Annotated in this window: 35 protein-coding genes and 1 pseudogene; 17 read left to right on the forward strand and 19 right to left on the reverse strand. The window is 56.3% G+C overall.

Annotated features, from left to right (window positions below; all coding sequences use genetic code 11):
* Positions 1–512 precede the first annotated feature (512 nt).
* From K9U38_RS20895 to K9U38_RS20915, 5 genes are read right to left on the reverse strand one after another with little or no spacing between them, the layout of a single operon-like run.
* A complete protein-coding gene (locus tag K9U38_RS20895; RefSeq protein WP_224496292.1) occupies positions 513–2,474 on the reverse strand; it encodes a DUF3604 domain-containing protein in 1,962 nt (653 codons plus the stop codon).
* A gap of 18 nt (positions 2,475–2,492) precedes the next feature.
* Positions 2,493–3,473, reverse strand: a complete 981-nt coding sequence (locus K9U38_RS20900; RefSeq protein WP_224496293.1) for a HupE/UreJ family protein — start codon at positions 3,471–3,473, stop codon at positions 2,493–2,495.
* 41 nt (positions 3,474–3,514) lie between these two features.
* The gene (locus tag K9U38_RS20905; protein ID WP_224496294.1) at positions 3,515–4,411 is read right to left on the reverse strand and encodes a peptidylprolyl isomerase; all 897 of its coding nucleotides are present in this window, start codon (positions 4,409–4,411) and stop codon (positions 3,515–3,517) included.
* The gene (locus tag K9U38_RS20910) at positions 4,412–5,698 is read right to left on the reverse strand and encodes an alpha/beta hydrolase (RefSeq protein WP_224496320.1); all 1,287 of its coding nucleotides are present in this window, start codon (positions 5,696–5,698) and stop codon (positions 4,412–4,414) included.
* Entirely contained in the window at positions 5,695–5,931 is a 237-nt protein-coding gene (locus tag K9U38_RS20915; protein WP_224496295.1) for a hypothetical protein, read from the reverse strand. Before K9U38_RS20915 ends, K9U38_RS20910 begins: the two co-directional genes overlap by 4 nt.
* A 335-nt stretch (positions 5,932–6,266) precedes the next feature.
* On the opposite strand from K9U38_RS20915, the gene K9U38_RS22055 reads away from it, so the two are divergent.
* On the forward strand, positions 6,267–6,389 hold the full coding sequence (locus K9U38_RS22055) for a hypothetical protein (protein ID WP_255607491.1): 123 nt from the start codon (positions 6,267–6,269) through the stop codon (positions 6,387–6,389).
* Between the two features lie 716 nt (positions 6,390–7,105).
* Here K9U38_RS22055 and K9U38_RS20920 read toward each other — a convergent pair.
* From K9U38_RS20920 to K9U38_RS22170, 4 genes are all read right to left on the reverse strand, one after another.
* A complete protein-coding gene (locus tag K9U38_RS20920) occupies positions 7,106–7,894 on the reverse strand; it encodes a DUF481 domain-containing protein (RefSeq protein ID WP_224496296.1) in 789 nt (262 codons plus the stop codon).
* 174 nt (positions 7,895–8,068) lie between these two features.
* The gene (locus K9U38_RS20925; RefSeq protein ID WP_224496297.1) at positions 8,069–9,781 is read right to left on the reverse strand and encodes a cation:proton antiporter domain-containing protein; all 1,713 of its coding nucleotides are present in this window, start codon (positions 9,779–9,781) and stop codon (positions 8,069–8,071) included.
* Between the two features lie 504 nt (positions 9,782–10,285).
* Positions 10,286–10,618, reverse strand: coding sequence for a hypothetical protein (locus K9U38_RS20930; RefSeq protein ID WP_224496298.1), 333 nt, complete (start codon positions 10,616–10,618; stop codon positions 10,286–10,288).
* 87 nt (positions 10,619–10,705) lie between these two features.
* Entirely contained in the window at positions 10,706–11,038 is a 333-nt protein-coding gene (locus tag K9U38_RS22170) for a hypothetical protein (protein ID WP_370632026.1), read from the reverse strand.
* Between the two features lie 368 nt (positions 11,039–11,406).
* Here K9U38_RS22170 and K9U38_RS20940 point away from each other — a divergent pair, with 368 nt between their 5' ends.
* Entirely contained in the window at positions 11,407–11,769 is a 363-nt protein-coding gene (locus K9U38_RS20940) for a DUF6481 family protein (protein WP_224496299.1), read from the forward strand.
* Positions 11,770–13,212: 1,443 nt separating this feature from the next.
* On the opposite strand, the gene K9U38_RS20945 is transcribed toward K9U38_RS20940, so the two are convergent.
* Complete coding sequence (locus K9U38_RS20945) at positions 13,213–13,857, reverse strand: TetR/AcrR family transcriptional regulator (RefSeq protein WP_224496300.1); 645 nt, start codon at positions 13,855–13,857, stop codon at positions 13,213–13,215.
* Positions 13,858–13,879: 22 nt separating this feature from the next.
* Positions 13,880–14,551 (reverse strand): GntR family transcriptional regulator, encoded by a 672-nt coding sequence (locus K9U38_RS20950; protein ID WP_224496301.1) that lies wholly within the window; start codon positions 14,549–14,551, stop codon positions 13,880–13,882.
* 224 nt (positions 14,552–14,775) lie between these two features.
* Between K9U38_RS20950 and dctP the strand changes: the two genes are divergently transcribed.
* The 10 genes from dctP (at position 14,776) to K9U38_RS21000 (ending at position 26,449) form a co-directional block, all read left to right on the forward strand.
* Positions 14,776–15,762 (forward strand): TRAP transporter substrate-binding protein DctP, encoded by a 987-nt coding sequence (gene dctP / locus K9U38_RS20955; RefSeq protein ID WP_224496302.1) that lies wholly within the window; start codon positions 14,776–14,778, stop codon positions 15,760–15,762.
* A gap of 69 nt (positions 15,763–15,831) precedes the next feature.
* Positions 15,832–16,350 (forward strand): TRAP transporter small permease, encoded by a 519-nt coding sequence (locus K9U38_RS20960; RefSeq protein WP_224496303.1) that lies wholly within the window; start codon positions 15,832–15,834, stop codon positions 16,348–16,350.
* Positions 16,347–17,648, forward strand: a complete 1,302-nt coding sequence (locus K9U38_RS20965; protein ID WP_224496304.1) for a TRAP transporter large permease — start codon at positions 16,347–16,349, stop codon at positions 17,646–17,648. The genes K9U38_RS20960 and K9U38_RS20965 overlap by 4 nt, the downstream gene beginning before the upstream one ends.
* Positions 17,649–17,662: 14 nt before the next feature.
* Positions 17,663–18,115 carry a type II 3-dehydroquinate dehydratase gene (locus tag K9U38_RS20970; protein ID WP_224496305.1) on the forward strand — a complete coding sequence of 151 codons (453 nt, stop codon included), beginning with the start codon at positions 17,663–17,665 and terminating at the stop codon, positions 18,113–18,115.
* Between the two features lie 726 nt (positions 18,116–18,841).
* On the forward strand, positions 18,842–19,453 hold the full coding sequence (locus K9U38_RS20975) for a beta-keto acid cleavage family enzyme (RefSeq protein WP_224496306.1): 612 nt from the start codon (positions 18,842–18,844) through the stop codon (positions 19,451–19,453).
* Positions 19,454–19,566: 113 nt separating this feature from the next.
* Positions 19,567–19,818, forward strand: a complete 252-nt coding sequence (locus tag K9U38_RS20980) for a hypothetical protein (RefSeq protein ID WP_224496307.1) — start codon at positions 19,567–19,569, stop codon at positions 19,816–19,818.
* 429 nt (positions 19,819–20,247) lie between these two features.
* The gene (locus K9U38_RS20985) at positions 20,248–22,317 is read left to right on the forward strand and encodes a hypothetical protein (RefSeq protein ID WP_224496308.1); all 2,070 of its coding nucleotides are present in this window, start codon (positions 20,248–20,250) and stop codon (positions 22,315–22,317) included.
* 90 nt (positions 22,318–22,407) lie between these two features.
* Positions 22,408–24,513 carry a hypothetical protein gene (locus tag K9U38_RS20990; protein ID WP_224496309.1) on the forward strand — a complete coding sequence of 702 codons (2,106 nt, stop codon included), beginning with the start codon at positions 22,408–22,410 and terminating at the stop codon, positions 24,511–24,513.
* Complete coding sequence (locus K9U38_RS20995) at positions 24,506–24,958, forward strand: hypothetical protein (RefSeq protein WP_224496310.1); 453 nt, start codon at positions 24,506–24,508, stop codon at positions 24,956–24,958. The genes K9U38_RS20990 and K9U38_RS20995 overlap by 8 nt, the downstream gene beginning before the upstream one ends.
* Positions 24,959–24,961: 3 nt before the next feature.
* Positions 24,962–26,449, forward strand: coding sequence for a site-specific integrase (locus K9U38_RS21000; protein WP_224496311.1), 1,488 nt, complete (start codon positions 24,962–24,964; stop codon positions 26,447–26,449).
* A 108-nt stretch (positions 26,450–26,557) separates the two neighbouring features.
* Here K9U38_RS21000 and K9U38_RS21005 read toward each other — a convergent pair.
* From K9U38_RS21005 to K9U38_RS21025, 5 genes and pseudogenes are all read right to left on the reverse strand, one after another.
* A pseudogene (locus K9U38_RS21005) lies at positions 26,558–26,788 on the reverse strand (magnesium chelatase domain-containing protein); the annotation flags it as partial.
* Positions 26,789–26,900: 112 nt separating this feature from the next.
* A complete protein-coding gene (gene gshB, locus K9U38_RS21010) occupies positions 26,901–27,842 on the reverse strand; it encodes a glutathione synthase (RefSeq protein ID WP_224496312.1) in 942 nt (313 codons plus the stop codon).
* Positions 27,843–27,964: 122 nt separating this feature from the next.
* Positions 27,965–28,270, reverse strand: coding sequence for a septal ring lytic transglycosylase RlpA family protein (locus K9U38_RS21015; protein WP_224496321.1), 306 nt, complete (start codon positions 28,268–28,270; stop codon positions 27,965–27,967).
* Between the two features lie 485 nt (positions 28,271–28,755).
* Positions 28,756–29,946 carry a mannonate dehydratase gene (uxuA, locus tag K9U38_RS21020; protein ID WP_224496313.1) on the reverse strand — a complete coding sequence of 397 codons (1,191 nt, stop codon included), beginning with the start codon at positions 29,944–29,946 and terminating at the stop codon, positions 28,756–28,758.
* A gap of 28 nt (positions 29,947–29,974) precedes the next feature.
* Positions 29,975–30,655, reverse strand: a complete 681-nt coding sequence (locus tag K9U38_RS21025) for a GntR family transcriptional regulator (RefSeq protein WP_224496322.1) — start codon at positions 30,653–30,655, stop codon at positions 29,975–29,977.
* A gap of 340 nt (positions 30,656–30,995) precedes the next feature.
* On the opposite strand from K9U38_RS21025, the gene uxaC reads away from it, so the two are divergent.
* On the forward strand, positions 30,996–32,393 hold the full coding sequence (gene uxaC, locus K9U38_RS21030; RefSeq protein WP_224496314.1) for a glucuronate isomerase: 1,398 nt from the start codon (positions 30,996–30,998) through the stop codon (positions 32,391–32,393).
* Between the two features lie 26 nt (positions 32,394–32,419).
* On the forward strand, positions 32,420–33,907 hold the full coding sequence (locus K9U38_RS21035; protein ID WP_224496315.1) for a mannitol dehydrogenase family protein: 1,488 nt from the start codon (positions 32,420–32,422) through the stop codon (positions 33,905–33,907).
* Between the two features lie 91 nt (positions 33,908–33,998).
* On the opposite strand, the gene K9U38_RS21040 is transcribed toward K9U38_RS21035, so the two are convergent.
* Positions 33,999–35,525, reverse strand: coding sequence for a UxaA family hydrolase (locus tag K9U38_RS21040; protein ID WP_224496316.1), 1,527 nt, complete (start codon positions 35,523–35,525; stop codon positions 33,999–34,001).
* Between the two features lie 597 nt (positions 35,526–36,122).
* Between K9U38_RS21040 and K9U38_RS22090 the strand changes: the two genes are divergently transcribed.
* Positions 36,123–37,988, forward strand: a complete 1,866-nt coding sequence (locus K9U38_RS22090) for a calcium-binding protein (RefSeq protein WP_304622567.1) — start codon at positions 36,123–36,125, stop codon at positions 37,986–37,988.
* Positions 37,989–38,083: 95 nt separating this feature from the next.
* Here the strand turns inward: K9U38_RS22090 and K9U38_RS21065 are convergent, their stop codons facing one another.
* Positions 38,084–38,416 (reverse strand): sunset domain-containing protein, encoded by a 333-nt coding sequence (locus K9U38_RS21065; protein WP_224496317.1) that lies wholly within the window; start codon positions 38,414–38,416, stop codon positions 38,084–38,086.
* Positions 38,417–38,892: 476 nt separating this feature from the next.
* Between K9U38_RS21065 and K9U38_RS21070 the strand changes: the two genes are divergently transcribed.
* A complete protein-coding gene (locus K9U38_RS21070; RefSeq protein ID WP_224496318.1) occupies positions 38,893–39,840 on the forward strand; it encodes a hypothetical protein in 948 nt (315 codons plus the stop codon).
* Positions 39,841–39,844: 4 nt separating this feature from the next.
* Positions 39,845–40,210: a hypothetical protein gene (locus K9U38_RS21075; protein ID WP_224496319.1), complete on the forward strand. Its 366-nt coding sequence runs from the start codon at positions 39,845–39,847 to the stop codon at positions 40,208–40,210.
* A 32-nt stretch (positions 40,211–40,242) separates the two neighbouring features.
* Here K9U38_RS21075 and K9U38_RS21080 read toward each other — a convergent pair whose 3' ends face one another.
* Positions 40,243–41,175, reverse strand: coding sequence for an adenylate/guanylate cyclase domain-containing protein (locus K9U38_RS21080; protein WP_224496324.1), 933 nt, complete (start codon positions 41,173–41,175; stop codon positions 40,243–40,245).
* Between the last annotated feature and the right edge of the window lie 187 nt (positions 41,176–41,362).

The raw sequence follows: 41,362 nt of genomic DNA on the forward strand, positions 1-41,362 counted from the left end.
TGATGATGAGTATGAAATTGCAGAACGGAACTTGATCAACGAACCACTTCAGCTTCGCAACAGCTATGGGAGGGCGATGGCTCTCATGAGGATGATGTTCAATGCACCATCCGATCCGCAAAAGTGGCGCGAGGACATCCGACCAGTGTGTTTGCCCAGGTTCGGGAACACGCAACGACAGCTCAGAGGTTGTCGGTTGCCTTAGCTGAACATCTAGCAATCTGGACGTCCGCTCTCAATGATTTCCCGTTAAAAGCGGGCGGTCAGTAGACGGCCCCGAAGTTGCCGCTTGGCGATCGTGGCGCGACTGACCGCTTCGCGCCCCCGATATCGGACATACACGCAAAATTTTGCTGTGCCCGGAAGCAGACATCACCACTTACATGACAGATCGTCATCGCCCCCAAACCGGACATTCGAATGCAATCGAACGTTGCCGCAGCCAACGCTCAAAACCGAACGAGCCGCTTAGGTATCGCCCGAATTTTGAGATTGCCGTGCAGCATTCGAATTTACCTCAACGGGCTGTACCAGATCGGCGAGGTATACGCGCGTTCTTGCATTTTCATTGGTGCTTCCGCTGGCATAGCGTTACCGAAATATTTCGCATCGTATGCAGTCCAGCGGGGCGTCGGGATTTCAATGACCCGGCCGTAATAAAAGGCCCACTGCGCGGCATCGAACTCGGGATCCTTCCACACCGCAATCAGTTCGGTCGCGCCAATGGTGTTGCTCCACGTTGCGGTGGTAATGTCCACCGTGTCACCGACAGGCGGCAGTTTGCCATCAGCGCCCGGCTCGCGATCTCCCGACCATGTTACGTCATACACCTTCTCATGGACCTCGCCGGCAGCGTCCAGCCAGCCCTTGACGACCTGATAACGGTCGAGATTGGCCCCGATTGGATCCTTCAGGGCCGCGACCAGGAAGGTCGGGGCCTTTCCGGCTGGAGCTGGTCCAATGTCGCCGCCCATGGGCACCCCCTTTGTATAGCCCGCGATTGCAGGACTGCGTGTATTTGCATCACTTGCTTCAAAGTCGAAGCCGCCAAAAAACCGGACCAGCATGCGGGGACCAGTCGTGGCGTAAGTCTCGCGGCGCTGCATCGCATCGAAAAGCGACGCGCGCGTGTTTTCGGTCGCCCACACGCCAGCGTAGCCGGAGGCCGTCTGCTCCCACCCCATGATGATGCGATCGCCTTGCTTCATGAAGGGGTGCGAAGCACGCTCCGCGCTCGGCTCGCTGCTCGATGTCTTGCCGAAGAAGTTGTCCTCCTCGACCGCCGACAACCCGGTGTGCGAGTCAGTGGATCCCACCAGTCCAAACTTGTAGGGATTGATGCCCAGCTTTTGCTCAAGCTTGAGGCCGTTCTTGAAGGCCGAGCGGGCATATTCGTATTCGAACATATCGGGTGTCTTCGCGACAGTCAGGTCGAGATTACCCTTGTCCCAGCGCTCGAAATTGGCGAACTCGTCATTCGGCGACAGGAAGGGATGGGTCTCGCCATCGCCCTTCATTTGCGTCACTTCATAGAGCCGCTCCCACTTGTTACGGATTTCCGCGTACTCGCGGTCGATCGGGGAGTTCGTCCCCGGCTCGATTATCGGGAACATCCGCCCGTTCGACAGATTGCCATTATGGGCGATCGCGAGCACGCTGCCTCCAGTCTTGTCCTCATAGCTGGCCATCCACTTCCACAGATCGCGGGGATTGTCGCTTCCAGGCGGCAGAGTGGTGTACGGAACGACCTGACTTGCCCTGTCGCCATTGTCACGGAAGATGATATTGCGATGCAGATTGTTGCCTCCTGTATTCGAAGTCCACTCGTAGCCAATGAAGGAAGTAAAGCGGCCGGGTTCATTGGCCTCCTCTGCAGCCTCGATGGTTTTCTGCCAGGCCCCGCGATAGGCTGCTGAATCAGGCGAATAAAGGATTGGGCCTTTGAATTTGCCAGCACCGAAGGAAGTAATGATATCGACGGCAGCTCCAGCGCCCTGACCAGACTGCATCATGTCGTACCATTTGCGGCCCAGGGGATCAGCCAGAAGCTCAGGCTTTCCCGCCAGGAGATCAGGAAAGAAACCCATATTGTCGGAATGATCGGCGACGACGAGGAAGTCGAGTGGCCGCGAGAGTTTCGCAAGTTGGCCCGATGAAGCCAGGATCTCCTCGCCCTTGGCGAAGCGATAGGCGTCGGCTGGCCCAAGCCGTGCGCCGAACGCTCCCGCGTCCATCGAAAACGATGTATGCAGATGGGTGTCGCCGAAAAAGGGACGCGAGGGAAAGTTGCGGCCTGCCCAAGGGGAGTATGGACGCTTGACAGGATATAGCTTCGCCGCGGTGTCGGCGTCGAACGTTCCGACGTCTGTCGTGACGCTCTCCTGGGCCAAAACCGGATGAGCGAAACCGATCACCACTAGTCCCGCCAAAGCGGCCCGACAAAGAAGACTTGTTCTGGTTCCGACCGTTTCCATCGACTTTCTCCTCCGAGTTCAAAATTGTAGGAACATTGCGTCCAGCCGCTGGAAGCTCCAGAATGCCGCAACCGTCCCGATCGCGTATGCTGAGCCGATGACGGCCCGTCGCGGGATCACGACGACACGCCTTACTGCATGGACCGCAGCCAGAATCACCGCGATGAAGACGAGCTGGCCGAGCTCCACGCCGATGTTGAAGGCAAGCAGCGCCAAGGGAATATCGTTTTGCGGCAGGCCAAGCTCAACCAACGCGCCCGCAAAGCCAAATCCATGCAGGAGCCCAAACGCGAAGGCCACGATCCACGGGCTGGTTAATGCCAAGCTGGGCTGGCCGCGCTCCATACGCAGCACCTCTGCGGCGACCAGAACAATGCTGATCGCAATCATGGTCTCGACCGGGGCAGACGGCAGAGTTACCCATCCGAGTGTCGCGCAGGTCAGCGTGATCGAATGTGCCGCTGTAAAGGCGGTGACGGCTTTCACCAGTTTGCGCCAGTCACGCACGATCAGCATCAGCGCCGCAACGAAGAGCAAATGATCGAAGCCAAATGCGATGTGCTCAACACCGTGTCGCGCATAGACAGCGAAAACCTTCCAACTGCTTTGCGCGGTCGGGATAACCGTGGAGGGATCGCTCGGCGTCAGCCGCGCGGTCCAAGTATTGCCGCTGGCAAGGACGACATGCACGAGGGCGTCGGTCATGCTGTTTTGCAACCCGTCGATGACGACGTTCTGGCCGGAAAGTGGCTCGGCGGTACGCATGCGCCAAGTCTGGACCATCGCGTCGCCGGTCTGGCGGGAAACGACAGGTGTCAGCTGCTCGACCTTGCCCGAAAATAGGGCAGACAAGGCGAGCCGCGCATCACCTTGCATCGGTATCTTGAATAGCACGCTGAATTCACCCGGAGACTTTTCCTCAACGCTCAGGTAGGCGGGCCGCACTTCGTGGGCGAGAGTCTGGACAGTGGTCAAAAGGATGACAATTAAAACGGGCAAACATCGCCAAATCCTGGTTGGTAGACTCTTGAAGGACCGCTTCATTTAGCGGCCACGCTGGGCACGCTTTGCGGTTCCAGCAAAGCTTTCGTACTGTCGTCGTACAGCACTCCATATTTCTTACGCAGATTGATAAGATAGGCGCTGCTCAGGTCCTCCTGCCTGCTATTCCGCCACTGCGTGAGGACGGCTTCCCTGACAGTGTCAAAGGATCTCAGCTCAGTCGGTGTTCGTACGGTGACCATGACCAGGTGCAGGCCGTATCCTGACTTGATCGGCCCTTTCCAGCTTCCCGGCTCCAGTGCGAAGACTTCATTGGCAAATTCCGCGCCAAACATTTCGGAAAGGGCGGAATTCTCCACCCGCTGAAAGTCGTCTCCGAGCAACAGCCTATCCCCCGCAACAGTGTCGCCGTTTCCCTTGGATCGCATCTCGGCGAGCAGAGCAGTGGCATCCGCCATCGGCTCCTTCCGCTGTTCGGGATTGAGATAGATTTGTTTGAATGAGACGGTGCCCGGCGTGGCGAAGCTCGCCATATGGCTGGCGTAAAACTGCCGCAGCTCATCCTCCGTGGGGTCAGCCAGCTGGACGGTATCCTCGATCACGAATTTGAGCTTCTGCGCCAGGCGACGGCGGATGATCGTGTCGTTCTCACCGAGACCCATCGCCTCGGCCTCGCGCGCCAGCAGTTGTTCGCCGACAAGATCGTTCACCAGACCGCTCAATTCCTCGGCAGTCGGATCGCGCAGCCATTGGCTCGCCCACGTCTGTTTCAACCATTGAATATCGCCTTCGCGGATGTGTATGGGTTCCGCCTCGTCGGCCACTGGCAATCGGCCGTTCAGCCAGTAGTAGCCGCCAAACACCACTGCGCCGATAAGCGCGAAATGCAACAGGGGCTCCTTGGAAAGTACGCGATAGATGTTGGAACTATTCACCTAGTTGCACCTCTCCGCTGGACTAGGTCCGGTACTGCAGCCCGCTGGGACCGCTATCTTTGCTCCATTTTTCGGCCCGGTAACTGCACCGACCTGGTTCGCATAATTGTCCCTTGTATCTTGATCGACGACGGCTATGGGAGCAGCCAATATCATTCCTGCTGCATTACCTGCTGCGGCGGCCGTTCCGGACGCAGCCACCAGTATTTGGTCGCCGAGACCGATCCTGTTGTCCGTCAGGGTCTGGCCTTCCGAAATGCGGGCACCGATGAGTTGGACTACCTCGGGTGATTCCGCGAACTTGGCGTGGTTGAGGCTGTCGCCGGCTTTGACCTTGGTGAGGTCGATCACGGCGATCTTGTTGTCTTTAAATTCCTTCTTGTATGGAGCCTGCTCCGGGTCGATGGACCCAAGTCTGGGTATATCTCCCCAAACCCGCCGAGAAAACGCCAGCGCGCGGTCATCGCGGGAAACGAATAGGGTGAACTGCGGACGCTGTTTTCCCATGTCCGCAATTTGCGAGCGGAACACGTCGACATCGACATCGGGAGCCGCCAGCATGACATTCTTGAATTTGCCCGGCAGCTTGCCATTGCGGATTGCCATCTGACGCAGCGACTCCAGGGCGAGCCAGTTCCCCATCGAATGCGCAAGTACCGAGACTTCCTTCACGTCAGGATCACGCGCTAGATACTGGAACAGAGTTTCCAACGCGTTGCGTGTGTAATTGGTGCTTTCGCGGTCATACCCATAGGCGAGCAGGCTGCCTCGCGACGGCCAGGTCACCAACACGGGCGCACTGTGCACACGTGAATCCTGCACGATCTGCGCGAAACGATAGACTGAATCCTCAAACCTGTTGTTGAATCCATGAATGAAGACCAGCACGCTGCGATCAGGGCTTTTCTTGACAGAGGCGCTGAGCCATTTCTTGGCCGCGTCCGATGTCAACTCAACGGCTTTCAACGTTGCGAAATCGGTCGCCGGATTGGAAGGCAGGCTCTTGGGCCAAGCGACTTCTCCTTCCTTGCGGGCACCCGTGGGCGGGATCGATACGGTGATTTCGGCAAACTCTGGTGTCCGCCCGCGCTCGCCAGTGAACATCTCTCCGGGAATCAACGAGCGGCTGCGTGTGGTCGCAACCAGCATATCCACCCTGCTTGATCTAGGAGCTGTGTCGGCGACAGGTAAAAGCACATTTTTCGGATGACCGGCGCAACCTGGACCGAAGATGATCGACAATCCGATCAACACCAATTGCAAGTATCCGAAACGGCTGTTGCTCATGGGCATTGGCTGTCTCCGTCGGTAGAAACCGTGCGCCAGGCAACACCAGCGACGTCGACGGGCGTTAGCGGACGTCCGACCCTGGCCTCGGCGCACCGACAAAGCAGGTCCTTGGCCTTCGCCTCGCCAGCAAACGCCACTGAAGATGCGCTGGACACGATGAACAGGGACCGCGCAGCCGATGTAACGGCTGTCACAGTAAACTTCTTCGCATTTCGGGCTGTGTTCCTCATCGAACTATGCCTTTCATTGGTTTCGCGTCGCATTCGCCGACATCGGTCCGGATTGGGAACGCACAAAATGCATTCACGCTTGATGCATTCGGAAATTCCGAGCTGCCAATTATTCGCTCCAGTTGGGCTCGGATGTCCTCGCCAGCAGGCGACGGTCGCGAGGCACTGGTGAACTGATCGACCCGAGCATCGAATGGGCACTGCATCCCTCGTTCCCCATGGACAGAAGCGTCCGCATTTTTAGGGTATGCTACTGTAACCTACGCCCCAAACGCGGATCCGTCCATGATAGTCGGTTGGCAACTCCGCCTGCTCAAGGCGAGGAGGACTGTGAGATGGACAAGGCAGTGATGGCCGCCATACGGCGTTTTCCCTTCCAGGGTATGCGATCGAGGAACGCGCTGCCCGTGACGAAGAGTTCCGTGATCTACACACCGACTTCGCCGACGCAGAGATAGATTTGCTCCGGTGGAATAATCGACGGAAATGAAGCGCGCGACGAGCGTTGTGCTGAATACCAGGAATTGGTGACAGATCCAGCCCGAGAGATTGCGGCGGCGCTCGATGCCGCCGCCATCATCCCCTTTCACAAGCGATGGCCCAAAATCGGCCCATAGCCTTGGAAGCTTAAGAAACAGCAATTCCGGCGCGGATACTCGCGTTCCTGTTGGACAAGCAATCAAAATAAGAATGCTAATTCTCACGGACTAAAGCGCCGCTACTACAGCAAGCGCTTCGCCCTCACGTGGAGAGGATAACTTGGCGCAGCTCCCTAAGATCAAGGCTGCATCATCAAAGACATCCGAGCAGCGTAACATAGCCGAGAGCCCAAGTAGCCGGATCATCACCATCGAGGCACGCAATGGAGTGGATGGAGGGGCGCTGCACGAGTTTTCTGGCGGATGCAGGTTGCAAGGCAGCATGTATGACCGTCGTGCACTAGGTTGAAATGTCAACACCAGCAAAGGCATTGCGCGGACTCAAACTATCTTCACCGTAATTTGCAGGGCTATGCGCTACGGAGGAACTAAGTGTCGCACGACCATGCCACGATAGGCGAGTCGAGCCGCCGTTGAAGAGACTCAGCCTGCTTGGGGAATGCCCCCACGAAGTATTTGGTACGTGTCGATGACCTGCCAATAGACGAAGAGGCTCTCCTAACCCGCGGCATAACTCAGAAATGCATGACGACACCGAAGATTGGCCCCTGCTCAACAATGTCCATGACAAAGCCGTCGCTGCTGTAATCGACGCCAAGCGCCCGGTAACCTGCGACCGCGGACACCCTCTCATTGAAACTGTAGCCAATAGCACCGGCGACATCCCAGTCGACATCGGCACCGCCGCCTCCGACCAGACCCCAGCCCGTGAAGTATACCTTGTCGGTGATTGAATATCTGGCGCGTATACCGCCGAGACCGTCTACCCACGTGGCACTATCGGTTCGCTCGACTCCATCGAGAATGCCTCCGCTGAACGAGATCTCAGTGCTGGCGTGCCATACCCTCAGGCCTCCCACGATATCGAGATTGCCGCGGTCATTCTGCAACACTGAGTAGCCAGCGCCGAGGAGCCCGGCGAAGGTTTGGGAGGTTACGTCGACATTCCTGGCAACTATGCCTCGCGGAGTGCCTGATCCGTTCGAGATCTTCGTATACATGATATCGGAAAAGATGCTGTAGCGTTCATAGCGCGCCTCGCCGATAGCCATTGCCGCGAAATCGAGATTATTGAGAATATCCCCGAAATCCATATCGAGTGCCACTGTGGGCAGGCCGAACACACCACTATCGCCGGACATTCCCGCCGCCCAGAAGTAGGGCGCGATCGCAAAGGTCCAGCCGTCCTGTTCGGTCTGCTTGAGCTCGGGTGCCATCGGCGACGTGATGTCGGCTGCGCACACGGGACTTGCTGCCAGAAACCCAGCCGCAATCATCGATACAAATGCAAGTGAGTATTTCATGGCTGTCCCCTTTTTTAATCACAAAGACTCTGTGCCATGAAGATACCAATGTCAAAAGGCAGCGGTTACACCTAATGAGGTCGTCGCTGCGAACCACCATAGGGCGGCCGCTTTTGGCCAGCAGCACTAGTTGAAAGATGTCCGCCTTACCTCCGTCTTCCTGCGGTGCAGCTTTCACGGCTTTGTACGGCTCTTGCGAATGTGTTCGATAATACCGCGCGCTATTTCCCTCTCTCCCATAATGATGAGGTCCGCTCCGAACTTGGCGAGATGTTCAACCTCAGCGTCAGAGTGAGCACGGGCAATGATCTCCAGATTCGGATTTGCTGCCCGAGCCTGCTGGATGAGATTGCCACCTTCGAAAGGATTGGGGATAGCACTAATAAACCAGCGTGCCTGCGAGAGTTTCGCGGCTCGTAGGATGTCGGGTTTTAGGGCATTTGCGTAAAACGCCTCTATGCCGCGGGCACGCAGCTGTTCAACAACGTCCTGTCGCTCTTCAATAATGAGTAAGGGCAGACTGTCCGCAAGGATTGCTTCGGCAACACGGCTTCCAACGCGGCCATAACCAACCAAGACAGCATGACCGGTGAGCTCGGTAATATTCGCTTCATCTGCGTTTGAAGTCGCGGCAGGCTGATCAGGCGTATTCTGTTGCTCATGCTCGGTGAGCCACGGAATGACGCGGATCAGAGCAGCAAAGAGCAACGGATTGACAAGAATCGACAGAATCGCACCAGCCAGAATGAGATCACGGCCCTCGTCTGGCAGCAGCTTAAGAGCGACTCCCAGCCCGGAGAGGATGAAAGAAAATTCGCCAATCTGTGACATGCTCGCACCCATCGTCAGCGCGGTGCGAAGCGGATAGCGCAGAGCAAGCGTTATGGCGAACGCAACGATGGCGTTGCCTAAGACGATAACCAGGAAGGTGCCAATGATCGGGACCGTTTCACGCACGAGGATCGTCGGATCGAACAACATACCGACAGAAACGAAAAACAGGACGGCAAACGCGTCACGGAACGGCAGGGTTTCCTGCGCCGCCCGCTGACTTAGCCGCGACTCAGCGAGAATCACACCCGCAAAGAACGCTCCGAGTGCGAGGGAAATGCCGAATAATTCTGCAGCGCCATAGGCGACCCCAAGGGCGACGGCCAACACTGCCAGCCGAAAGAGTTCTCGCGAACCGGTGTGGGCTGTGTAATGGAGAACCCATGGGATTACCCGCTTTCCAACGACCACCATAAGCAGCACAAAGGCGGCGATCTTGATGGCAGTGAGGCCGAGCGCGCTCCAAACGGTTTGTGTCTCAAACCAACCGAGTAGGCCAGCGGTCTGCGTCGTAGCTTGACTCAGTCCTCCAAGAGGGGCGGCAAAAAGGGGCAACAACACAAGTGCAAGGATGACGCTGATGTCCTCGACGATCAACCAGCCTATCGCGATGCGCCCCCGCTCAGTTTCGAGCAATCTGCGCTCATCCAACGTCCTCAAGACAACGACAGTACTGGCAACTGACAGCGATAGACCAAACACTATGGCCGCTCCGATGTTCCAGCCCATCAAATGCGCCAATCCGCCTCCGAGTAGGGAGACGATCGCAATTTGGCCGAGAGCGCCAGGTACCGCAATGGCCCGCACCGAGAGCAGTTCGTCGATTGAAAGATGAAGCCCGACCCCGAACATCAGGAGCAGAACACCGACCTCGGCGAGTTGTTGCGCAAGCATCTGGTCTGCAACGAAGCCGGGCGTGAAGGGTCCTATCACTACGCCCGCGATGAGGTAGCCAATAATGGTAGGCAGCCGAAGCCTGTTCGCTAGTGTTCCAAAAGCGAATGCAAGACCTAAGGCTGCGACCAAGGTGGTGATGAGCGGTGTTTGGTGAATCATACTAACCTGCGCGCCTTTGACGATCGAAGCGTCGGCTAATGCGACGAAGAAAAAGCGCACCGCCACAAGCCACCAGGCCGATCAAATGCATGATAACGGTGCGACCCAGGATTGAAAGCGGCTAAGCATCGAAAAGAGGGCAGAAAAAATGCCGGCTGCTTGCTTGCACCAAGAATATATTCGAACACATGACGCCAGAGGCAGCTGCTTTAAACGCGCTGTCATTTTGAACCGACGAACTGAAATTGTGTATGCAATCTACAGTATCGTACTTTCTCTCGAATGTCTCAGATGGACAATCATTTCGCCCATCGCTCCGTCGAGCTCATTTAAGTTTGTGTGCCGAAAGTTGGTCATAGGCCCCCGTTTTGCAAAATCCACCTTGGCTCAATCGGCCTTTTCGTCGCAGGACTTTCTCGTACTGCAAGCTGATCGCGGTCTAGGCGGATTGCTTGCGCCTATGCTCATGCGATGCCACTGCCATATTGCAGGTTCCAGTTTTTATCAGTGGTAGCCGTCAAGGCTTTGTCCGCAACCTGAGACTCGGTATATCCGTGCGTTCCCAAGCGGTACGAGTGTCAGCACTTTGGTCATATTGTACGATTGGCGGGCTCGGGCGCGTTCCGTTTGCGCAGCGATTGCAGCGATGATGGCAATATCCCTATGGCCCAAATTAAATAGCCGGAATACCTGTTTGGCCAAGCGGTCGGCGTAGGGATGGCTTTTCGAGGATCGGCCCAAATTCTTAGAAGCGCTGTCATGGGCAGCTTGCAGCACAATCCAATCATTGGCGAGTAAGAGATGCGGGCGGGTTTTGGTTTTATGGGCGGGCAACATGTCTGTCTCCTCGCGGTTAATAGGCGGGAGCAGGTACTCTCAAGCGTCAGTGGCCGTTTCATGCCTGACGACATTTAACTAACGCGCTCAATCCTTGAACAAGTCAACCTGCGACGGTCGTGAACGTAGCATCGAGCTGTTTTGCCATCGCATCGACAATCCCCTGCCCAAGCCGGGTTTTGAAAATTTGGGGTCGGAAGCAACCCCTACGCCGTCGTCACTTACCGACATCGACCATTTTGTGTTCTCGGAACGATAGTCGACGACAATCTTGCCACTGCGATCGCCGGGAAACGGATGTTTGAGAGGATTGATCGCCAGTTCGGTGACAATGAGACCGAGACTGACCGACACATTCGCCTTGCCGGCACTGTCATCGACCGTCACCTCAATAGAGAGTTTTTCGGGATCGTGGATCATTGATGCCCCGAGGCTTTGGCAGAGCTGCGTGCAGTATGACCTGAGGTGAACGTCACCAAGTCTGGAGTCCGCAAGCTGCTGTTGGACGGAGGCGATGGACAGTACCCGGCCGTGGGCTGATTTCAGGTGCGGGGCGTTGAGCCGGAAATGCGCAGTCGGTCAGGAAATTAACTACGAACTCAGCGCGACACCGGGCACGATGTCAGCTGCTCGATTTGAGTGGTGCCTAATAGCTGCGGCATTGCAAAAAAGCCGAAGCGGCAAACGTTGCTGCATCAGTCAGAGCAGTGCCCGGACTAGTACCCGGCGTTTTTTTATTTTACAACCATTCAGAACAGAACGTTTTCAACCATGGGACAAACTATCGATTGAAAACCCTCAAGGAATTGGCGGAACGTCGTGCAGCCGCAGCGACGGCAAAGAAACTGCTGCTAAAGAAGTTCGAGGCCGCACCGAAACCGAGCGACCCGGACATGGTTGCGATACGCTCCGAACGCGAAGCGGTTGCCGCAGCGCGTGAAACACGACGTGTAGAACGTCAACGATCGGTCCAGGAAGAACTGGATCGTCAGATCGTTGAGGCTGCAGCAGTTGCTCGTGCTGCATCGGCGCAGGCGGATGCGCTCGAAGCTGAAGCTAAAAATCGTAGCGCGCGCGTGGCGGCCGATAAAGCTGAACGTAAGACGGAGCGCGATCGGCGGTATGCTGCCCGCAAAGCCAAGCAACGGTGAATCTAGCCTTGGAATTTGGTAGATACGAACCATTCTGTTCAACGGGATTTCAGCATTGAGGAGACGCAGTTCCCGCTCCAGCAGCATTTCCTCGACCAACCGCAGCCCAAACCGCTCATGAGGCATTGAGGTACCCTAAGCGCCTACGCAAGGCACACGCGCGCGCTTCCAATGTCGTCAATCTGGCAATCGTCTCGAAACGGAAGCGCGCAGAGCGAATAGGGGCTGGCGACTCCGGCCAGAAAAATCAACCTCCTAGCTCGCCTGGCAATCGAAATCGTCACGGTTGTTCCGGGGCGGCATTATCGGCGTGGCGAACTCCCGTCGCTGTTTGCGGTCTTTCTGACTGGTATACGACTCAAACCACCGCCCTCGCTGCCGGGAGTTTCAAGATATAGTTGATAGGCCCTTGCAACCTGCTCGTACGCATGCGGCCGTGAGAGTTGAACGCCGCTGACTTTACTCATGCGAAATTGCGAATGCCCGAGGATAAAGGTCCAGTTCCAGCGCCCATCGTCCGGACCACCGTCGATGAGGTAGACTCGGCCGACATCGATGCCAGTACGGTTCCTAGCGGTAAAATCCTGCGACTGCTCTATTAGTCCCACACGAGTTCTGTGCCATGTAATTTCCATGGCTTTCAAACTCCGGAGACTTTAATTCGTTTCAAAAATACGACTGCGTTCAGACACTTTCTTCATAACTTCTTAGAGTCGTTTCGGCCGGCCAGCATTGAACGCGTGAAAAGAGTTGATCCGCCGGGCGACTCTACTAACCTCCGAATCAGTTTTACTCATCACGAACTGGACCTTAATGAATCAGCCCCGGAAAAGGTACAGGCCGAAAAAGGACAAGCGCGATCTGGCCACCAGGATTGCCGATTATGTTTTTAGCCTGAAATCAAACAATCCGAAGCTAACGTCTCGGGACATCGCTAATCTATTGGATATTTCCCCCTTTCACCCGCCATGTGCCAACAGTTGGTCGGCGATTGTAGTGACGAAATTATTGAGCCAACGCGAACACGAGTAGACGATGATGATGAGTATGAAATTACAGAACGGATACTTGATCAACAGTATGACGGATTGTACGGCGACGAACCACTTCAGCTTCGCAACAGCTATGGGAGGGCGGTGGCTCTCATGAGGATGATGTTCAATGCACCATCCGATCCGCAAAAGTGGCGCGAGGACATGCAACCAGGTGTGTTTGCCCAAGTTCGGGACAACGCAACAACAGCTCAGAGATTGTCGGTTGCCTTAGCTGCACATCTAGCAACACGGACGTCCGCTCTCAATGCTTGCCCGTTAAAAGCGGCCGGTCAGTAGACGGCCCCAAACCACTCAGTGTAACCAGCAAAATTCATGCCTGGGTAAGAGTATGATACAGATCGAACTCTAACAACAGGGTCGTTGATTCTAATCCCTTCAAGCGTATAGTTTACATTGCTAGACGCAGGTAACTGATTACTGCATCCGCGATCATTTTCTTGTGTCGTTCATACGTGGCAGATTCCGAAAGATTGCGTCGGAAGATCGTACTGAAGGTATGGGCGTTGGAGACCCGGAAGAAGCAGAAGGCGCTGATCAGCATGTGCAGATCGATTGCGTCGATCTCGCGCTGAAAACTTCCGTCTGCCTTGCCTCGTTCCAGAATGTCGGTCAGCGTTCGAATGATCGAGACGTTTAGGTCCGCAATCTCGGTGGAGCGACGCATATGTACGGCCAGCAGAATGTTCTCGCCGCTCACCAGCCTCACGAATTCCGGATGATTTTCGTCGTGGTCGAAGGTGTTGGAGATTAGCGTCCGGAGCGCCGCGACTGGTTGCATTCCGGCAAGTTTAAGATCAGCCTCGCGTGAGCGGATCTTGCGGTAAGCCTTCTCGAGTACAGCGAGATAGAGGTCTTCCTTGCTGGTAAAATAGTAGTAGATCATGCGCTTGGATGTGCGTGTTCGCTCCGCGATCGCGTCGACGCGGGCGCCTGCTAACCCATGAGCGGCGAATTCCTCCGTCGCGACAGCCAGAATGTTCTCTCTCGTTCTTTCGGGGTCATTTTTGCGCGATACCTGTTCGTGCTTTTCCAACCTCTCATCTCCGTTGAAGCCGTCAGTCAAACCTACCGGTGCGCAGGACGTGATCGATGCCGTGCTCCACGTGCTGGCGCAGCATGGACCTTGCGCCTTCCACGTCGCGGGCCATGGCAAGGTCGAAGAGTTGGCGATGATCGTCCGCAACCGGTTTCCCGCGGAAGCTCCGCGCAAGCAGGTGGTAGCGTAGAAATCGATCGAACGTCGTTGCCAGCGTTTCCATCAGCACCGCAGAGCCGCAAGCCGATGCGAGCGCCTGATGGAACTCCCAGTCGTAGCGCACCCACTCCGGCGTTCGGTCGGTGTCGCCGGTTAGCAAACGCTGCTCCACCGCGGCAAGCTTGTGTCTGGCCGCCACAACGCGCGCTTCCCATTCAAGGTCGCCCGCGGCGAGAGACAGGGCAAGAGCATGGCTCTCGAGCAGAAGGCGCATGTCACCGAGATCCCGCAGCTCCTTCGCGGAAACCGGTGCGACATGGAAGCCGCGTTGGCCTTCAGCAATCACGAGGTTTTCGGAGGCAAGCCGCGATAAGGTTTCTCTGAGTGTGGAAATGCTCACCGAGTATCGATCACGCAGATCGTCGAGTTTCAGCTTCTGGCGCGGAGATAATGTGCCCGCGATGATATCGTTCCGGATTTGCCGAAACGCCATCTCGCTCGCAGTTTCCGATGTAATATTTTGGACGATCATGTTTTCTCCCTCGATTCAGATATATCCTATGAAATGAAAAATCTATGATAAAAATTATTTGACATGAGATATCGAACGTCCGAAACTTCGGCGATGGCTGACTGTGTGTCCGCGCCTTTTTAACTAACTGGTCCGTGCATGAATGAGGTGCTCTTCCGAGGAGAGAAGAGTGAAAGTGGGAAAGACGCCGGCCACTCGACGGTCGGCCAACGGGAGGAAGATCAATGGCATTTGAAATCAACCGGCGCCGCTTTTTTGGCGTCTCTGCGGCGGCGACGGCGGTTTTTGCTCTGCCCGCAATGGCACAGGACAAACCTGTGCTGAAATTTTCGGCGGTGTTCTCCGAGCAGGACATCCGCGCCCAGATGATGAAATCGTTCAAAGATGCCATCAAGGATAGCTTCACGCTGGAGCCATTCTATGGCGGAACGCTTTTCAAGCAGGGTACGGAACTGGTGGCTCTTCAGCGCGGCAACCTGCAGATGGGCAATATCGCCCCGCAGGATATCTCAAACCAGATCCCCGAATGGTCGGTGCTGACCTCAGCCTATCTGTTCCGCGATGCCGCCCATCTCAAAGCGTTCTTCGACAGCGACACCGGCGCCGAGTTCAAGAAGATGGCGGAAGATCAGCTCGGCGTACACATTCTGGGGCCGACCTATTTCGGCGCGCGACAAGTCGGCCTCAAGCCGGAAAAGAAAATCACGACGCCTGCCGACATGGCCGGCGTGAAGCTTCGCATGCCGGGTGGTGACGCTTGGCAGTTCTTGGGGGCCGCGCTCGGCGCGAACCCGACTCCAATGGCTTATGCCGAAGTCTATACCGGTCTGCAGACCGGCGCGATCGACGGACAGGACAATCCGCTTCCGAACGTCAAGAACATGAAGTTCTATGAAGTGATGTCGCAGATCGTGCTGACCTCGCATCTGATCGGTTACGATCTGCTGACTATATCCGGCAAGGTGTGGGCCGACATGTCTCCGGAAAAGCAGGCGGCGTTCCAGGCGGCGGCGGATACGGCGATGGCCTGGAGCCAGGAGCAGCACCTGGCGCAGGAAAAGGCTCTGGTCGACGAGTTCAAGGCAGCCGGCCTTAACATTTATGAACCGGACATCGCCGCATTCCGAAAGCATGCACAGGAGAAGTATCTCTCCTCCGATCTAGCAAAATCGTGGCCTGAAGGCATCCTCGAGAAGGTTGCAGCCCTGTAGTCGCTATCAGCGACAAAAGATGTCGGCCGGAGTCCGAGCCGGCCGATACGGTGAGGTGAGGAGGATTCCGTGTCCAAGAGATTGCTTGTCTTTGGCCGGTGGCTGCGCCGGCGGGCTGAGAACATTCTTGCGCTCATGCTGTTGGGCATGTTCGTCGTGTTTCTATTGCAGATCCTGTTCCGCTATGTCCTCAATCTCTCCATCGGCTGGACACACGAAGTCAGCGTTGCTCTCTGGATATGGATCGTGCTCTTCGGGTCTGCTTTTGTGATCGGAGAGAGCGAGGAAATTCGGTTCGATTTTTTCTGGGCCGGCTCGTCCGCCGGTGCCCGCCGCATCATGACGCTGATTTTTGCCGTGGCCCTTGTTGTCGCCTTCAGCGTCTCGCTACCGGCGGTCATCGACTATGTCACGTTCATGAAGGTTGAGAAGACAGCTTATCTCAAAATCCGCTTCGACTATCTCTATTCTATCTACGTCGTCTTTGCGGTGGCAATGATCGTGCGCTACATCTGGCTTGCATGGGAGGCAGCTTTCGGCAATGCGCCGGACGCTTTCGATCCTACGAGAGCGAGCTCCGGCGTATGAACTTCACCAGTCCTTTTTCGATTGCCATCGTCCTGATCACGGCTCTCGCCTTTCTGGGGCTGCCTATAGGTCTGTCGATGATCGTTGGTTCAATCCTGTACCTGTTTCTTGTCGGAGCCGATATGGGAACGGTCGCCGAGCAATTTCTCAACGGCATGTATTCCAACTATATCATCCTTGCGGTGCCGCTGTTTGTGCTAGCTGCGGAGCTCATGAACATCGGCTCCATGACCGAGCGGCTTCTCAATTTCTGCAATGCTCTCGTCGGTCGGTTCCGCGGCGGTCTTGCGCAGGTGAACGTGGTCCAGAGCATCGTGTTTGCCGGCATGTCCGGCTCTGCGATCGCGGATGCCGCGGGTAGCGGGCGCATGATGCAGAACATGATGACGCGAGATGGGCGCTATACGCCAAGCTATGCCGCCGCGTTGACGGCGGTGACTTCCGTCATCGGTCCGATTATTCCTCCATCCATTCCGATGGTGATCTATGCGCTCGTTTCGGATGCATCGATCGGCTATCTCTTTATCGGCGGGATGATCCCGGGACTATTGATGGCACTTCTGCAGATGTTGCAGGTTGCGATCACCGCGCGGCGAAAGAACTTTCCTGTGGAAGACGCCGTACCGCTTCGCGAGATACCAAAGATCACCTGGCAAGCGCTTCCAGCGCTCATGATGCCTGTCGTTCTGCTCGGCTGCATCTATTCAGGCATCACGACGCCGACTGAGGCCGCAGCTCTTGCGGCAGCCTATGCGCTGGCCATTTCCGTCATAATCTATCGCAGTATTTCCTTCGCGGCCTTCTACGACGCATTGAAGACCAGCGCGAAGACGACATCATCGATCGGCATGCTGATCGCCGGCTCGCTGGTCTTCAACTACGTTGTCACGATCGAGAACATCCCGGATTCCTTGCGCGTGCTGCTGACGGGCTGGGACCTGTCGCCGTTTGGCTTTCTGATCCTCGTCAACGTCCTCCTGCTCCTGCTTGGCTGCGTGCTGGAAGGGACGGCGATCCTGCTGATTATTGTTCCCGTGTTCATCCCGACCGCACAAGCGCTCGGTATCGATATGGTGCATTTCGGGGTCATGGTGGTGGTTAACATCATGCTGGGGCTGGTGACACCACCCTACGGACTGCTGCTCTTCATCATGACCAACATTTCTGGTGCGCCGGTGCGCGACATCATTCGCGATGCGTTGCCCTTTCTCGGGTGGATGGTGCTCTGTCTGGCGCTCATCACCTTCTTCCCCGACCTCGTACTCTGGTTGCCGCGCCTCATGGGCTACCAAGGATAACCGGTGAAACAATCATGACACGCCCCAAACCCCTCTTCATTCTAAACGGGCCGAACCTCAATCGGCTTGGAAAACGCGAGCCGGAAATCTACGGCCACACCACACTCGGCGAAATCGAGACGCTGTGCCGGCAGGCCGCTGGAAAGCGGCCGGTGGAGTTTCGCCAGACGAACAGCGAGGAACGGCTTATCGAATGGGTGCACGAAGCGATTGATGAGGACGCTGCAGGCGTTATCATCAATCCTGCCGCTTTCACATTCACATCGCTTGCCTTGCTGGATGCGTTAAAGATGTTTCCTGGCCCGATCATCGAATTTCACATCAGCAATATCCATCGGCGCGAACCGATCTATCACCGCTCCTATGTCTCGATGCGTGCTACTGCGGTAATGGCGGGTCTGGGGGCTACAGGCTATCCCACGGCGGTTCATGCCATTGAAGCGCTCATTGACCAAAACAAGATCTGATGCTCCTTGCAAGGTCCTGCGCCACTCCGGACACAATCCGTGCTGTCTACATATGACCCACCGAACAGAGCCGTACTATCGATGCGCAGGGGAAAATCATTGCCGGCATTGTCGACGCTGACACGACCCTAGTTGCACCGGCGTCTTTTGACTCCGTAATCGCGACAAAACAGGACCATCGACGACAGCTACACCAGGCTCTGTAGCTTGCGAGCAGGTTCGAAAAGCTGAGGCCAATGTGTTCATGCCCACATGATCGACAAAGTCATGACCATCATGAATGGGTACCAAGACTTCTTGCTCTCCTGAAGTGGCCAGAGCGTTCAATCTCCTAAGTGTTCTTTCCGCAAGACAGCTCCGGTAGCCCTTTAGGTACGTCATACTCCCCGGCTGATACCGGCCCCTTTGTCATAGACGCATTCAACCGCGCAGCTACCACTGTCAAAATCGTGGGTGGGCATGGCCAGGTATTGGTAGTGCCTCAGCTTCAAGCGCGCACCCCTCTATTTGGCGTGTCCGCTTTACCCGCATGCCCACAGAAAGCAGCTATTCTGCTTCCGGCCCCAAATCGGACACTCCAATGCAGGCCGGCTACAGGCATCGAAGTTCTAACGACCGAGTCCCAGTGTACGGAACCCGAGTGATTACCCCATTCCTCGCGCTCCGATATCCCCGCCTTATTTGATTGCACTTGTTAAAGAGCGCGTGATGATAACAGGAACAGACTTGTATCCGGGCGTGCCAGAGGATTTGTCGATCGCGCCTGCGAAATCGCGCTCGCCAATCCCTATTGGAACCCGCGTCCAATCGAAGATGGTCTCGCTGGCGGTCGGTTCGAACAACTTCCCCACCTGTGTCTACGAGAACAGCCCAGACCTCGTCGACTGGCTGGCCTCGGAGATGGTCGCGTACAGCGTGAAGCCCGAAATCGAGGCCTTTGACCTTAGCCACATCTTCCAGGCCGCAAGCATGGTGCAGGACGGGCGCCTCAAGGGCCCTCTCCACGTTCAGTTCGTGATGGGAGTGAAGAACGCCATGCCCGTCGACCGCGAGGCGTTCGAATTCATGGTCAAGACCACCAGGCGGTTAATGCCAGACGCCACTTGGTGCGCCGCCGGCATCGGTCGACACCAGGCGGCGCTCAATAACTGGTGCGCCGAATTGGGCGGGCATTGCCGAACGGGTCTAGAGGACAACGTTCGCATCGGGAAGGATGAGTTGGCACCCTCGAACGCCGCGCTGGTCAGGCAATGCGTCGAAATCATCGAAAAATATGGCCGCCGCGCGGCGACGGCCACGGAGGCGCGGGCGTTGCTAAGCCTGCCACCGGCCGGCTGAGAGCTGAGCTGATCGAAAACGTGTCTTGCTGCGCAAGTCGGTGACCGTGCGGCATCGTCGACCTTGACTTAATGGGAATATGTTCTCATTTTGTTCCCATCATGACAAGAACGATGAAAACTTTAGGTTTAGGTGAGGCGGCGCGGCATGGGATGCTGGTGCAGGTGACATGCCGCAAATGTGAGAAGACGGGATTCTTCGTCGCAAGTGATCTCGCCACCGTCAACGGCCACGGTCGTACCTTTAGGAGCCTGAAGTTCCGCTGCCGGGAGTGTGATGTGGTCGACTGCGAAGCCATGCCATTCGAGGACGATCGTGACCGGGTTCATAAGAAGCGGACTGTCTGGCGGCCGGTGCAGATGTAGCCATAGTGATGTCTCTCAATACCCTCGGCGCATTGATCGACACTGATCATATGCTGCGCGCCTGCTGCAACAATCCAAAGTGCCGCCATTATGCCAAGCTTGATTTGGTGGGCGGCCTAACCTGGTTCTGACATGTGCCGTCGAGCGCAAAAATCCACTTGCTGCGGGCAACATCCTCCGCCCATCTTCAATTGCTCCTATGCCTTTACAGCGTGAACGAGGTTGGCAGCGATACCGGTTTGATTTCTTGATGAGACAAGGCAGACTTGACAAAATCCAATTAGAAATTTATTCTAATAAATGATGATAAATTGTCTTGTATAGAGGGGTTTTTGTGAATCCTTGAAATGCTATACTAATAAGCATTGAATCCTTGGAGAATGCCAAATTCCTCCAATTGAATCCTTGAGCCGAAGGACTCGTTTACATTTGACCAAAACTGATACTGCGGAACGACTTGCTTCCATTCTCACACCTGCGGAAGTTTTTCGGCGTGAACTCACCGTTCGCCGCAAGGCAAGAGGGATTTCACCTATTGCTTGGGTAGAGGGGCACCGGCCGTACTACCTTGGCTCGCTACTTCGTTGGTTTGGAAAGGAGTTGGTAGTCCAAATGGCGTCTGCGCTCGAAGACGAGCTTTACGGTATGGCAAAAGATTCGGCGGAGAAATTATTTTATGGGTGGCATCGATTCATGTTTATCGGTGGTTATGAGGCGACCTTGGGAAAGCCTGAAGCTCTTTTCTTCGGCGAACTCGCAAAGGGCTTCGACCATACTTCCTCGCGGGAACTTGAAGAGGCCCTCCATTCTTACTACAGGAGATTATCCGATCCCGACGATTTCAACATCACGCTGAGCAAGAACGACAGAACGCGCGAAAATCTGTGGCAGTCAGCGAGAAGTGGATGTGATCGACTGTCGGAGTGTTCGTTGTTCCCGCACTTCAACGCCAGTTATCCTGGTTTTGCAAATTATCAAAGGACACGAACACCCGTCTTAGCTGATCTCTCCCGGAACGCGGGGCGGTTCAAGGACATGCCTAGCGCGGTGGAAAATGAACTGGCAATCGTCAGGGAGAACACCGAGCTTCTCGCTTTGCTGCGCAAATTTCTTGAAGAAATACTAGTCACCGAGCTCAAACTATTCCGGGAAGGCCAAGCCTTCGCGCGCGATGACAGTCTTCCATCACCCCTTGAAGTCGAAGACGCCATAATGGGTCACGAACCATTGTGTCCGATTCGTTTTGGAGAGGTAGGCAGCTCGAGGCGGCTCGCCACGGCGGTCAAGCTCCTGTGGTCTGTTGACTATCAAGGCTTTGTGCCACTTTGGCATGAGTCAGCAATTGCTTCGTTTTTGAAGAGTGCGGGGTCGAAGAAACACTCAAGATTCCGATCATATCTCGGTGCGACCAAGCGAGCGCTGACTGCCGCATATTACATAATCATAATCGACACCGGATGGAATGGGCAGCCGTGCGATGACTTGGCTGCAGACCCATTCACCGGGGAAGCCACAAGGGGACGACGACGACTTCGAAGCATCGCTTCAGTGAAAATCAGGGCTGATTCAAAGGAAATCGATACGCCCCTCCGAGATGACTTGGAACCGCTGGCTGAAGATCAAGGCTACGTTATCTTTAACCTAGCTACACGAAGGGACGACGGCCAATTGTCGGGTGTCCAGGTGATCGAGGCCTGGCAGGAAATGACCAAGCCACTCCGAGACCGCGCAAAGGAGCAAGGCTACGACGAGGCGGCTGAACGACTGTGGATTTGGCGGCCAGAGTCCGGTGGCAAAGCACGAACAGGTATTGAGGATATGGGTAGGTGTTGGTGGCCTTGCATGCGTGACGAACTAAAGGGTATAGACCGTCTCAGCCAGCTGCCGATAACCCGCCGTGTTTTGAGAAAGACAGTAGCAAACATCGAAGCGGCAAGCGGAAGTTTCAACCCGCAAATATCGTTGGCCCTTATGGATCATGGGTCCACTGATCAATCAAAGATGTATCTCACGGACGAGACGCTTGACGCGCTTTTTGAACGTAAGATGCGGTTCTTCTTAGACCTTTGGGAGTCGATGGCAGTTTCGAATCTCGAAGATGCTGCCAGAAAGCTGGGCATCCCAGAAAAGGACCTGCAACGTCGACGCCAACTCGGATTGAACAGCGGTTTGGCGTTCGCACTTGCGCGACCTCCCGAACCTGACCTGCCCATGTCAGACACAACAAAGCTCTCCGATGACGCAACGGTTTTTACCCCCGATCACGAGTCGATGGAAGATTTGCACCTTGCGCGCGTATCCCTGCGTAGGATGAAGGATGAGATTGGAGGTCCCAATCCCCGCCGTTGGGTGAGGTCCTGGCTAGCGTGGCACGCAATCGTTGAGGCAGTTGCAAACCTCCTTGATGCGAGTAGGCATCGTGCGGCCTTTCGCCTGGCAGTTGCTTCCGCCGAAGCAAAGCTCGCCAATTACACCAAAACAGTGCCGGCGATTTGGTAGGAACACATGCGCCCAAAAAACCTTGAGGGTATTCACAAGTCCGTTATAGGAAATTTACCTAAACGGTGGTGGCAAGTTGCGAGTGAACCATTGGATAACGTTTGGTATGTTCACACCCCGCGCGAGGGTGAGCGGGCAACGCCAGCCAAAGTATCCTTTGACGTTCCTATAAGAGCTTGGCCAAATACCGCGCGCTTGACCTCGCCGGAATTCGAACATGACTTGGTGACGGCTAAGTTGATGGTGTGGTTGGCCCTTGAGCCAGCGCCGGTGGGTTGGATCAAAACCGCCTCTACGGTTCCCGGATACCATCGCACGGGCCTCAATTTTATTCGATGGAAGTATCATATCGGGGTAGAGCACAACCGGGACCTCAGGGCAGCTCACCACAGAGATTTTGTAGCGCGATATCGGCGTAATGGTTTAGAGGGCATGCTTGACCTCAAGTCAAAGGCGGAAGCCTTGGTGGCTGCGAATCGAGCGAACGAAATTCAGCTACCCCTCAGCGATCGCGGATATTTTTTTCACGTTGGAATTGAGGAGTTACTCGGTGTTTCCCTCAACCAAACATCACCCGAGGCAATCGAAATTCTTCTCAACTATGCAAACGAGAAAGGTTTCAGATTTCAGAAAGAGCCACGTAAACGACTAGGTCCGCAGTCGCGTAACACCCGCAATGTGACAGCTCACAAGGAACTCTCGACTTGGCAAACGCTCGCCAATTTCAACGATTATATGCAACACGACCCTATTGGTTACAATCCTTATAGTGAACGCGGTGAACTGGAAGCAAGCTTGAAGGGATGGGCTTGCGATGTAACGCCCACGCCCGATGCTCCACCATACCAAACATCCTGGTTGATAAATGCTGGCCTCCGTTTTTTGTTCGACGACGTGGTAGACATTATCTTGGACTTTGCGCCAGTTGGTGCTCAAGATAAGTCCCCCCTGTCGAACTATAAGCAATATCGACTGATTAGATCACGATTGAAAAAACTGGGCTTCAAATCGATCGCCAATTATTATCGGCGATCCAGATGGGCGGCTACGCCACACGGGCAGCTGACTGTTCGAGAACTAATATTCAACATGCTCGCGATTGCATGCGTCGTTGAGATTTCTGCATTTGGCGCTAGGCGGCAACAGGAGTTGAGTGCTTTACGACCTGGCTGTGTGACGCGCGATTTATTTGGCGATCTATGGCTTCATTGCTTTATTGCTAAAAACAAGCGTCATCTCACCAAAATTCCCGCCAATAAGGTCGTGGAACGGGCTGTTCATGTCTTGGAGAAATTGGCGACGTTGGCTTCGAGATACGGAGAATCGGAGTGGCTACTCGACTACTTCGATCCTTATGGACCCGTAGACTTCAAGTTCAATGAAGCCCTACGACTCTTCGCGGATTGGGTGAACGTGCCGCTGATGCCCGACGGATCAACTTGGCTTTTCACATCTCATCAGTTTCGCAAGTTTTTTGCCGTCTCATATCAGTGGAGATACTACTATGGGGACTTCAGGGCACTGAACCATCACCTTCGCCAGTCGATCAATGTGACCGCAGCATATACACGACTGCGGGCCGCGGCGACGCTGCGAGAGTACGACACCAAAAGAGCGAGCCTAGAGAAAAAAAGTAAGCGATGGATTGAAAGAGATCGAGGCGATGCCCTACGGGAGGAAGAAACCTCCTTCATTAGCGCCGTCATTCTTTCTGTTCTAGACGGCACCGAGAAATTGGGTGGTGCAAAGGGTCGGGCGATGATGGTTGAGCTTGAGATCGCGTTTTCGGAACAGATATCTATTTCGAAAACAAGCGGCCCGAGCGCGTTAAATGAGGGCGTCCGGAACCTCGCAAAGTCGTTTCACATGGTTCCGCATCCCGAAGGGCATGGATATTGCGGCTGCGGCTTCTCTTTGCGGGACAGGGAGACGGCAGGCTGCCTTATCGAGAAGGCCGAGCTTACGGGAACGAATGCTTCTCATGAACCCGGTCCGGATTATGAATTTGCGCCCGATTCAGTGTGCGCCACGTGCGTTCATAATATTCGACTTCGACGTCTGCTGCCCTATTGGGAATCCGCGTTCGCGGCAGCTGGGGATGCTGCTCGGTCGCCCAATCCCGATGTCGCCGAAGTGGGCAAAACCCGAAGCAACTTCATCAAGGAAGTCGTCTTCAAGGAATTGAAGTATGATTGAAAACGAACCTGCCGTGAAAAAAGCGCTGTCGGCGTCTGAGCGAAGCGCAATAGTTAAGGCGTGGTTCGAGCGAAAGCTGACAGCACTTGAAGAGTTCGAGGCCGAGCACAAAAAGCGCCGCCCGATCCGCGCCTGGTACCCTCTAACCCTCCAAGAATTCCGGAGCTGGGAGAAACAAGGAGAGTTCGGATCATGGACCAGTCAAAGCATCGACGCTCCAGGCGGCCGTCATCCCCAACTAGCATGTAGACTGGCAAAACTGCTTGCATCCCTCAATTCCGATGCCCTCCAATTTGAGAACAAGCAACTTCGGGACGCTAATGTCGCGCTGATTCAGCAAAACGTCGAACTTGAATCATCAGTTCGCCAGCTCGTGGAAGCGTTAAGACTGTTGGACCAATCCGAGTCCACCAATAACGTTATCAATCTGCTATATAAGGGTTAAGCAGTGGCAGTCGCTCCGAAAGTCCATTTCATCTCGGCAACCATTGATCGTGCAGAGGTGATCAAGTATCCGGTCGCAACCGATAGGCGCGGAATAGTAATACTTCCGATTGCTGCGTATATTGCTTATCGTAAAAGCGAGGGAAGGTCTGATAGTTCCTTGGAAAGCGAATCGCGATGCCTCCTCGACTACTGTGAGTACTGTGCGTTAATCGGGATTGACTTTCGATATCCAACAGAGGAAATCCTTAAGCAATATTTTGATGGAGGAGCTAAAGCCCATGCCAGCATGGTGGTCCCGCGCAGACGCGACGCAATTGTGTATAAAGATACGATCACGCGTAAGCGCGATATAATTTACAAATTCTATCACGTGCTGCAGAACAGGCTCAACCTGATCTCAAATGTAATCGCTCCGCTCAACGCCAGTTCGCTCGGAACCTATAGAATCCGTTCCAAGAAAGTAGGTATCGGCATCGGCGTTGCGCGCTTCGCTGGCGACAACCACAATACGCGAACGGCTCTCCGAAGTGCAAAAGAACGAAGGAGGCGTAGCAAGGCGACACCATCGCCCGAACAAGCAAAGAAAATCATCGGGGCACTCCTTGACCGGAGCAACGCGAACAGAGCGAGCACATATTACCTTGCAGCAAGCTTGGAAACATTCTGTGGAGCGCGAGCATGTGGCGTCGAGGACTTGACAATCGAGTCCCTCTTTACTGCCATGATGGAAGAGACTCAGTTATTTCAAACCCTTTCTCCAATGGCCAACGACCCAACATCACTCGCTGCAAAAGCGTTGGCCGATCAAAACTGCCGTCGTACTATCGTCGATGCGCTTAGAGCCTTCAAAAAATCCGGTCGGCGTTATATCTTTGCCATGGTCATCGAGAAGGCAAAAGTTCGACCGCTTCCAATCTCCATTCGGTTGGCAGGAGAGATACTCGACTACATTTGGTCTGACCGAAACGATTTCATTGAGAGGCGCAAAGCAACGTGCCTGAGGGACTGCAAACCGGACTACGCGCCGCCGGACAATATTTTTCTTTCATTTAAATCAGGGAAAGCTTTGCAGGCAGGCTCGATAGGCAAAGCTATCAACAAAATTTTCCGAATTCACGGTATTAAAGGCAGTTCTCATCGCCTGAGAGCGACGTTCGCTGAAGAAGTAGTAAGAGATCTATACAACAAGGACCGTGCGAATAACGGGGGGCGGGTAGATTTTGTATCGCTCATACATCTCGCTTGCGAGATGTTGGGACATTCTAATGAAAAATCTATACGGAAATACATAAACAACATCGTTAAGCAGGAGCGACTATTTTCCGGCCATGTAATTACAGTTCAGAATGAAAATGACGCAGAAGCGCTCAGCCTCTTAGCGTTGCGGTTGGACGGGGACGAGGGTGCGGAAATGCGATCGGCCTTGTATCGATTTTTGAAGAGTCATGGTATCGCTCTTACCAGTGCGAAGGGCTCTTACGTCGCTTAATGCAGTAGTTGAGGATAGCTCCACGGGTGTATTCGTGCGATGAATGCCTAAGTCGCTGATACCTTAACATTTTTAGCCGAATACAGAATCTCAATTCCGCCTTCGGAGCCCTTCCTTGGGCAGGTCGGCTGGCGCAAGGTTTACGGTCACTTTCTTGACGGGCATTGACAGCCCGGAGGCATGCAACGCCGCCTGAACCCGCTCGCGGCTCTCCGCGACGGCCTTGTCCGGAAGTCCAACGATATGCATGCCCATTTTGCCCGGGGCAATCATTACCTGTACATCGACGGGCTGCGCTTCTATTCCCTGAAAGGCGACCGTGCGGACGCGGGTAACCATGAAAACTTTCCTGAAAATACGGACATTGAAAATGAATATGTGCCAATGACGCTACATCAGCACAGTTCAATCCGCATGACAAGAACATTCAGGGAACAAATTACAAAGATGTTCAGCTGCGCTTGGCTTCAACCGCATCCCAGAACAAGGCAGCGATATCAGCACCGCCAAAGCGCTTCACTTCTCGGATTCCCGTGGGTGAGGTGACATTGATCTCGGTCATGTAGTCGCCGATCACATCGATGCCGACCAGAATGAAGCCGCGCTCCTTCAGCGCAGGCCCGATGCGGGCGCAAATCTCCAGTTCGCGCGCGGTGAGTCCGGTTTTCTCCGCCCGCCCGCCCACATGCATGTTTGAGCGCGCATCCGTTTCTGACGGGACGCGATTGATCGCGCCGACCGGCTCGCCATCGATCAGGATGATGCGCTTGTCGCCGGCGCGCACATCCTTCAAATAACGCTGGGCGATGAACGGTTCGCGGAACATCTGGCCGAACATCTCGAGTAGCGAAGTCAGGTTGCGGTCGCCGTCGGCAAGGTGGAACACCCCGGCGCCGCCATTGCCATAGAGTGGCTTTAAAATGATATCGCCGAATTCCTTGCGGAAGGCAGCAATTTCGACCGGGTCCTTGGTGATCAACGTTTCCGGCATCAGGTCTGGATACTCGGTGACGAAGATCTTCTCGGGACTGTTGCGCACCCAGGCCGGGTCATTGACGACCAATGTCTTTGGGTGAATGCGCTCCAGAATATGGGTGGTCGTAATATAGTTCATGTCGAAGGGCGGATCCTGGCGCAAGAGCACCACGTCCATCCCGGACAGGTCGCGCGATACCGGCTCACCCAAGGTAAAGTGATCGCCTTCCTTGTCGCGAACGTTCAGTTCTTCCACGCGCGCCGAAACCACGCCATCACGCATGCTGAGCCGGTCCGGTGTGTAATGGTAAAGCGTGTGGCCGCGCTTCTGCGCTTCCAGGCAAAGCGCAAAGGTCGTATCGCCGCCGATCCTGATCGAATTGATATGGTCCATCTGGACCGCGACTTTCAGTGCCATGGAACGTTCCCCGAATTGATTAGGAATGCTCACATGGCGATGTCACGTTCAACGATCAAGGTCAATGCTGCAATCGCATCCTGGTCAAGTGGATGGACGCGTCTACCCGCTCGGGAACTGTTCTACAGGCGGGCCATGCAGATGTTGGTGTGCCCGGCACCGACGAAGCCGAGGCGATGCGCTGCGCCCTTGGAGAGGTCGATGACGCGCCCTTTGATGAAAGGTCCGCGATCATTGATGCGCACAACAATCGATTTGCCGTTGCGCTGGTTGGTGACCTTCACCTTGGAGCCGAAAGGCAATGTGCGATGGGCTGCGGTGAGGGCGGAGGGGTTCATCCGCTCACCGGATGCTGTCTTTGAATGCAGGGCATACCAGGAAGCACCGCCACAGGCTGAACCAGCATTCGCTGACACCGCACCAAACATCAGGACGAAGATGGATGCAGTGAGTACCGTACGGATACTTGCAAGAGAAACCATATTTGAATTCGCACTTTTCGAGAGCCCATGGCAGAACTGCCAGACTGAAGACGCACGCATCGGATTGATCTTGGGCAAGTAGATCTTAGCGTGGGCGAGTAGCTTCTTCTATTTTGGACAAATGTGTCGTTGCGGTGTCCCGCCGATGAAACAGAGCCGAGATCAAGTGCAAAGACTACTCAAGTTACTCAAAAAACTTGTCTTAATATGATTCAAAATGTGATCGACGATGCTTGGAAAACGCGCGCGCCTGTGTCTCTGCCCAGAGCGAAATATGGCCACAATGTGGTCAATACTACCCGAATTATTGATTGCCGCTGCAACTCGGTCTACAAATTGGCGCTGAATAGTTCATAGGGATTAATACTTTAGACGTAGAATGACCCCGGCTGTCGGGCCGGGGTCGGTCACTCTCCAAAAAAGTGATCGCCTTACGCGGGGGTGCTGGCATCGAGGGCGTGGATAATACCCCGCAGCTCAGCCAGGCCGCGCAAACGGCCGATCGCAGGGTAGCCGGGGGTTACTTCCTTGTTCAGATCGTCAAGCATGCGATGACCATGGTCCGAGCGGAAAATGATGCTGTTCGACCTGTCGCGTTTGCGGTCTTCGGCAAGCAATTCGCGCAATACGGCAACCATGTCGACGTCACCCTCCAGATGCGCGGCTTCATGGAAGCTGCGGCCATCGCCTTCGCGTGTCGTTGCACGCAAATGGGCGAAATGGATGCGTCCGGCAAAGCGCCGGGCGATTTTCGGCAAGTCATTGTCGGCGCGCACGCCAAGGCTGCCGGTGCAATAGCACATCCCATTGGCCGGTGAAGGTACAGCATCGAACAGCGCCGCATAGTCGGCCTCGGTAGATGCGATGCGCGGCAGGCCGAAGAGCGAGCGGGGCGGATCGTCCGGGTGGAGTGTCAGCTTGACGCCAAGCTCATCGGCGACGGGCGTCACAGCCAGGAGAAACTCGACCAGATGCTGGCGCAATTGCCTGGCGTCGATTCCCGAATAGGCATCCAGCTTGTCGCGGAATGCCGGGATGGTGAGCGGCTCCGTGGTCGAGCCGGGCAAGGCACTCGCAATATTGCGGGTAAGGTCTGCGATTTCCTGGGCGCCCATGGCTGCATAGAGATCGCTGGCAATTTCCCGGTCGGCTTCCGAATAATCGTTCTCCGCGCCCTTTCGCTGCAGGATGTGCAGATCGAACACGGCGAACGTGTTGTGGTCGAAGCGCATCGCGGTCGCGCCGGTGGGCGTGACGTAATCCAGTTCGGTGCGGCACCAGTCGACGACAGGCATGAAGTTGTAGCAGATGACCTTTATGTCATTCGCTGCAAGGGCTTCCATGCTGGCGATCCATGCGGCGATCTCGTGTGTCGCAGCGCCCCCGAGGCGTTTGACTGCATCAGGCACAGGGATGCTTTCGACGACGGACCAGGTCAGTGGAAGCCGGCCCGCCGGCGTCGATTCGATCAGCGACTTGCGCTCACGCACCTGCGACTCTGTCCATGCCTGACCGATGGGCACCTCATGCAGGGCCGAGACAATATCCGTGGCTCCCGCCTGGCGTACATTGTCAAGTGATACCCCTGCTTTGGGGCCGAACCACCGCCATGACTGACGCATTCATTTCTCCGTTTCTGTTGTGCCACGCTCAAATAAAGGATTTGGGGTGGCTTTTTCTCAGTTCATCAACGTCGGGAATGACGGCATTGAGATGCTGTTTCATCGCCGCGCAGGCAGCAGGCACGTCATGGGCTTCAATGGCGTTGCGAATGGTCCTGTGTTCCGACAGCACATATTCCATTCGTCCGAGTGCCGGCAAGGTCATCCGGCGCGCCCGGTCAATCTGTACCTTCACAGGTTTCAGATAATTCCAGATGCCGGGATGGCCCGAAATTCCTGCAATAGCTTCGTGAAAGGCCTCGTCGGCCTCATGAAAGGCGCTCACATTCTGCCGGTCAGCAAAAAACTGCTGGCGAGCCAGGATCTCATCGAGTCGTTCAATGTCCTTGACTGTCGCTTTTTGCGCGGCACGCTCGACTGTTGCGCCTTCAAGGGCTTGCCGGATGACGACCGCCTCCGGAATCAGCGCTACGGGAATACGGGAGACAAAGGTGCCCGACTGCGGAAAGACATCCACAAGCCCGTCTTCGACAAGGCGGATCAGCGCCTCGCGCACCGGGGTGCGGCTAACACCGAAACGTTCAGTCAGGACTTTCTCGTTAAGCGGTGTGCCTGGAGTCAATTCCATGGCCACGATGGCGGCATGCAGTTCGCGGTAGATTGCCGTAGCCGTCGTCACCCGCGCAACAGCCCCGCGAGATCCCGACATGGCGGCGCGGTCGTTCTGGTTGCCGGAAGTCTGCGCTTCAGGCAATGGCATTGACGCCAAACTCTTTTCTCCCCGGTTCTGTGCTGTCATTGCAGCGCTCCATCTCTTCCTATTGGACCATGTCAGCCTGAATGCTGGAATTCTGCCCCGATTCATAGCCCAAAGCCCGCGGTGTTAGCTGATTCCCAACCGCGCATACCCAGTTGACATACTAATATATTATTCTCTACTCTTCGCCAAGATCATCGACGCCTGAAATTGACAGGCGCAGAATGTGCAAGCTCGACCGACTCGTTGTGGCTGCACAGAACAGCGATTACTGACGCAGCAAGGACTACAAATGGCGCTTCATCCCGACCGGCTTTTCCCAATCGAAGCGGATGCTCGCGGGATTGCCCGCCGTCTGTTCAGTGCCGTCGAACGGCTGCCGATCATCTCGCCTCACGGCCACACCGACCCCTGGTGGTATGCCAAAGACGAGGCATTTCCAGATCCTGCCAGCCTCTTTGTAAAGCCGGACCATTATATTTTCCGCATGCTCTACTCGCAAGGCGTGAAGCTGGAGGATCTCGGTGTACCGCGCAGCGACGGAGGCCCGGTCGAAGTCGACGGGCGCAAGATCTGGCGCCTGTTCGCCAGGCATTGGCCGCTGTTTCGGGGCACGCCCTCCCGCCTCTGGTTCGAACATGCAATGGAACACGTTTTTGGCATCGAGGAGCGGTTGGGTGAACGCAATGCAGACGCTATCTACGACCGGATTGCGGAGCGGCTGAATGACCCCTCAATGCGGCCGCGCGCACTTTTCAAACAGTTCGGCATTGAAGTCATCTCGACGACCGATGCGGCAACGGACAACCTGGCCGCACACGATGTGATCCTGAATTCCGGATGGAGCGGACGGGTTGTTCCGGCTTACAGGCCGGACGCCGTTATTGATGCTTCACGGCAGGATTTCCGTTCGAATGTGGAAGATTTTATCGCTCTTGCCGGCACGACGCTCGATTACAGCGGCTACCTCGAAGCGCATCGCGTGCGGCGCGCCTATTTCAAGGCACGTGGAGCGACCTCAAGCGACCATGGGCATCCAAATGCCCGTACCGCCAATTTGTCATCCGTTGATGCTGCAGCGCTCTTCGATCGCGTATTGAAGGGTGCCTCTCCAGAGGAGGCAGACCTTTTCCGTGCCCAAATGCTGACGGAAATGGCGCGGATGAGCATTGATGATGGTCTGGTCATGCAGATCCATCCCGGCTCGTTCCGCAATCACAATCCCGGCCTCTTTCAGCGGTTCGGAGCGGACAAGGGTGCTGATATCCCGCGCGCCACGGGCTATGTCGAAGAGTTGAAACCCCTGCTCGACGCTTTTGGCAATGATACGCGCCTGACACTGATCCTCTTCACGCTTGATGAGACAGCCTATAGCCGCGAACTCGCGCCCCTTGCTGGACACTACCCGGCCCTGCGCCTTGGTCCCGCGTGGTGGTTCCATGACAGCCCTGAGGGGATGCGCCGCTTCCGCGAAATGACGACGGAGACGGCCGGGTTCTACAATACGGTAGGGTTCAACGACGATACACGCGCCTACCTTTCGATCCCGGCGCGCCACGACATGGCAAGACGCGTTGACTGCGCCTATCTGGCGCAACTGGTTGCGGACCACCGGCTGGATGAAGATGAGGCGCATGACATCGCACATGACCTCGCTTACCGGTTGGCAAAGGAAGCCTACAGGCTTTGAAACAGAAAGAGGCGGCTCGGGCTCAAATGACGTCAAACGAACTTATTCGCCTGTCTGAAGCGGCGCTCCAGCACCTGCCCGGAAAGATAGGCCAGCCGGCATATGATCGTGCTCTGGTCAAAACCGGTATCGTTCATCTGGGAATCGGCGCCTTTCATCGTGCACACCAGGCGGTCTACACGGATGCGGTGCTGGCCAGTGGCGACAAACGATGGGGCATTCTCGGAGTTTCCTTGCGCAGCGGCGACACGCGCGACGCATTGGAACCACAGGACGGTCTCTACACGGTGGCGATACGGGACGGTGGCGGCGACAGCTTTCGCGTGATCGGCAGCCTGGGCAAGGTGCTGGTAGCGCCGGAAGATCCCCAAGCCGTGTTGAGCGCAATGATCGATCCGAACGTGAGGATCGTGTCGCTGACGGTCACTGAAAAGGGTTATTGCTATTCCCCTGCTACGGCTTCGCTTGATGAAAACCACCCGGATATCGCCCATGATCTGGCTCATCCTGCATCGCCCCGTTCCGCTATCGGCTTTGTCGTCGAAGCGCTGGCTCGCCGCAGGCACGACGGAACGGCACCTTTTACGTTGCTGTCGTGCGACAACCTTCCGGCCAATGGCGAAACCTTGGAGAGAGTAGTCACCCGGTTCGCTGAATTGCGCGATCCTGGCCTTGCGCAATTCATCCGGGACGAGGTTGCGTTTCCTTCCACCATGGTTGACCGGATCGTACCGGCCACCACCGACGCAGATCGGGCGACCGTGAGCGAGGCGTTGGGACTGGTTGATGCGTGGCCGATCATGACCGAGCCGTTCACGCAATGGGTGGTGGAGGACCGGTTTCCAACGGGGCGCCCGGCATGGGAGAGCGTTGGCGTAACGTTCGTTGACGATGTCGATGCATTCGAATTGATGAAGCTCCGATTGCTCAACGGCAGCCACTCCACGCTCGCCTATCTCGGCTATCTCGCCGGCCATGAAACCGTTTCCGACGTGATGAAGGCGGACGGCTTCAACAATCTCGTCGAATCCATGATGGACGAGGAGATCACTCCGACCCTGCCGCAACTTCCAGGCTTTGACCTTGGTACCTACAAGGCTCAACTGCGTGAGCGATTCCGCAATCCGGCCCTTCGGCACCGCACCTGGCAGATAGCCATGGATGGCTCGCAGAAGCTGCCGCAGCGCCTGTTGAACACCATTCGCAAACGACTGGAACAGGAACAATCCTTCGATCGCCTCGCCCTAGGTGTGGCTGGCTGGATGCGCTATGCGACCGGCATCGACGAGAATGGCCGGCCGATTGAGGTTCGCGATCCGCTTGCCGCTGAGTTCAGGCTTCGCACGGCCGGAAAAACGGTGGCGGCCGACCTGCTCGAGGCCTATCTCGGACTGGACCAGATTTTCGGCGAGGACCTGCCGAAGAACGACAGATTCCGCCGGACAGTCGGCCAGGCATTGGAAAAGCTGTTGGTGCTGGGGGCGGCGCGTACAGTGGCGGAGCTGGCGGCGTAACGCCGCAATCGCAACAGACCACGCCGGAGATGCCATGAATCGAAACGGGAGCCAGGGGCTCCCGTTTGCCGTTGCATCGTTCGCCACCGGATTACATGGTTGCGCCGATCTGCCATGGCACGAATTCGGCATCGCCATAGCCGAGCTCCTCGGACTTGCTGCGCTCACCCGATGCGACCTTCAGGATGCGCTCGAAAATCTCGCGACCCTTGTCCTCGATCGACACGCCGTCAAGCACATCACCACAATTGATATCCATGTCCTCGATCATCTGATTGTACATGGGCGTGTTGGTGGCAAGCTTGATGGATGGTGTCGGCTTGCAGCCATAGGCAGAACCACGTCCGGTGGTAAAGGCAAGGACGTTGGCGCCGCCGGCGACCTGCCCGGTTGCCGAAACCGGATCGTAGCCGGGCGTGTCCATGAAGACGAGGCCACGCGCCGTGACCGGTTCCGCATAGCCATAGACGGCCTCCAGCGGCGTGGTTCCGGATTTTGCCACCGCACCCAGTGACTTCTCGAGAATGGTGGTCAAGCCGCCCGCCTTGTTGCCGGGCGATGGGTTGTTGTTCATTTCCATCCTGTTGCGCGCCGTATAGTCCTCCCACCAGGCGATAACCGACTGCAGGCGCTCCACGGCTTCAGGATTTGACGCGCGCTCGATGAGCAGATGTTCCGCTCCGTAGATTTCAGGCGTCTCGGAAAGGATCGCCGTGCCGCCATGCCGGACGAGGAGATCAACAGCTGCACCGAGCGCGGGATTGGCTGTGATCCCGGAATAGCCATCCGAACCGCCACACTGCAACGCCAGCATCAGCTCCGACGCGGGAATCGTCTCGCGCCTGACGTTGGCAGCCGTCGGCAGCATCTCCTTGACTGCGGCGACGCCAGCTTCCATCGTCTTGCGAGTGCCGCCAACTTCCTGGATCGTCAGGCTGCGAAACGTGTCACTCTCGGTGATATTGTAGGCCTCTTTCCAGCGGCCGATCTGGAAGCCTTCGCACCCGAGGCCAACCATGAGCACGGCGGCAATATTGGGGTTGGTCGCGTAGCCCCATTGCGTGCGCTTCAGAACCTCGTAGCCTTCACCCTTCACATCGAGAGCACAGCCCCCGCCGTGAACAAGAGGAATAATGCCGTCGACCGTCGGGTACTCGTCGAGGATTCCCGATTTCTGGACCGCCTCTGCAATGAACCGCGCAACCGTGGCCGAACAGTTCACCGACGTCAGTACGCCGATATAATTTCGTGTACCTGCGCGGCCATTGGCGCGGCGAAAGCCCTGGAAGGTTGCGCGCTGGTCGACTGGCAGAATGCCGGCGGAATGAACGGCGTGTGACGCGTCGGCCTCGCGCACGAAATCGCCATAACTCAGATTGTGCTCGTGCACCCATTCACCGGGTTCGATCCGTCGGGACGCCGAACCGATGACCTGGCCGAACTTTCGGACCGGCTCCCCGGCGCTGATCACTCGCGAGGCCAGCTTGTGCCCGCGTGGAACGCGATCGGCAACGATCACCCCCTCGATGCTCTGTCCGGCCTGAAACGTGTCGACGGCAACAATCACATTGTCGCTGGCATGGAGGCGCAAATGTCTCGGTACGTTGAGGGTGTCCATTAAAATCTCCAACTGGTCAATTAATATATTAGTTGGTCCGGCAGCGGGTTGCAATGCGGCAAGATAACATGTTCGAGCAGCGCTGGCTGTGGCGTCGCTCGGAATGGACATTACATTCCCCGAATCAACCTCATGCAGTAAAACTTCACGCCATAGTTGAAATTTCTGGTGAGAATTCGCACTTTTTGCATCAGGATCAGGCCGAGCTTACCCAGAAACCGTACGAACTTGCTCGCAAGCGGTGCAATATCGCTGTCCCCCTCCCGTAAGTTTCGTGAATCAACGCGTAACGGGCAGGGCGCCGCGATTTGCAATCTGTGGCGCCGTACCCTTTGGTACGACACCACCATGCAACGGCCGAAAAACTGCTCCTGCCAGCGCCTTCCCGTGGGTCTGCAAGCGGTGAGGCAATCGAACTCCCATTGGAATCAAACAATAATTCGAAGAATAATATAGTTCAAATTTTGAAGTATGTTAATAGTATATTTAAACAGTACTACGTAATGAAAATTTCATTTGGCTTGAAGATTGTTTTGTAGTTCATTGCCGCACTATAGATAAATAACACCCCCAAGTACGTCCCAAATGGAGGCCTCGATGGCGCTGAACCAATCCCTGCTCGATCTTCTCGATATTCATCCGGGCAATGGCGTCGACCAGGTGATCATCGCCAGCGACGATGACGACCGGATCCTGGGGGGGAGCGCCAACGACTACATCGAAGGCAAGGGCGGCGATTCCGACCTGCTGTTTGGTGGTGAAGGCACGGACACGCTGGGTTACGAGAGCTCGCCGGAGGGCGTCATTGTTCGCCTTGGTGGCCTCAACGGCCTTGGCGTTCTCGGCGCCTGGGGCGGCGACGCCGAAGGCGACCGGTTGGCGGTCGGTTTCGAAAACCTCGTGGGCTCGGCATTTGCCGACAAGCTGTCCGGGGACAATGGCGACAACGTGCTGGTCGGCCTTGCCGGCGATGATGCGCTTGCGGGCGGCGCGGGCAATGACACCTTGTCCGGCGGTGCCGGGACCGACTGGCTCGATGGCGGTGAGGGCGATGACAAGCTTTATGGCGGCGAGGGGGATGACTGGCTGCATGGTGGCGCTGGCAACGATACGCTGGATGGCGGCGCAGGCGAGGACCGGCTGAACGGCGGCGAGGGCGATGACAAGCTGCTCGGCGGAGCCGGCACGGACTGGCTCGATGGCGAAGCCGGTGCGGATTATCTCAATGGCGGCGATGGCGATGACTGGCTGCGCGGCGGTGAAGGCAACGACACGCTTATTGGCGGCGCAGGCGACGACCGGCTGAATGGCGGCGACGGTGACGACCGCCTCAATGGTGGTGCGGGCGCCGACTATGTCGCCGGTGGAGCAGGCAGCGACTGGCTCGACGGCGGCGCGGGCGATGATCGCCTCGAGGGCGGCGACGGTGAAGACTGGCTCTATGGCGGTGACGGCAACGACACGCTGATCGGCGATGATGGCGAAGATCGCCTCAACGGCGGCGCTGGCAATGATACGCTCATTGGCGGCAGCGGCACGGATTGGTTCGACGGTGGCGCGGGTGCGGATCAATTGTATGGCGATGACGGCGATGACTGGCTGCGCGGCGGAGACGGAAACGACACGTTGTGGGGCGGCAGCGGCGACGACCGGCTGAACGGCGGCGCTGGCGATGATCATCTCCTGGGCGGCGAGGGCAATGACTGGCTGACTGGCGGTGCGGACGACAATGGCGCCGACACGCTGGAAGGCGGCGCCGGTGACGACAATCTTGACGGCGGTGCCGGGGATGACATTCTCCTCGGTGGCGATGGCAACGATACGCTGCTGGGCGGTGCGGGCGATGACGTTCTTGCCGGTGGCAATGGCGATGACCTGCTGATCGGTGGCGACGGTGACGATATCATCGTTGGCGGTGCCGGCATCGATACGGTCGATTATACGACATTTGCCAGCGGCCTCACCATCGACCTTTCCACGGGCGAGAACTCCGCGGGCGATACTTTGGTCGAAGTCGAGAATCTGATCGGCAGCCAGTATGACGACTTCCTCACAGGCAATGCAGGCAACAATGTTCTGGCCGGCGGCGCTGGCTTCGACGTGCTGACAGGCGGCGCGGGCGCCGATATCTTCCAGTTCGACTATGCCGAACGCGGCAACCAGTCTGTCGATGGACAGGCCTATGCCGACAGCGTCGTCGACTTCAGCTCGGCCGAAGGCGACAAGATCGACCTGAGCCGGATCGATGCCAATACAGGCACGGCCGGCAATCAGGAGTTCCACTTCATTGGCGGCGGTGATTTTACCGGTGCCGCCGGCGAATTGCGCGTTGTTGTCCCGGACAATGCCCAGGGTTACGTGCATGTCGAAGCCGATATCAATGGCGATGGCGCTGCCGACCTCATCATTCAGGTCAGTGGTGATTTCGACCATGATTGGTCGGCCAATGACTTCATGATGTAAGCATCCCCCGACGCGATCACCCCCGTCGCGTCTTGCGGCCGTTCAGCGGAGATTATCTGCTGGACGGCCGTCATCATAAATAGTGCGGGCACGGTTTACCGCTTCGATTTGCGCCAGCCAGCCTGTCGCGCCTCGGACTCCGAGCAGAACCAGCGCTCGCCATATTGGGGAGATATGACCGTTTGCGGATAAAATTTCTGTCCGGGGACATGGTAGATGCGCTCGCCGGTCTCGATGCTCACATTGCCCTTTATGTCGCATCCTGTCGCCATGGCCATGAGCGGCGCGACCGGGCTTTTGGACCCCTCGATCGAATATCCGACGGCAAGCAGGAGACCCGCGCCCAACAGGGATAGCAGGAATCTCGAAACGGGCCCGGAGGATGCCCCGCCCCTGTGGTTGTGGTTTCTGTGCCGATGGCGATCCATGCGCCATCAGAACAACGGCAATCAAAAGTTGCAATTTCTGTTTGCGGATGCGGTAAATGCAAAGTGAGCGAATTGCCTGCAATTGTCTGTCTGGTGCCTCCATTTCAACAAATATCGACCTAAACTCCTGTTAGCGCGGTTGCTGCATGGAGACGTAACGGCGTTGCCTGCCGCGATGGGAAGGATAAGCCGATGCATGACTTTACGCTGGTCCTGGCACTCGTTTCGATTGTTCTGCTTGCCTATCAGGGAGAGGTCGACGACCGTCCTGCCGTTGATGATGACGACTGGGTGCAGATGGATCAGGATTGATCCGGATTGCGAACGAGTGCATGGCTGCTTGGCTCTCTACCGGATATTCGTTCGGCGTCTTGCTAACCCGCCAGACAAGGTAACTCTCGCAGTTGATGGCAGGGGTTAAACTGTAGTATTTTAGACGAGGAGGCGGGTAATCAAGAATAAGCGGGGGGGGTAAATTGAAAAACACAGATATTGGGTTCTATCTTCTAACTGCTTTATTTTCTTTTTCTCCAAGCGCAATGCTCGCGCAAAATGCGCCAGTGTGTCCGGCGCCGCCAGAAGGCCTTCGTCAGGGGGACCCAAACGTGCAGGCTCGGAAGGCGGCCATTTCGGAAAGCGGTGTCGTTTACCAGCTCGACGTTCTTTCGGGGTTTGCGCCGCAAAACAATCAGACAGGCGGGCAGTTCTGCATTCGCTACGAGCTGATCAACAACGCCAATGCGGATATATTGGCACTAAACTGGCCCGATGCCGGGCTCAAGACACGAAACCTGGCGCCCGGCATCAATAACAGGGTGAGCTGGATCAAAACCATTGGCACATCGCAGCCGTCAGTGAAGCCGACGCAGATTCATTCATTCAAGTCGAGTACGGTTCCTTCCGAGGGTTATTTCGCCGGTGCGATACCTGGCGAAAACCGTAACGTTCGGCTTGTAGCGTACAAGCTAGACGAGATCGAGCTTGCCCAGTCGACGCCCGGCGCCGACAACACCGTACCGGATCCGCCACAAGTGGGCGGCACCCTCAGTGTAGGCAATGCCACTGTTGACGTTGGCTCAAGCCTCAAAAGGGACAGTCAAGGCTTCCAAATCGACATCTCCATTTCAAGAAACAGCAACGATGCCGTGACCGGTATAAAGGCTCCTTGGGTCTCGGCACTTGCAGCAAAACCAGCGGTTGAGGAATACGCCGCGATGGCAGACAAGCTGCAAGGTGAAAACCTGGAGCTCGTGGAAAACAAGTATAGTGTGTCGGTCAGGTATCCGCCCCAGTCAGATCCCGGAGAAAACGTAGTCCTCGAACAGCCAATAACGATCTCCCATGGTGGTACGGAAACGTGCATCACGGTTCCGATCTACTCCCCGGTGAGAATATCACCGATTGCATCTTTGAGATGCGAGTAGTGGCATGGCTAGTACAAAGCTAGAACAACTCATTGGCGGATTGACGCTCGTTGCGCCAATAGCCGCAACGGTCACGAATTTCTATCCGGTATCCATCTATCAGCCGGGCATCTATGAAGACGCAGTGGTCAAATTCCTGCTGATAATTCCCGTCGCGCTCGGAACGCTCCTTACTTTCACCTGCATGAGCTCGAATTCGCGGCTGGTGAAATGCTTCATCGCCGCAGTCGCCCTCGCGATCATTGTTGCCGGGATTTATTTTGGTTTTCCGGCAGACCATTGGATACATAAGTGGAACTGGATATTGTCCTACTGCGTCTGGGCCTGTTTCGCACCGGTGCTTGTGAAGTTCGTGCTATCACTCGTGTGACGGATCGTTAAGCGCCCCGCGCGCGGTTTGGACTACCGCCCGACGGACGGCTGCCGGCGCATGACCCAGCGAAGACCCGCAACAATGGCGAAGGCAAATAGCGGCCATATGGCCCAGAATGTGCCGTCCCAGGACAAGAGATTGATGCCGGCGATGCCCACACCCGCCGCGCCGAATGTGGCCAGCACGCGATCGGTACCCTTTGATGACCGCAGCCAGATCAGCAGCGTCAGCACAAGGAGCGCAAGCAGAGGCCATGCTGCCCAGAACTCTCCCTGCCATGTCAAAAGGTTCAGGCCGGTGAGGGCCACGGCGATCACGGCAACCACGCCATATGTCCTGCTAGGCGCCCGCAGCGGTGCGGCTGGCGTCCGCAACGGCAAAGCCGAAGACGGCGGCTGCCGCCCGAACGCAGGGTTCGCCTGCCCGGCATCCTCGTCGTCCATACCGATGCGCACCGCGTAGCTCGGCACGCCACCCTCGATGTTCTTGACCTCGAGCTGGCCGAGGAATTCAAAACCGACGGCGACCTTGTTGCGCACCTGATCGTACACGGTACTGGAGATCACAATGCCGCCTGGCGCCGCCGACGCCTGGAGGCGCGCGGCAACATTGACGCCGTCGCCATAGATGTCGTCGTCTTCTGCAATCACGTCGCCGAGATTGATGCCGATGCGAAACAGCATGCGCGTATCATCCGGGCGCTTGGTATTGTAGCCGGCGAGCTCGTTCTGCACGTCCACTGCGGCGCGTACCGCTTCGACGACGCTTGGAAAGTCGGCGATAAGTCCGTCGCCCCAGGTATTGATGACGCGGCCGCCATGGGCCACGATCAGTCGTGCCATCGCATCGCGATAGTGCTTGAGCGTGGCAAGGGTGCCTTCCTCATCGGCCCGCATCAGTCTGGTGTAGTCCTGAACGTCGGCCGAAAAAATCGTGGTCAGCTTGCGCCGCGTCTCTGACATCGCCTTCGTCCTCGCTCGATCGCCGCGGGCCATATCTCCGGGAGCGAAAGCCTGTCCAGCCCGGTCCGGACAATGGGCGCTTGCGCTCCGATCGAACATAGGCACGTCCGGACGATTTTCCAAGGCGAGAAGGTCTGCGAAGTCATCATAATCGCAGCGGGTAGGCCGAGGCACAGTCGCTGCAAGA

It is taken from the genome of Phyllobacterium lublinensis (assembly GCF_020164435.1).
Lineage (GTDB): Bacteria > Pseudomonadota > Alphaproteobacteria > Rhizobiales > Rhizobiaceae > Phyllobacterium > Phyllobacterium lublinensis.

Coding starts and splice junctions, on each gene's coding strand:
- K9U38_RS20895 (WP_224496292.1), bottom strand. CDS start 2,474: ATGGAAACGGTCGGAACCAGAACAAGTCTTCTTTGTCGGGCCGCTTTG.
- K9U38_RS20910 (WP_224496320.1), bottom strand. CDS start 5,698: ATGAGCAACAGCCGTTTCGGATACTTGCAATTGGTGTTGATCGGATTG.
- K9U38_RS20915 (WP_224496295.1), bottom strand. CDS start 5,931: ATGAGGAACACAGCCCGAAATGCGAAGAAGTTTACTGTGACAGCCGTT.
- K9U38_RS22055 (WP_255607491.1), top strand. CDS start 6,267: ATGGACAAGGCAGTGATGGCCGCCATACGGCGTTTTCCCTTCCAGGGT.
- K9U38_RS20920 (WP_224496296.1), bottom strand. CDS start 7,894: ATGAAATACTCACTTGCATTTGTATCGATGATTGCGGCTGGGTTTCTG.
- K9U38_RS20925 (WP_224496297.1), bottom strand. CDS start 9,781: ATGATTCACCAAACACCGCTCATCACCACCTTGGTCGCAGCCTTAGGT.
- K9U38_RS20930 (WP_224496298.1), bottom strand. CDS start 10,618: ATGTTGCCCGCCCATAAAACCAAAACCCGCCCGCATCTCTTACTCGCC.
- K9U38_RS22170 (WP_370632026.1), bottom strand. CDS start 11,038: ATGATCCACGATCCCGAAAAACTCTCTATTGAGGTGACGGTCGATGAC.
- K9U38_RS20950 (WP_224496301.1), bottom strand. CDS start 14,551: ATGATCGTCCAAAATATTACATCGGAAACTGCGAGCGAGATGGCGTTT.
- dctP (WP_224496302.1), top strand. CDS start 14,776: ATGGCATTTGAAATCAACCGGCGCCGCTTTTTTGGCGTCTCTGCGGCG.
- K9U38_RS20965 (WP_224496304.1), top strand. CDS start 16,347: ATGAACTTCACCAGTCCTTTTTCGATTGCCATCGTCCTGATCACGGCT.
- K9U38_RS20970 (WP_224496305.1), top strand. CDS start 17,663: ATGACACGCCCCAAACCCCTCTTCATTCTAAACGGGCCGAACCTCAAT.
- K9U38_RS20980 (WP_224496307.1), top strand. CDS start 19,567: ATGAAAACTTTAGGTTTAGGTGAGGCGGCGCGGCATGGGATGCTGGTG.
- K9U38_RS20995 (WP_224496310.1), top strand. CDS start 24,506: ATGATTGAAAACGAACCTGCCGTGAAAAAAGCGCTGTCGGCGTCTGAG.
- gshB (WP_224496312.1), bottom strand. CDS start 27,842: ATGGCACTGAAAGTCGCGGTCCAGATGGACCATATCAATTCGATCAGG.
- K9U38_RS21015 (WP_224496321.1), bottom strand. CDS start 28,270: ATGTTTGGTGCGGTGTCAGCGAATGCTGGTTCAGCCTGTGGCGGTGCT.
- uxuA (WP_224496313.1), bottom strand. CDS start 29,946: ATGCGTCAGTCATGGCGGTGGTTCGGCCCCAAAGCAGGGGTATCACTT.
- K9U38_RS21025 (WP_224496322.1), bottom strand. CDS start 30,655: ATGTCGGGATCTCGCGGGGCTGTTGCGCGGGTGACGACGGCTACGGCA.
- uxaC (WP_224496314.1), top strand. CDS start 30,996: ATGGCGCTTCATCCCGACCGGCTTTTCCCAATCGAAGCGGATGCTCGC.
- K9U38_RS21035 (WP_224496315.1), top strand. CDS start 32,420: ATGACGTCAAACGAACTTATTCGCCTGTCTGAAGCGGCGCTCCAGCAC.
- K9U38_RS21040 (WP_224496316.1), bottom strand. CDS start 35,525: ATGGACACCCTCAACGTACCGAGACATTTGCGCCTCCATGCCAGCGAC.
- K9U38_RS22090 (WP_304622567.1), top strand. CDS start 36,123: ATGGCGCTGAACCAATCCCTGCTCGATCTTCTCGATATTCATCCGGGC.
- K9U38_RS21065 (WP_224496317.1), bottom strand. CDS start 38,416: ATGGATCGCCATCGGCACAGAAACCACAACCACAGGGGCGGGGCATCC.
- K9U38_RS21075 (WP_224496319.1), top strand. CDS start 39,845: ATGGCTAGTACAAAGCTAGAACAACTCATTGGCGGATTGACGCTCGTT.
- K9U38_RS21080 (WP_224496324.1), bottom strand. CDS start 41,175: ATGTCAGAGACGCGGCGCAAGCTGACCACGATTTTTTCGGCCGACGTT.